Source organism: Pseudomonas sp. NPDC007930 (assembly GCF_042958985.1).
Lineage (GTDB): Bacteria > Pseudomonadota > Gammaproteobacteria > Pseudomonadales > Pseudomonadaceae > Aquipseudomonas.
The window spans coordinates 221,555-278,047 of sequence record NZ_JBIBKC010000006.1 but is presented as its reverse complement, the minus strand read 5'-3'; the positions used below and the strand labels follow the sequence as shown (position 1 = coordinate 278,047).

47 protein-coding genes and 2 pseudogenes (2 of these 49 only partly in view) are annotated in these 56,493 nt (G+C 64.6%); 26 read left to right on the top strand and 23 right to left on the bottom strand.

Annotated features, from left to right (window positions below; all coding sequences use genetic code 11):
- The 4 genes from ACFZCE_RS15575 to ACFZCE_RS15560 all read left to right on the top strand — a co-directional run.
- On the top strand, positions 1–229 hold the final stretch of the coding sequence (locus ACFZCE_RS15575; RefSeq protein ID WP_390940485.1) for an SIS domain-containing protein. Its footprint begins 668 nt before the window's first position; 229 of the gene's 897 nt are visible here — the last part of the coding sequence; its start codon lies beyond the left edge, outside the window; it ends in the stop codon at positions 227–229.
- 72 nt (positions 230–301) lie between these two features.
- The gene (locus ACFZCE_RS15570; RefSeq protein ID WP_390940483.1) at positions 302–1,210 is read left to right on the top strand and encodes a helix-turn-helix domain-containing protein; all 909 of its coding nucleotides are present in this window, start codon (positions 302–304) and stop codon (positions 1,208–1,210) included.
- A 93-nt stretch (positions 1,211–1,303) separates the two neighbouring features.
- Complete coding sequence (locus ACFZCE_RS15565; protein ID WP_390940481.1) at positions 1,304–2,107, top strand: methyltransferase domain-containing protein; 804 nt, start codon at positions 1,304–1,306, stop codon at positions 2,105–2,107.
- Positions 2,108–2,300: 193 nt separating this feature from the next.
- Positions 2,301–3,578 (top strand): protein kinase, encoded by a 1,278-nt coding sequence (locus ACFZCE_RS15560; RefSeq protein ID WP_390940479.1) that lies wholly within the window; start codon positions 2,301–2,303, stop codon positions 3,576–3,578.
- Here the strand turns inward: ACFZCE_RS15560 and ACFZCE_RS15555 are convergent.
- Together ACFZCE_RS15555 and ACFZCE_RS15550 are read right to left on the bottom strand one after the other, a co-directional pair.
- A complete protein-coding gene (locus tag ACFZCE_RS15555) occupies positions 3,564–4,583 on the bottom strand; it encodes a hypothetical protein (RefSeq protein WP_390940477.1) in 1,020 nt (339 codons plus the stop codon). The two genes, ACFZCE_RS15560 and ACFZCE_RS15555, sit on opposite strands and share 15 nt — an antisense overlap.
- Positions 4,576–5,616, bottom strand: coding sequence for a glycosyltransferase (locus tag ACFZCE_RS15550; RefSeq protein WP_390940475.1), 1,041 nt, complete (start codon positions 5,614–5,616; stop codon positions 4,576–4,578). The genes ACFZCE_RS15555 and ACFZCE_RS15550 overlap by 8 nt, the downstream gene beginning before the upstream one ends.
- A 162-nt stretch (positions 5,617–5,778) precedes the next feature.
- On the opposite strand from ACFZCE_RS15550, the gene abiEi reads away from it, so the two are divergent.
- Both abiEi and ACFZCE_RS15540 read left to right on the top strand, forming a co-directional pair.
- Entirely contained in the window at positions 5,779–6,339 is a 561-nt protein-coding gene (abiEi, locus tag ACFZCE_RS15545) for a type IV toxin-antitoxin system AbiEi family antitoxin (RefSeq protein ID WP_390940473.1), read from the top strand.
- On the top strand, positions 6,326–7,219 hold the full coding sequence (locus ACFZCE_RS15540; protein ID WP_390940471.1) for a nucleotidyl transferase AbiEii/AbiGii toxin family protein: 894 nt from the start codon (positions 6,326–6,328) through the stop codon (positions 7,217–7,219). The genes abiEi and ACFZCE_RS15540 overlap by 14 nt, the downstream gene beginning before the upstream one ends.
- A gap of 179 nt (positions 7,220–7,398) precedes the next feature.
- Here the strand turns inward: ACFZCE_RS15540 and ACFZCE_RS15535 are convergent.
- The 3 genes and pseudogenes from ACFZCE_RS15535 to ACFZCE_RS15525 form a co-directional block, all read right to left on the bottom strand.
- Positions 7,399–7,731: pseudogene (locus ACFZCE_RS15535) on the bottom strand (c-type cytochrome); the annotation flags it as partial.
- A gap of 65 nt (positions 7,732–7,796) precedes the next feature.
- Positions 7,797–10,980: pseudogene (locus ACFZCE_RS15530) on the bottom strand (molybdopterin cofactor-binding domain-containing protein); the annotation flags it as partial.
- A complete protein-coding gene (locus tag ACFZCE_RS15525; RefSeq protein ID WP_390940469.1) occupies positions 10,973–11,485 on the bottom strand; it encodes a 2Fe-2S iron-sulfur cluster-binding protein in 513 nt (170 codons plus the stop codon). The gene ACFZCE_RS15525 and the pseudogene ACFZCE_RS15530, both read right to left, overlap by 8 nt.
- A gap of 522 nt (positions 11,486–12,007) precedes the next feature.
- Between ACFZCE_RS15525 and ACFZCE_RS15520 the strand changes: the two genes are divergently transcribed.
- From ACFZCE_RS15520 to ACFZCE_RS15465, 12 genes are all read left to right on the top strand, one after another.
- Complete coding sequence (locus ACFZCE_RS15520; RefSeq protein WP_390940467.1) at positions 12,008–13,000, top strand: ABC transporter substrate-binding protein; 993 nt, start codon at positions 12,008–12,010, stop codon at positions 12,998–13,000.
- The gene (locus tag ACFZCE_RS15515; RefSeq protein WP_390940465.1) at positions 13,000–13,845 is read left to right on the top strand and encodes an ATP-binding cassette domain-containing protein; all 846 of its coding nucleotides are present in this window, start codon (positions 13,000–13,002) and stop codon (positions 13,843–13,845) included. The genes ACFZCE_RS15520 and ACFZCE_RS15515 overlap by 1 nt, the downstream gene beginning before the upstream one ends.
- A gap of 13 nt (positions 13,846–13,858) precedes the next feature.
- Positions 13,859–14,608, top strand: coding sequence for an ABC transporter permease subunit (locus ACFZCE_RS15510; protein WP_390940463.1), 750 nt, complete (start codon positions 13,859–13,861; stop codon positions 14,606–14,608).
- A 5-nt stretch (positions 14,609–14,613) separates the two neighbouring features.
- On the top strand, positions 14,614–15,345 hold the full coding sequence (locus ACFZCE_RS15505; protein ID WP_390940461.1) for an ABC transporter permease subunit: 732 nt from the start codon (positions 14,614–14,616) through the stop codon (positions 15,343–15,345).
- Positions 15,346–15,364: 19 nt separating this feature from the next.
- Entirely contained in the window at positions 15,365–16,201 is an 837-nt protein-coding gene (nadC, locus tag ACFZCE_RS15500) for a carboxylating nicotinate-nucleotide diphosphorylase (protein ID WP_390940459.1), read from the top strand.
- A 4-nt stretch (positions 16,202–16,205) separates the two neighbouring features.
- Complete coding sequence (gene phnN, locus ACFZCE_RS15495) at positions 16,206–18,242, top strand: phosphonate metabolism protein/1,5-bisphosphokinase (PRPP-forming) PhnN (protein ID WP_390940457.1); 2,037 nt, start codon at positions 16,206–16,208, stop codon at positions 18,240–18,242.
- Positions 18,243–18,291: 49 nt separating this feature from the next.
- A complete protein-coding gene (locus tag ACFZCE_RS15490) occupies positions 18,292–18,573 on the top strand; it encodes a peptidylprolyl isomerase (RefSeq protein ID WP_390940455.1) in 282 nt (93 codons plus the stop codon).
- 137 nt (positions 18,574–18,710) lie between these two features.
- A complete protein-coding gene (locus tag ACFZCE_RS15485) occupies positions 18,711–20,537 on the top strand; it encodes an ABC transporter substrate-binding protein (RefSeq protein WP_390940639.1) in 1,827 nt (608 codons plus the stop codon).
- Positions 20,537–21,601, top strand: a complete 1,065-nt coding sequence (locus tag ACFZCE_RS15480; protein ID WP_390940453.1) for a microcin C ABC transporter permease YejB — start codon at positions 20,537–20,539, stop codon at positions 21,599–21,601. Before ACFZCE_RS15485 ends, ACFZCE_RS15480 begins: the two co-directional genes overlap by 1 nt.
- Positions 21,598–22,620 carry a microcin C ABC transporter permease gene (locus ACFZCE_RS15475; protein ID WP_390940451.1) on the top strand — a complete coding sequence of 341 codons (1,023 nt, stop codon included), beginning with the start codon at positions 21,598–21,600 and terminating at the stop codon, positions 22,618–22,620. The genes ACFZCE_RS15480 and ACFZCE_RS15475 overlap by 4 nt, the downstream gene beginning before the upstream one ends.
- A gap of 10 nt (positions 22,621–22,630) precedes the next feature.
- Positions 22,631–24,205 (top strand): dipeptide ABC transporter ATP-binding protein, encoded by a 1,575-nt coding sequence (locus ACFZCE_RS15470; protein WP_390940449.1) that lies wholly within the window; start codon positions 22,631–22,633, stop codon positions 24,203–24,205.
- Positions 24,206–24,394: 189 nt separating this feature from the next.
- Complete coding sequence (locus ACFZCE_RS15465) at positions 24,395–24,901, top strand: REP-associated tyrosine transposase (RefSeq protein WP_390940447.1); 507 nt, start codon at positions 24,395–24,397, stop codon at positions 24,899–24,901.
- Between the two features lie 96 nt (positions 24,902–24,997).
- On the opposite strand, the gene ACFZCE_RS15460 is transcribed toward ACFZCE_RS15465, so the two are convergent.
- From ACFZCE_RS15460 to ACFZCE_RS15435, 6 genes are read right to left on the bottom strand one after another with little or no spacing between them, the layout of a single operon-like run.
- A complete protein-coding gene (locus ACFZCE_RS15460; protein WP_390940445.1) occupies positions 24,998–26,743 on the bottom strand; it encodes an extracellular solute-binding protein in 1,746 nt (581 codons plus the stop codon).
- A 30-nt stretch (positions 26,744–26,773) separates the two neighbouring features.
- Positions 26,774–27,046 (bottom strand): DUF2160 family membrane protein, encoded by a 273-nt coding sequence (locus tag ACFZCE_RS15455; protein WP_390940443.1) that lies wholly within the window; start codon positions 27,044–27,046, stop codon positions 26,774–26,776.
- A gap of 14 nt (positions 27,047–27,060) precedes the next feature.
- Positions 27,061–27,861: an ABC transporter permease subunit gene (locus tag ACFZCE_RS15450; RefSeq protein WP_390940441.1), complete on the bottom strand. Its 801-nt coding sequence runs from the start codon at positions 27,859–27,861 to the stop codon at positions 27,061–27,063.
- Positions 27,862–27,870: 9 nt separating this feature from the next.
- Positions 27,871–28,734, bottom strand: coding sequence for an ABC transporter permease subunit (locus ACFZCE_RS15445; protein WP_390940439.1), 864 nt, complete (start codon positions 28,732–28,734; stop codon positions 27,871–27,873).
- Positions 28,731–29,816 (bottom strand): ATP-binding cassette domain-containing protein, encoded by a 1,086-nt coding sequence (locus ACFZCE_RS15440; protein WP_390940437.1) that lies wholly within the window; start codon positions 29,814–29,816, stop codon positions 28,731–28,733. Before ACFZCE_RS15440 ends, ACFZCE_RS15445 begins: the two co-directional genes overlap by 4 nt.
- On the bottom strand, positions 29,816–30,904 hold the full coding sequence (locus ACFZCE_RS15435; protein ID WP_390940435.1) for an ATP-binding cassette domain-containing protein: 1,089 nt from the start codon (positions 30,902–30,904) through the stop codon (positions 29,816–29,818). Before ACFZCE_RS15435 ends, ACFZCE_RS15440 begins: the two co-directional genes overlap by 1 nt.
- A 217-nt stretch (positions 30,905–31,121) precedes the next feature.
- Here ACFZCE_RS15435 and ACFZCE_RS15430 point away from each other — a divergent pair, with 217 nt between their 5' ends.
- The 4 genes from ACFZCE_RS15430 to ACFZCE_RS15415 all read left to right on the top strand — a co-directional run bounded on the left by ACFZCE_RS15430 (position 31,122) and on the right by ACFZCE_RS15415 (position 36,058).
- On the top strand, positions 31,122–32,858 hold the full coding sequence (locus ACFZCE_RS15430; protein ID WP_390940433.1) for a sigma 54-interacting transcriptional regulator: 1,737 nt from the start codon (positions 31,122–31,124) through the stop codon (positions 32,856–32,858).
- 72 nt (positions 32,859–32,930) lie between these two features.
- Positions 32,931–33,650, top strand: coding sequence for a response regulator (locus tag ACFZCE_RS15425; protein WP_390940431.1), 720 nt, complete (start codon positions 32,931–32,933; stop codon positions 33,648–33,650).
- Position 33,651: 1 nt separating this feature from the next.
- Positions 33,652–34,986 (top strand): histidine kinase sensor domain-containing protein, encoded by a 1,335-nt coding sequence (locus ACFZCE_RS15420; protein WP_390940429.1) that lies wholly within the window; start codon positions 33,652–33,654, stop codon positions 34,984–34,986.
- 226 nt (positions 34,987–35,212) lie between these two features.
- Positions 35,213–36,058: a hypothetical protein gene (locus tag ACFZCE_RS15415; RefSeq protein WP_390940427.1), complete on the top strand. Its 846-nt coding sequence runs from the start codon at positions 35,213–35,215 to the stop codon at positions 36,056–36,058.
- A 162-nt stretch (positions 36,059–36,220) separates the two neighbouring features.
- Here the strand turns inward: ACFZCE_RS15415 and ACFZCE_RS15410 are convergent, their stop codons facing one another.
- The 4 genes from ACFZCE_RS15410 to ACFZCE_RS15395 form a co-directional block, all read right to left on the bottom strand.
- Positions 36,221–36,571, bottom strand: coding sequence for a hypothetical protein (locus ACFZCE_RS15410; RefSeq protein ID WP_390940425.1), 351 nt, complete (start codon positions 36,569–36,571; stop codon positions 36,221–36,223).
- A gap of 34 nt (positions 36,572–36,605) precedes the next feature.
- Positions 36,606–37,544: a diguanylate cyclase domain-containing protein gene (locus tag ACFZCE_RS15405; RefSeq protein ID WP_390940423.1), complete on the bottom strand. Its 939-nt coding sequence runs from the start codon at positions 37,542–37,544 to the stop codon at positions 36,606–36,608.
- Positions 37,541–41,947 carry a CHASE domain-containing protein gene (locus ACFZCE_RS15400; protein WP_390940422.1) on the bottom strand — a complete coding sequence of 1,469 codons (4,407 nt, stop codon included), beginning with the start codon at positions 41,945–41,947 and terminating at the stop codon, positions 37,541–37,543. The genes ACFZCE_RS15405 and ACFZCE_RS15400 overlap by 4 nt, the downstream gene beginning before the upstream one ends.
- An 87-nt stretch (positions 41,948–42,034) precedes the next feature.
- Positions 42,035–43,165: a beta-propeller fold lactonase family protein gene (locus ACFZCE_RS15395; protein ID WP_390940420.1), complete on the bottom strand. Its 1,131-nt coding sequence runs from the start codon at positions 43,163–43,165 to the stop codon at positions 42,035–42,037.
- A gap of 149 nt (positions 43,166–43,314) precedes the next feature.
- Between ACFZCE_RS15395 and ACFZCE_RS15390 the strand changes: the two genes are divergently transcribed.
- Positions 43,315–43,605, top strand: coding sequence for a nucleotidyltransferase domain-containing protein (locus ACFZCE_RS15390; protein WP_390940419.1), 291 nt, complete (start codon positions 43,315–43,317; stop codon positions 43,603–43,605).
- Positions 43,606–44,126: 521 nt separating this feature from the next.
- Here the strand turns inward: ACFZCE_RS15390 and ACFZCE_RS15385 are convergent.
- The 3 genes from ACFZCE_RS15385 to ACFZCE_RS15375 all read right to left on the bottom strand — a co-directional run bounded on the left by ACFZCE_RS15385 (position 44,127) and on the right by ACFZCE_RS15375 (position 47,840).
- Positions 44,127–44,975, bottom strand: a complete 849-nt coding sequence (locus ACFZCE_RS15385; protein ID WP_390940637.1) for a glycosyltransferase — start codon at positions 44,973–44,975, stop codon at positions 44,127–44,129.
- Between the two features lie 61 nt (positions 44,976–45,036).
- Positions 45,037–46,017: a glycosyltransferase gene (locus tag ACFZCE_RS15380; RefSeq protein WP_390940417.1), complete on the bottom strand. Its 981-nt coding sequence runs from the start codon at positions 46,015–46,017 to the stop codon at positions 45,037–45,039.
- 197 nt (positions 46,018–46,214) lie between these two features.
- The gene (locus ACFZCE_RS15375) at positions 46,215–47,840 is read right to left on the bottom strand and encodes a methyl-accepting chemotaxis protein (RefSeq protein ID WP_390940415.1); all 1,626 of its coding nucleotides are present in this window, start codon (positions 47,838–47,840) and stop codon (positions 46,215–46,217) included.
- A 231-nt stretch (positions 47,841–48,071) separates the two neighbouring features.
- Here ACFZCE_RS15375 and ACFZCE_RS15370 point away from each other — a divergent pair, with 231 nt between their 5' ends.
- A complete protein-coding gene (locus ACFZCE_RS15370; RefSeq protein ID WP_390940413.1) occupies positions 48,072–48,329 on the top strand; it encodes a hypothetical protein in 258 nt (85 codons plus the stop codon).
- A 160-nt stretch (positions 48,330–48,489) separates the two neighbouring features.
- On the opposite strand, the gene ACFZCE_RS15365 is transcribed toward ACFZCE_RS15370, so the two are convergent.
- Entirely contained in the window at positions 48,490–49,398 is a 909-nt protein-coding gene (locus tag ACFZCE_RS15365; protein ID WP_390940411.1) for a glycosyltransferase, read from the bottom strand.
- Positions 49,399–49,591: 193 nt separating this feature from the next.
- On the opposite strand from ACFZCE_RS15365, the gene ACFZCE_RS15360 reads away from it, so the two are divergent.
- Positions 49,592–50,800 carry an O-antigen ligase family protein gene (locus ACFZCE_RS15360; RefSeq protein WP_390940409.1) on the top strand — a complete coding sequence of 403 codons (1,209 nt, stop codon included), beginning with the start codon at positions 49,592–49,594 and terminating at the stop codon, positions 50,798–50,800.
- Between the two features lie 377 nt (positions 50,801–51,177).
- Complete coding sequence (locus ACFZCE_RS15355) at positions 51,178–52,170, top strand: acyltransferase family protein (RefSeq protein ID WP_390940408.1); 993 nt, start codon at positions 51,178–51,180, stop codon at positions 52,168–52,170.
- Here ACFZCE_RS15355 and ACFZCE_RS15350 read toward each other — a convergent pair whose 3' ends face one another.
- The 4 genes in view from ACFZCE_RS15350 to ACFZCE_RS15335 are tightly spaced (at most 49 nt apart) and all read right to left on the bottom strand, a layout consistent with a single transcriptional unit that may run on beyond the window.
- Positions 52,171–54,189 (bottom strand): polysaccharide biosynthesis protein, encoded by a 2,019-nt coding sequence (locus ACFZCE_RS15350; RefSeq protein WP_390940406.1) that lies wholly within the window; start codon positions 54,187–54,189, stop codon positions 52,171–52,173.
- 49 nt (positions 54,190–54,238) lie between these two features.
- Positions 54,239–55,420, bottom strand: coding sequence for a DegT/DnrJ/EryC1/StrS family aminotransferase (locus tag ACFZCE_RS15345; RefSeq protein ID WP_390940404.1), 1,182 nt, complete (start codon positions 55,418–55,420; stop codon positions 54,239–54,241).
- 10 nt (positions 55,421–55,430) lie between these two features.
- Positions 55,431–56,444 (bottom strand): beta-ketoacyl-ACP synthase 3, encoded by a 1,014-nt coding sequence (locus ACFZCE_RS15340; protein ID WP_390940402.1) that lies wholly within the window; start codon positions 56,442–56,444, stop codon positions 55,431–55,433.
- A gap of 3 nt (positions 56,445–56,447) precedes the next feature.
- Positions 56,448–56,493 carry the 3' end of a NeuD/PglB/VioB family sugar acetyltransferase gene (locus ACFZCE_RS15335; protein ID WP_390940400.1) on the bottom strand. Its footprint extends 590 nt past the window's final position, so 46 of the gene's 636 nt are visible here — the last part of the coding sequence; its start codon lies beyond the right edge, outside the window; it ends in the stop codon at positions 56,448–56,450.

Genomic DNA, 56,493 nt, shown 5'->3' with positions numbered 1-56,493 from the left:
CGACTCGCCCGCCTCGCCACTGGCGGGCACCCATGTGCTGTACGCGCCAGCCGACAAGGCCCAGAGCGGCACCGGGCTGGGGCCCGCATTTGCCATTGTCGATGCGCTGATCGCTGGAGTGCGCAAGCGCCTGAGCGTGGCCGATGACCAGGCGCTGGCGCAGGTGCAGGAGGCCTTGCACGCCGCGCAGTGGCCGGCCATTGAGGCACCGGCCAACCGCGCCGGCTGAACGGCTTGGACACCTTCACCCGGCGGCCGCTATGCTGGGCGCATTCAGGCACGAACAATAACAAGGCCGCCCATGCACCGCGCCCACCGCATTACCGACCCGTCGTACGAGTTGATGGACGACCACGAAGGGATGTCTGTCATCTATCGCCAGCATGGCTTCCCCTGCCCACTGGTGCGCTGGCACTTCCATAAGGAATACGAACTGCACCTGATCGTCGCCAGCACCGGCAAGGTGTTCATTGGCGACTATATCGGCCACTTCGGCCCGGGCAGTTTGTTCCTCACCGGCCCCAACCTGCCGCACAACTGGATCAGCCAGGTCGCCGACGGCGAAGTGGTGCCACGCCGCGACATGCTGGTGAACTTCACCGACGCCCTGATCGAAGAAGGCGGCCAGGTGTTCAGCGAGCTGAAAAGCCTGGCGCCGATGCTCGAACGCGCCCAGTACGGCATCGAGTTTCGTGACCCGCGCTTGATCGCCGAGGCCACGGTGTTGATGCAACGCATCGAAGACAGCCGCGGCGGCAGCCGGCTGGGCTGGTTCATGATCCTCATGGAGCTGCTGGCTGGCAGCGACGCCTACGGCTTGCTCTCGGCCACCAGCGCCGCGCAACTGGCCGACGACAGCAACGTCGAGCGCACCAACCGCGCGGTGGATTACATCTTCAGCCACTACGGCCGCGAACTGCCGCTCGAAGAAGTGGCCGAGCACCTGAACATGAAGCCCACGTACTTTTCGCGGGTGTTCAAGCAGGCCACCGGCCGCTGTTTTGTCGAATTCGTCAACCGCCTGCGCATCAGCAAGGCCTGCGAGCTGCTGACGGACAGCGAACGGCCGGTCACCGAGGTGTGCTTTGCCTCCGGCTTCAACAATATTTCCAACTTCAACCGGCGCTTCCAGCAGCTCAAGGGCATGACCCCGTCGGACTACCGGCGCCTGGCCGTGCAGCGCCTGACAGACCAACGCGCGCTTGCCTGAGCCCAGCTTCAGCTACGCTTGGCTGATAGCCTCTGGCGCCTCGGTTGGCTGTTCTCTCATTGCGCGCCGGATGCACGCCATGGGAGGCAACACATGAAAAGCTTGCGAGAAATACTCGGTTTTGCACCGTTGTTCGCCGGGTACGGCGCCGCCGCGCCCGCCTATGACAAAGGCCGCCCGGGCTACCCGGACGAGGTCGACGCCTGGCTGCGCAATGATTTGCAGATCAAACCGCCGCGCACGGTGGTGCTCGACCTGGGGGCCGGCACCGGCAAGTTCACCCAGCGCCTGCTGCAGGCCAAGGGCGCGGAGGTGATCGCCATCGAACCCGAACCGCACATGCGCGAGAAATTCAGCCGGCGCTGCCCCGACGTGCAAGTGCTCGACGGCCAGGCCGAGGCCATCCCGCTGCCGGCCAGCAGCCTCGACGTTGTGGTGTGCGCGCAGGCGTTTCACCTGTTTGCCAACGCCCAGGCGCTGGCGGAGATCCACCGGGTGCTCAAGCCTGGCGGGCGGTTGGGGCTGATCTGGAACCTGCGCGACGCCAAGGTGCCGTGGGTGGCGCAATTGGCAGCGATCGTGCAGCGCTATGCCGGCGATTACCCGCGCTACTTCAGCGGCCAATGGCGCACCGCGCTGGACCAGCACTACGCCGGCAAGTACGCGCCATTGGTGGAAAAACACTGGCACCACGGCCACACTGGCGCGCCGGAGGATGTGATCGTGCGGCGGATCAAATCGATCAGCTTCATCGCCAGCCTGCCCGACGCCGACCAGGCGCGGATCGTCGATGAAGTGCACTCGCTGATCGCCAGCCACCCAGACCTGGCCGGCCAGGAGCAGGTGACGGTGCCGTATGACACGGTGGCGATGCATACGGTGAAGATATTGCCGTAGGGGTTGGCGGGCCCTTCGCCCGGCACAGCCGGCCTCCCACGGGTTCTGTATTGCTGCGTAAATCAATGGCTTACATAAATCTGGTGGGAGGCCGTGGTCCGGCACTCCGGCTGTGCCGGGCGAAGGGCCCTGAAAGCGTAGCGAAAATTTAGGTATCATCCCGCCACCCCGCCGCCGCTGCCGAGCCCACCCCATGCACACCCTGCAACAACTGGAATCCGGCGCCCTGGCCGGCGCTACCCGCCTCGACCTGGCCTGCGGCCTGCGTGAATTTCCCCAGGCCATCTATGGCCTGGCCGACACCCTCGAAGTGCTCAACCTCACCGGCAACGCCCTGGCCGCCCTGCCCGATGACCTGCCGCGGCTGAAAAAGCTCAAGGTGGTGTTCTGCTCGAACAATGCCTTCCGGCACCTGCCCGAGGTGCTGGGGGCGTGCCCGCACCTGGAGATGGTCGGTTTCAAGGCCAACCGCATCGCCGAGGTGGCGGCCAGCGCGCTGCCGGCGAAACTGCGCTGGCTGATCCTCACCGACAACCAACTGGCCGCCGTGCCGGCTGCGCTGGGCGAGCGCCCGGCGCTGCAGAAGCTGATGCTCGCCGGCAACCGCCTCGAAGCGCTGCCCGAGAGCCTGGCACAGTGCGCGCGCCTCGAACTGCTGCGCATCGCCAGCAACCAGCTCAGCGCCCTGCCCGGCTGGCTCACGCAGTTGCCCGCCCTGGCCTGGCTGGCCTACGCCGGCAACCCGCTGCCGGCGGCGCTGCAACGGCCGGCGCCGGCGCAGCGGCCGGTGAGCTTCAGCCGCCTGCAACTGGGGCGGGCGTTGGGTGAAGGGGCGTCGGGGCAGATCGTGCAGGCGCGCCTCGATGGCCAGACCGAGCTGGCCTTGAAGCTGTACAAGGGCGCGTTGACCAGCGACGGCTCGCCGCTGGATGAAATGGCCGCGTGCCTGGCCGCCGGCGAGCACCCGGCGTTGATCCCGCTGCACGGGCAATTGAGCGACGACCCGCAGGGCCGTTTGGGGTTGCTGATGGCGCTGATCGACCCAGCCTTCCAGAACCTCGCCGGGCCGCCGAGCCTGGCCAGTTGCAGCCGCGATGTGTACCCCGCGGGGCTGCGGCTGGCGCCGGCCGAGGCGCTGCGCATGGCTGCCCAGGTGGCCTCGGCCTGTGCCCACCTGCACGCGCGCGGGGTGATGCACGGTGACCTCTACGCGCACAACCTGCTGTGGCGCGCCGGCGGCGATTGCCTGCTCGGGGATTTTGGCGCGGCGTCGTTCCATGCCGCCGACGGCGGCCCCCAGGCGCTGGCGCTGGAGCGCCTGGAGGTACGCGCGTTCGGCATTCTGCTGGGCGAGCTGCTGGGCCTGGCGGGCATCGACGATGAGCGCCTGGCGCAGTTGCAACAGGCCTGCCTCGGCAACCCGCCGGCGCGCCCGCGGTTTGCCGAGCTGGCGGCCTTACTGGCGGGGTAGCCAGCCCACCAGCGCGGCGGCGGCGCGGGTGGCGGCCTGGGCGTCGGCCCACTGCTGCCAATGCGGCGGCGGCAACTGCCGCGCCTGCGCCAGCAATGCCGGCCAGCGCTCGGCCGGCGGCCAGCCAGCCTCCAGCCCCAACGCCACGCCGAGGGCCTGCAACTGCCGGGCCTGCAGCCGCTGCTCGGCGAACGGCCGCTGCTCGGCCACGGCGATGTAGCGGCAGCCCAACGCCGCCGCTTCGCTCACCAGGCTGTCACTGGCGCTGCCGATCACCACCTCGGCGCGCTGCATGGCCGCCGCCGGTGCGGCCAGTTCACCCAGCCAGCGCAGGTTGCCCGCCGCGCGCCCTGGCGCCAGTGCCCCGGCCACTTCGAAGCGCCACTGCGGGCAGGCCTGGGCGGCCGCTTCCAGCAGCGCGGCGTTCAACCCGGTACCGCCGTGGCCGCAGATCACCAGCACCCGGCCTGGCTCGGCCTGGCCAACTGGCAGGCCGTTGTAGCGCGACACCCAGCCGGTGTAAGCGGTTTTGCCGCGCCAGGGGTCGCCGGCCGGGGCCATCGCCTCGGGGTACGGCGCCAGCAGGCCGCTGGCGCTGGCGTAGGCCAGGCGGTGCGCGGCGTCGTGGCGCAGGCCGTGCTGGCGCACATACACCGCCGGCACACTGCACAACCGCGCCAGCAGCGCCACTTCCACCGACACGTCAGCCACCAGCAGGCACGGCCAGTGCTGGGCAAACCACTGTGCCAGTTGCGCCATGCGCTGGCGCAAGCCAGGCACCGCCAGTGGCGCGTAGTGCAGCACGTCAAAGGCCTCGGCCTGCACACCCGGGTGATAGTCCGGCGGCAGCTGCAGGCCGTCCACGTGCGCGGGCCACGGCCCGTTGGGCAGGCGCGAGCCGAGCAGCGTGACCGGCACCGGCGCCGCCGCGGCGATCGCCAGCGCGCGCACCCCGTGGCCGGCGCCGTGGTGGTGCACGTAGTAACCGATGCGCGGCTCAGCCATGGGCCACCACCCGCAGCAATTGGGCGTAGGCATCGAGCATCCGCCCTTGGCCCCAGTGCGCTTCGGCGCGCGTCCGGCAGGCCTGCCGCGAGCAGCGCTGGGCACTGCGCAGGGCCTCGGCCAGGGCGGCGACATCGCCCGGCGCGGCCAAGGCACCGGTGTCGGCGCTGATCAAGTCGGCCATCGCCCCGCGGGCAAACGCCGCCACCGGCGTGCCACAGGCCATGGCCTCGGCCACCACCAGGCCGAAGGGCTCTTCCCAACAGGGGGTGACCAGCACCACCGAGGCCTGGCCCAACTCGGCCAGCACCTGCTCACGGCCCAGATGGCCGAGGTACTCCACGCCCGCGCCGAGCCGCGGGCTGATGTATTCGCTGAAGTAGCGCGCATCCGGCGCCTGCCCGGCCAGGCGCAGCGGCACCCCGGCGGCGCGGGCGGCATCGATGGCCAGGTGCGCGCCCTTGTCGGCCACCAGCCGGCCGAACCAGAACGCCTGTTCGCGCGGCTCGCCGGTGGGGCGCCAGGCCTCGAGGTCGATGCCGTTGGGCACCACCGCGCACTCCGGCACCAGGCCCTGCCAATTGCGCGCATTGGCCGCCGAGATGGTCGCGAAGCGGCCATGGGCGCGCGGGCCCTTCAGCGCATTGACCAACTCGAAGAACGGCGGGGTGTGCAGCACGGTGAGCATCGGCGTGCGAATCAGCGAGGCCATGGTCACCGGCACATAGTGCAGGCTGTTGTTGAAGATCACGTCGAAGCCATGGGCGTCGATGCCTTGCATCACCTCGAGGTAGGCGTGGTGCTCGGCCACGTAGGCGCTGGACAGGCTGGGGTGGCGATGGGGGTGCGGGTCGGCCATGGGCACCAGGTTCAGGCTCGGGTCGCTGCCCTCGTGGGCGAACAGCGTGACCTCATGGCCACGGGCGGCCAGGCCGGTGACCACGTCGAAGGTGAACGCCTCGAGGCCGCCGGCGAAGGGTTGGCGCACCGGGAACTTGATGTGGGTGAGTACGCCGATGCGCAGTGCGGTCATGGGGGGCTCCTTGTCCATGACTATTCGGGGCTGCGCGGGGTGATTGGTTCCATCAACACCTATTATCTCTACAGAAAGTGACGAATTTCGTCACTTTCTGTAGAGATAATTTCATAGCTGGGCTACCTTTGCCTCATTCGTTTCCCAACCTGGCACGCTCCCATGCCTCATTCAGCCCAGCCGCTGGCGCGCCTGTATCGCGCCCTGGACCAACTGGCCAGTCCCGAGCGGTATCTGTTCACCCCCGCGGACCTGCGCGCCTTGGCCCCAGAACTGTCCGACCAGGCCTACCGGGCACTGCTCACACGGGCCAACCGCGAGCAGCGCTTGCAGCAGGTATGCCGGGGCCTGTACCTCTATCACCCGGCCCGCCCGGTTCCCGGGCTGGTGTTGTTCCATGCGGCGGCGCGGCTGAGGGCGCAAGCCTTCAATTACATCAGCCTGGAAACCGCCCTGAGCGATTGCGGGGTTATCTCACAGGTGCCGATGAACTGGATCACCGTGATGTCCTCAGCGCGCAGCAACATTGTGAACTGCGGCCCATGGGGCACCATCGAGTTCATTAACACCCGCCAGCGCGCCGCCGCCCTGGCCGAGCAGTTGGCCTACGATGCGCGCTGCCACCTCTGGCGGGCGTCACCGGCCCTTGCGTTACGGGATATGCGGATGGCCAGGCGCAACCTTGAATTGATCGACTGGAGCATTGCCGATGAGCTTGTTTGACCGCCTCGTAGACCAAGCCTTGAGCCACCTGACCGAATTGGCACCGCTACGCGTCGTGGTCGAGAAAGAGCTGTTGCATCACGACATCCTACGCGTGCTGAGCGACGCCGGCCTGCTCGCACAATTGTGCTTCATCGGCGGCACCTGCCTGCGCGCCTGCTACGGTTCCAACCGCCTGAGTGAAGACCTCGACTTCACCGGTGGCGCTCATTTCCAGCGTGAAGACCTCAAGCAGCTCAAGGCGCTGCTGCAAGGTAACCTACACACCAAGTACGGCCTGGACGTCGAGGTGGCCGAGCCGGCCCGGGAAGAAGGCAACGTCGATACCTGGAAACTCAAAGTGCAAACCCGCCCAGGCGCGCGCAACCTACCGGCCCAACGCATCCATATCGATATTTGTGCAATCCCTTCATACCTGCCCAGGCCGATGGTGCTATTGAACCCCTACGGGGTCGACATGGGCACACAGGGGTTGGTCCTCAGGGCCCAGGCCCTGGAAGAAATATTCGTCGACAAGGTCCTGGCCTTCGCGCTACGCCGCGGGCGGATCAAGAACCGCGACCTGTGGGACCTGCTCTGGCTAGAGCAGCAGCGGGTCAAACCGCGGTTCGATTTGATCGGCGCCAAGCTCAACGATCACAAAACGACCATCGAAACCTTTGTGCGCAATGCCAACGAGCGAGCGCAGTTGCTGGTTGAAAACCCAGAAACCCAGCTGGATTTCCGCCATGAAATGCGCCGGTTCCTGCCCGCCAGCATTGCCCTGGAAACGGTGGAGAACGATGCGTTCTGGGAGTACTTGCAAGGGCAGGTTCCGGCGATCATCGGCCGTGCGGTTGCCAGCCTTGAACCCTCGGAGGGGCCGCGCTTCAGCATGTGATCTCTCTACAGAAAGTGATGAATTTCGTCACTTTCTGTAGAGATAATCGGCTCTCAGGGCCCATCGCCCGGCACAGCCGGCCTCCCACGGGATATGTATTGTCCCGGAAATCAAGGACAACACGGACCTTGTGGGAGGCCGGCTGTGCCGGGCGAAGGGCCGCTAAGCCTGGCCGCGCATCAATGGCTCCCCGGGTTGGCCCGCAGCCAGGCCACCTGCCGGCTCAGCTCGGGCCAGGCGGGTTTGTCGGGGGCGAAGCGGCTGCGCAGGTAGGCGGCAAGGTCTGCCACCTGGCGGTCGCTGAGGCTGTGCTTGAAGGCCGGCATGTAGCCCAAATCGGCCGTGGCCGGGTTGCCGATGCCCTGCAGGATCACCTGGATCAGGTTGTCTGGCCGCTGCGAATGCACGTTGCTGTTCAACGCCAGCGCCGGGCTGACGCCAAACAGCTGCGGGCCGCCCTCGGCGGCGCTGTGGCAGGCCTGGCAGGCGCCTTCGAAAACCCGTTGGCCGGCGGCTACAGCGGCGCTGCCGGGCACGGTCTTGGCCAGCGCCGGCGCCGCTTGCGCGGCGGTTTCAGCCTCGGGGTTGAGGCTGGCCAGGTAATGGGCGATGGCGCGCACGTCGGCCTCGGGCAGTTGCGCCAGCTCGCTGACCACCGGCCCCATCGGCCCGGTGGCCACGCCGTGGCGGTCGGCAAAACCGGTGGAGAGGTAGCTGAACAGTTGGTCTTCACTCCAGGGTTCGGGGGCCTTGGAGAGGCCGGTCAGCGCCGGCGCCTCCCAGCCATCGACCATCGCCCCGGCCAGGTAGCTGGCGCCGCCCTTTTCCGCGCCCATGGCGTTGCGTGGGGTGTGGCAGGCGCCGCAGTGGCCCAGGCCCTCGACCAGGTAGCGGCCACGGTTCCACTGCGCGCTCTGTGCCGGGGCCGGCTGGTATTCGCCCTGTTTGAGAAACAGGGTGTTCCAGCCGGCCATCAGCCCGCGCAGGTTGAACGGGAAGTTCATCGCATTGGCCGGCGCCACCTGGGCCACCGGGGTTTGCGACATCAGGTAGGCGTACAGCGCTTGCATGTCGGCCTCCTGGATGTTGCGAAACGCCGTGTAGGGGAACGCCGGGTACAGGTGGCGGCCGTCGCGGCTGATGCCCTGGCGCATGGCGCGGTCGAAGGCAGCGAACGACCAATTGCCGATGCCGGTGGTGACATCCGGGGTGATGTTGGTGCTGTAGAGGGTGCCGAACGGCGTTTGCATGGCCAGGCCGCCGGCGTTGGCGCTGCCGCCGGGGGCGGTGTGGCACACCGCGCAGTCACCGGCGGCGGCCAGTTGGCGGCCACGCTCGAGGGTGGCGGCGCTCCAGGTGCCGGGCCCGGGCGGGGCCACCGGGGCGATTTCGGCGCGCCAGGGCATGGCGGTCAGGCCCACCCCGAGCAGCGCGCCGAACACCCCGCTGAGGCCGGCCAGCCAGCCCAGCCGGCGGGCCTTTTTTACCGGTGCGGCGTAAGGCAGGCCAACCGGGTCGGCCACGCCACCCTGGCCGCTTTCGGCCAAGGCCGCGCGCACCCGCTCGGCGGTGATCGGCAGCTCGCGAAAACGAATGCCGGTGGCGTCGAACAGCGCGTTGGCGATGGCCGCCGCGCTCGGCACCGAGGCCGACTCGCCCGCCCCCAGCGGTGGCTCGCTCTGGCGCGGCATCATCATCACATCGACCTTCGGCACCTCGGGGAAGGTCAGGATCGGGTAGCCGCCCCACTCCTTGCTGGTGATGCGCGATTCTTCGAAGGTCACCTGCTCCTTGAGCACGCGGCTGGTGGACTGCATCACGTTGCCGTGAATCTGGTGCTGCACGCCGGCGGGGTTGACCATCTGCCCGGCATCGTGGCCGACCACCACGCGGGTCACGGCCACTTCGCCGGTGGTTTTGTCCACCGCCACATCGGCGACCCAGGCCGCCCAGGCGGCGCCGAAGCCGGGGAACTTACTGTGGATGTAACGCGCGTAGGCAAAGCCGCGGCCGCGCAGCACGCCGTCTTCGGCCGGGGTTTGCCCAGGCTGGGTACGCGGCGCCCACTCGGCGCGCGCGGCGGTGGCACGCACCAGCTCGGCGGCGCGCTCATCGGGCAGGTAGCGCAGGCGGTACTCCACCGGGTCGACCCCGGCGGCGAAGGCCAGCTCGTCGATGTAGCTTTCGTGGGCGAACACGTTGGGCAGCGCGCTCACCCCGCGCAGCCACGAGGCGCGCACGATCGGCGCCATGTCGTTGATGGTCACCCGCACTTCGGGGTAGCTGTAATGGGGCACCGAGGTGCGGTCGCCCATCTCAAACATCACCGGCACCGGCTCGACCTTGCCGGTGAGCACCAGCGCCAGGGTGGGCGCGCCATTGGACGGGTAGCTGGTGCGGAAGTCGTACACCGCCGGGGTGCCGTCGGCGTTCAGGCCACCGTCGACCTCCATCAGTTGCGCGGTGCCCTTCGGCTCCCAGGCGTGCTCCTGCTCGCGGGTAAGCTGCACCCGCACCGGCCGGCCCACCGCGCGGGCCAGCAGCACGGCGTCGGCGCACACGTCGTCGGCGCAGTTGCGCCCGTAACAGCCGGCGGCCTCCATGCGGATGATCTCGATGCGGCGCTCGTCGAGGTCCAGCAGCCAGGCGAGGTCTGCGCGCAGGGCGTGGGGGTTCTGGGTGCCGGACCACACCTGCACGCCCTCGGCGCGCACATCGGCGATGGCGCACGAGGGGCCGATCGAGGCATGCAGTTGGTATGGCCAGAGGTACTGGCGGGTGAAGCGTTGATCCACCTCGGCCAGGGCCTGGTCGACCCCGCCGGTGTCGTGCACCACGCGCTGGATCTGCTCATTGCCCTTGATCGCCTGGGCGATGTTCGACAGGTCGGGCAGCAGGTGCTGCCAGGGCTTCCACTGCACCTGCAGCGCACGGGCGGCGGCGATGGCCTGTTCTTCACGCTCGGCGACGATACCGATGAAGTCGCCTTCCACCACCAGCTTGACGATGCCCGGCAGGTGGGCAATGGACTGCTCGTCCACCGCCAGCAGGCTGGTGCCGACGAACGGGCCGGTGTCGTAGCCATCGTAAGGCGGGCGCACCACGCGGCCGTGGAGCATGCCGGGCACGCGCATGTCGTGGACGAAGGTCAGCTCGCCGGTGGCCTTGGCCGGAATGTCGACCCGCGCCGAGCTTCGCCCGACCAGGCGGTAATCGGCCTGGGCCTTGAGCGGCGCGCTGCCGCTGATGGCCAGGCGCGTGTGCTGGCCGCTGACCAGCTCGGCAAAGCTCAGGCGCTGCTCGCCGGCCCACACGTAACCGGCGTCCAGGCGCAGGCCGGCCTCGGCCACGCCAAGGCGCTGCGCGGCCTGCTGCAGCAACCAGCGGCGCGCTTCGGCGGCGGCGTTGCGCAGCGGGATGGCGCTGATCTGCAAGGTGGCGCTGGCGATGGTCGCGCCCTGATTCGGCGCCCGCTCCGTGTCGCCCAGCACCATGTGCAGTTGCTCCAGGCGCAGGTCGAGTTCTTCGGCGACGATCTGCGCCAACGATGTGCGAATACCCGTGCCGAGGTCGACGTGGCCGTTGAAGGCGAGCACCTGGCCGTTGTCGCAAATGGCCAGGAACAGCCCCAGTTCCTTGGGCTTGAGGGTGGGCGCCTGGCCCTTGGGCACCAACCCGGGCGGCGGCTGGATTTCATTGACCACCAGCAGCACGCCGTCGCGCGCCAGCAGCTCGGCCTGGGTGGGCAGTACATCAGCCATGGGTGCGCTCCTGGCGGCAAAGTTCGACCGCGCGGCGCGCGGCCGCGAGTATTTCCAGATGGGTGCCGCAGCGGCACAGGTTGCCGGCCAGGGCGCCACGGATCTGCGCTTCGCTGGGCTCGGGGGTGTGCGCGAGCAGGGCGGCGACGGTCATGATCATGCCGTTCAGGCAGTAGCCGCACTGCGCCGCCTGGCATTCGATAAACGCCTGCTGCACCGGATGCGGGCGCTGGCGGCTGCCGAGGCCTTCGAGGGTGGTGATGCTGCGCCCGCCCATGCCGCCCCAGGGCACCACGCAGGCGCGCGCCGGGCGGCCGTCGATCAGCACCGTGCAGGCGCCGCACTCACCCAGGCCGCAGCCGTACTTGGGGCCGTTGAGCTCGAGGTCGTTGCGCAACACCAGCAGCAGCGGGGTGGCCCCATCGGCGGGGCTGCTGGCTGGCTGGCCGTTGACCGTACACACCCGCGCCAGCGGCGTGCCCGCCGCGTGCAGAGCATCGTTCATAACTACATCCTTGGGCGCCCCCGGGTTGGGCGGTTGCTTAGCAAAAGGCAATTTCGGTGCCATGGGCCTTAGCCCCGGGTTCGAGGCCCCTGCGCACGGGCCCCAACGCCGCGGTGGGGGGCCCGCCGTGCCGGGGCGAATGCGCTGCGGCGCAGGCACAATTAAAGCGCCTACGCTATTTGTAACCTTCCGGAACACCTGGGTACCACAGCGCCCCTTCCGGGTGCAGCCGCGTGATTCATGCGTTGTTTGCGTGCGCGCCGCCCCTCGCCCAGCCCGGGCGGATTTTCACTTGGCAGCAAGGATTTGAAAAAAAATTCTGAGCAAAAAGCGCCTTCTAATTAATCAGTTAGATAATTAACCCAGCTGCCGTGGCCAGCCCATCCGGCGCCCTGGCACCGCTTTTGCTCCCACCCAGTACAAAGAGCGCACACACCCTAAAAGCGCACCGCTAGCTGAGCACCCGCCTGCCTTGTGACCGCCCCGCCCTGCCCCGCGCAGGCCCAGCCAGGAAACCGTTCAATGAAGCATCGTGCCCCGTGGTTCAACGCGCTGTTCTCCCGCACCCTCGCCAGCCTCGGCTGCCTGTTGCTGCTCACCCAGGCCGCCCGCGCCGAGGAAATCTCCGTCACCCAATGGGGCACCAGCCTGTACGGCCTGCCGTTCGCGGTGGCGATGGACCAAGGCTTTTTCAAGCAGGCCGGCATCGACATCACCGGCATCCTCGGCTCCGGTGGCGGCGGCACCACGGTGCGCAACATCCTCGCCAGCGACACGCCCTACGGCGAGGTGGCGTTGTCTGCGGCGCTGGCGGCCCAGCGCCAGGGCCTGGACCTGGTGCTGGTGAACATCGGCACCCGCTCGGTGGCCGAGGCCAGCGCGGTGGTGGCCAAGGATTCGCCGATGGCCAGCGTGAAAGACCTCGCCGGCAAAAAGATCGCCATCACCTCGCCCAAGGGCGTGAGCGAAATGCTGCTGTTGATGGTGCTGCAAAAAGAGGGGGTGAACCCCGCCAGCGTGGCGCGGGTCGCCTCGGGCGGCTACGTGAATGGCCTCACCCTGCTGGACCAGAAGGCCGTGGACGCCGCGGTGTTGATCGAGCCGCTGTCGATCACCCGCGCCGCGGACTACAAAACCCTCTACCGGGCCGGCGCGATCCTGCAGCCGATGGCCACCTCGGTGGGCATTACCACCCGCGCCTTCGCCCAGGCCCACCCAGACAAACTCAAGGCAATCATCCAGGGCCGCCGCCAGGCCGTGCAGTTCATTTACGCGCACCCCCACGAGGCGGCGGCGATCCTTGCCAAGGCCTTCAAGTTCGAGCCCGCGCTGGCCGAGCAGGCCACGGCCAATATGGTCAGCTCGCGCATGTGGAGCGAAGGCAACTTCGACACCGCCGAGCTCGAGCGCATGGCCGACGGCCTGCGCCTGGTCGGGGAGGTGAACGGCGCGGTGGATTGGCCGGCGATGATCGACACCGCCTACCTGCCGGCAGACCTACGGGAGGTGCACTGATGAGCGCCCCGGCCCTGAACCTGGCCAGCGCGCCGCCGGCGCCGCGCGCTGAAGCGGTACACGTGCAACTCACCCAGGTGACCCGCAGCTTCCCCCAGCAAGATGGCGGCGGCACCTTCCAGGCCCTGGGGCCGATCGACCTGGCCTTGGCCAAGGGTGAGTTCTTCTCGGTGGTGGGCCCTTCGGGCTGCGGCAAATCGACCCTGCTCGATGTGCTCAGCGGGCTCGGCAAGCCCACCAGCGGCGAGGTGCTGTTCGAGGGCAAGGCGGTGCGCGGGGTGCCCGACGGGGTGGGCGTGGTGTTCCAGGAAAACGCCGCGTTCCCCTGGCTGAACGTGCACGACAACATCGCCTTCGGCCTGCGCCGGGCCGGCATGGAGGGCGCCGAGGTGCAGCGGCGGGTGGCCTACGCGCTGGGCTTCATGGGCCTGAAAAACTTCGCCAAAGCCTACCCCGCGCAGTTGTCGGGCGGCATGCGCCAGCGGGTGTGCATCGCCCGCACCCTGGTGACCCAGCCGCGGTTGATTCTGCTCGACGAACCCTTTGGCGCGCTGGACCAGCAAACCCGCCTGCTGATGGGCGACGAGTTGCTGCGGCTGTGGCGCGAGACCGGCGCCACGGTGCTGTTGATCACCCACGCGCTGGATGAAGCGGCGATGCTCTCGGACCGGGTGGGGGTGATGTCGGCGCGGCCAGGCTTGTTCATTGACATGCTGCCCACCGGCTGGGGCGCCGAGCGCGACAGCCGGGTGGTGTCGGCGCCGCGCTTTGGCGAGATCACCGCGCGGCTGTGGGAAAAACTGCGCGCCGAAACCCTGAAGATCATGGGCGACGGCGCCCACTGACGAGGCAGGCCCAATGAAACATGAAAGCATGCTGCGCCTAGGCGTGGTGGCGGGGTTCATCGCGCTGATCGAAGGCCTATGCCGCGGCGGGGTGATCGCCACCACGGTGATGAGCGCGCCGTCGCAGATGGCCGCCCAACTGGCCCACCTGTTGGCCGCCGGCACCTACAACCACGACATCCTGTTCAGCTTCATCAACATTGCCAGCGCGGCGCTGCTGGCGGTGCTCGCCGGGTTCGCCCTGGGGGTGGTGATCCACGCCCTGCCGCCACTGCGGCGGGCGCTGGAGCCGCTGCTGTCGAGCTACTACGCGGTGCCGACGTTCATCTTCTACCCGGTGTTCATCGTGCTGTTCGGCGTGGGCCATGGCTCGATCATCGCCATCGCCGTGCTGCTGGCGATCGTGGCGATGATCACCGCCACCCTCACCGGCCTGGACCGCATCCCGCCGGTGCTGCGCAAAACCGCGCGGGTGATGCGCCTGTCGCGGCTGCGCTGCGCGCTGCTGATCGAACTGCCGGCGGCGCTGCCGCACCTGTTCGGCGGGGTGAAGCTGGCGGTCGCCTATGCCTTCATCGGCGTGATCGCCTCGGAGTTCATCCTCTCCGGGGCCGGCCTGGGCTATGCCATCGCCTACGCCTACAACCTGTTCGACAACGCCAACATGTACGCCCTGATGCTGCTGGTGCTGATCAGCGTGACGGCGATCAACGCCGTGCTCAACCACATCGACCGCCGCCTGCGGCGGCGCCAGCAGAGGTAAGCCCGATGCGCCTGCTCTCTCACCTGATCCTGCCGCTGGTGCTGCTGGCGGCCTGGGAAGCCCTGCACCTGGCGGTGGGCGCCACGGCGATGGCCTCGCCCTGGGCCACCGCGCTGCGCCTGGCCGGGCTGTTGCACGACGCCGACACCTGGCGGCACATCGGCGCCACCGCCAGCGCCTTTGCCTGGTCGCTGCTGCTGGCGTGCGTGGGCGGCATCGGCCTGGGCCTGCTGCTAGGTTGCAACCGCACCGCCGGCAACGTTGCCGAGCCGATCCTGATGAACCTCTACGCGATGCCGAAAGTCACCCTCTACCCCTTGGTGCTGCTGTGCTTCGGGCTGGGGGTGGCGTCGAAGGTCGCCTTTGGGGTGATGCACGGGCTGATCCCGATTCTGCTGTTCACCCTCAACGCCCTGCGCCAGTTGCCGCCGGTGTACCTGCGCAGCGCGCGCAGCCTGCGCCTGGGCTATTGGCAAACGGCCTGGCACGTGCTGCTGCCGGCCATCGCCGGCGAGGTGCTGGCCGGCATCCGCCTGGGCTTTGCCCTGACCCTGCTGGGCGTGCTGATCGGCGAGATGTTCGCCTCGCAGCGCGGCCTCGGCTACCTGGCGGTCAGCGCCATGGGCGTGGGCGACATCGCCACGATCCTGGCCCTGGCCGTGCTGCTCAGTTGTTTCGCCATCACCGGCAACGCCCTGCTGCTCCGCCTGGGCCGGCGCCTGCAACCCCACCCTTGACCGTTCCGAGGACCTTGCGATGTACGACGTATTCCAGACCGACCGTTTGATCGACCTGTGGCTGGCCGAAGACATCGGCTACTGCGACCTGACCGCCCAGGTGATGATCGAGCCTGACGAAACCGGCGCCTTCTACATGAACGCCCGCGAGCCGATGATCATCGCCGGCATCGACATCGCCGCGCGGGTGTTCAAACGCTACGACCCCACCCTCAATGTGCAGGTGCGGGTCAAGGACGGCCAGCGGGTGGAAAAAGGCGCAGTGCTGATCGATGTCAGCGGCAACGCCCGCAGTGTGCTCACCGCCGAGCGCACCGCGTTGAACATTCTCCAGCGCCTGTGCGGCATCGCCAACGAAACCGCCAAGTACGTGGCCGCGGTGGCCGGCAGCCAGGCGCGGCTGATCGACACGCGCAAAACCACCCCGGGCCTGCGCATGCTGGAAAAACACGCCGTGGCTTGCGGCGGTGGGCTGAACCACCGGCTCGGGCTGGACAACGGCGTGATGGTCAAAGACAACCACATCGCCGTGTGCGGCGGCATCAGCCAGGCGGTGGCGCGGGCCCGGCGCAGCCTGCCGGTGCTGACCAAGCTGGAAGTGGAATGCGACCGCCTTGAGCAGGTGGCCGAGGCGCTCGACGCCGGGGTGGACGTGATCATGCTCGACAACATGAGCGTGGAAGCGATGACCGAGGCCGTGCGGATGGTCGCCGGGCGCACCAAGTTGGAGGCCAGCGGCGGCATCAACCTCTCGACCATCGGCGCCATTGCTGCCACCGGCGTAGACTATATCTCCACCAGCAAGCTGAACCAGGCGGCGGTGTGTGTCGACATCGGCCTGGACGAAGCGGAGTAATGTGATGGCGCAGGGCATCTTCTTTTTCATCGTCGGCCCCAGCGGGGCCGGCAAGGACGCTTTGATAGAAGGCGCCCGCGCCCAGTTGGGCAGCTCGGGGCGCTACGTGTTCGCCCGGCGCCTGATCACCCGGCCCAGCGGCGCCCCCGGTGAAGACCACCAGGGGGTGACCGAGGCCGAGTTCGACGCCCTGCTGCAGCAGGGCCAGTTTCTCATCACCTGGCAGGCCCACGGCCTGCGCTATGGCCTGCCGGGCAGCCTGCGCCAGCAACTGGCCGATGGCCTGAACGTGATCGCCAACGGCTCGCGAACGATGATCCGCGAGCTGGCGCGCAGCGTCGGCCGGTTGGTGGTAATCGAGGTGACCGCGCCGGTGGAGGTGCTGGCGGCGCGGATTCTCGGCCGTGGCCGCGAAGACGCCGAGGCCACCCGCCTGCGCCTGCTGCGCAGCGTCGAGCCGCTGCCGGCCGACATCGAAACCCTGCAGGTGGCCAACGGCGGCAGCCTGCAGGACGGCATCGAGGGTTTTGTCGCCACCCTCGAGCGCACCGCCCAGCGCCTGAAGGCCCGGCGCTTGCCGCTGGCCACCGGGCGCGAACGCCTGGCCTGGCTGCCGGCCCACGGCCAGGTGGTGGCCGCCGACGACTACGTGGGCGAGGCCAAGGTCGACCTGCTGGCCGGCGAGGCGGCGGTCAGCGCCCAGGTGTACAAGGTGCTCGACCCCACCTGGCTGGCCGACGGCGAGATCGGCCTGTGCGAGGAAACCTTCCGCGCCCTGGGCATCGAAGAAGGCGCCAGCATCGCCCTGCGCCGCACGCCCTCCCCGGCCAGCCGCCAGGCCCTGCGCAAGAAGCTCGGCGGCGGCGAGCTGGGCCTGCACGAATACGACATGCTGATCCGCGACATCATCGACGGGCGCTACAGCGAGGGTGAGATCAGCGCCTTTCTGGTGACCGCCACCCGCCACCTGAGCGACCCTGAAGTGCTCGCCCTGGCGCGGGTGCGGGCGCGCTACGCGACCACGCTGAAGTGGCCGGCGCCGATGGTGGTCGATAAACACTCGATGGGCGGCATTCCCGGCAGCCGGATTACCTTGATCGTGGTGCCGATCATCGCCGCCCACGGCCTGGCCATGCCGAAAACCTCGTCGCGGGCGATCACCTCCGCCGCCGGCACCGCCGACGCCATGGAAACCGTGGCCCGGGTCGACCTCAGCGCCGCCGACGTGGCCCGCTGCGTGGCCGAGGCGCACGCCTGCATCGCCTGGAACGGCCGCCTCAACCATTCGCCGGTCGACGACGTGATGAACGCCATCACCCGCCCGCTGGGCATCGACTCCAACCGCTGGTCGGTGGCGTCGATCCTGTCGAAAAAACTCGCGGCGGGCTCCACCCACGTGATCGTCGACCTGCCCTATGGCCCACGCGCCAAGCTGAAAACCCAGGCCGACGCCGAGGCCCTGGGCGAGCTGTTCGAGCGCATCGGCGCCGGCCTGGGGCTGACCGTGAAGGCCTTCGCCACCGAGGGCAGCGCGCCGATCGGCCGCGGCATCGGCCCGGCGCTGGAAGTGCGCGACGTGCGCCAGGTGCTGGGCAACGCCGCCGAGGCGCCGGCGGATCTACGCGAAAAAGCGCTGTTCTTCGCCAGCCAGATCCTCGCCTGGGACCCGGCCGTGGCCAGCGTGGCCCAAGGCCGGGCGCTGGCCGAGCGGCTGCTGGCCAGCGGCCAGGCACTGGCGGCGTTCGAGCGCATCATCGACGCCCAGGGCCGCCGCGAACCCACCCTGCCCGGGCCGCTGACCCGCCAGGTGCTGGCGGCCCAGGCCGGCACCGTGCAGGCCATCGACGGCTGGACCATCGCCGGCATCGCCCGGCGCACCGGCGCGCCAGCCGACAAGGGCGCCGGGCTCGACCTGCATTGCCGCCCCGGGCAGCCCGTGCGGGCCGGCCAGGCGTTGTATACGCTGCACGCCAACCACGCGCTGGAACTGGACGCCGCCGCGCTGCTGGCGCACATGGACAGCGGCGTGGTCATCGCCTGAACGCTGCGGTACTCTGTTGGGCCTCACTACACCATAAGGACTGATTACCATGGCCAAAGCCACCGCCCGCCACATCCTGGTTTCCACCGAAGCCAAGTGCAACGAGCTCAAAGCCGAGATCGAAGGCGGCGCAGACTTCGGTGAAGTCGCCAAGAAACACTCCAGCTGCCCTTCCAGCCGCCAGGGTGGCGACCTCGGCTCGTTCGGCCCAGGGCAAATGGTCAAGGAATTCGACCAAGTGGTGTTCAGCGCCCCGGTCAACACCGTGCAAGGCCCGGTGAAAACCCAGTTCGGCTACCACCTGCTGGAAGTGACGAGCCGCCAGGATTGAGTACCCCTCCCCACCACAAATCCTTGTGGATGCTGGGGCTTGTGTGGGCGGCCGGCAGTGCCGGGCGAAGGGCCTTCAATGCCACCTTTAGCGGTGGCTTGAAACACGCCTCGCGCGGCACAGCCGCCTTCCCACCGATAACCTTTGCGCTGCTACTCGGCGTGGCGGCCCTGCCCGCCCTGGCCGCCCCCGAAGCCGCCCTTACGGTGTACGGCGAGCCGCCCAAATACCCCGCCGGCTTCAGCCACTTCGATTACGTCAACCCCGACGCCCCCAAGGGCGGCAGCCTGCGCCGTTCGGCCCTGGAAATCGGCGGTTTCGACCACCTGATGCCCTTTGTCGACAAAGGCACCGGGGTCAGCCAGATCGAAGGCCTGGTGTACTCGCCGCTGGCGCTGCGTAGCCTCGATGAGCCCTACACGGTGTATGGCCTGGTCGCCGAGCGCATGGAGCGCGCGCCCAACGGGCTGTGGCTGCGCTTCTACCTGAACCCCAAGGCCCAGTTCGCCGACGGCACGCCGATCACCGCCGAAGACGTGCGCTACACCTTCAACCTGCTGCTGAGCCAAGGCAGCCTGAGCTACCGCACCCAGTTCGCGGATGTGGCCGGGGTCACGGTGGAGGGCGAGCGCCAGGTGCGCTTCGACTTCAAGAACGCCGACAGCCGCACCTTGCCGCTGGATGTCGCCAGCCTGCCGGTGTTCCCCGAGCACTGGTGGAAGGGCCGTGACTTCAGCAACGGCGGCGGCTTCGAGGCGCCGCTGGGCAGCGGGCCGTACCGGGTGGGCAAGGTCGACAACGGCCGCAGCATCACCTTCGAGCGCAACCCCGACTGGTGGGGGCAGCAGTTGCCGGTGGCGCGTGGCATGTACAACTTCGACCGCTTCAGCGTGGAGTACTTCGGCGACACCGAAGTGGCCCGCCAGGTACTGCGCGGCGGCGGCTTCGACTACAACCGCGAGTTCTCCGCCACCGCCTACACCATCGGCTACGACGGCCCGGCCCTGGCCGACGGCCGCCTGCGCCGCGCGCAGCTGGCGCCCAAGGGCCTGCAGCCGGCCCAGGGCTACGTGTTCAACCTCGACCGCGCGGTGTTCAAAGACCGCCGCGTGCGCCAGGCGCTGGCCATGCTCTGGGACTTCGAGTGGAGCAACAAGCAGCTGATGCGCAACGTGTACATCCGCCAGAAGAGCTTTTTTTCCAACAGCGACCTGGCCGCCACCGCGGCGCCCACGGCCGACGAGTTGAAGGTGCTCGAACCGCTGCGCGGGCAAGTGCCCGATGAAGTCTTCGGGCCGGCCTTCGCGCCGCCGAAAAGCGACGGCAGCGGGATCATCCGCGATAAACAACTCGAGGCCCTGGCCCTGCTCGAGGCGGCCGGCTGGCACCCGGACGGCGACCGGCTGGTGAACGCCCAGGGCGAGCCGCTGGCGTTTACCTTCCTCACCGCGCAAAACGGCGTGGAACGCCTGCTGCTGCCATGGAAGCGCACGCTCAAGCAGATCGGCATCGACTTGCAAATCCGCCGCATCGACCCGTCGCAGTACGTCAACCGGCTGATGGCGCGGGACTACGACATGGTCACCGCCGGTTACATCGTCGCCGCCTCGCCGGGCCTTGAGCTATACAACGACTTTGGCTCGGCCACCGCCCGCGAGCCGGGCTCGAGCAACCTGATGGTGCTGCAAAACCCTGCCGTGGACCGGCTGATCGACGGCGTGGTGCACGCCAAGAGCCATGATGAGATGGTCACCTATGCCCGCGCCCTCGACCGGGTGCTGCAATGGGGTTACTACTGGGTGGGCAACTTCTACCCGCCCGGCACCGCCACGGTGTGGTGGAACCGCTTCGGCATCCCGGCGCACCCGGCACCGAACGACCCCGCGCTCGACACCTGGTGGGAAACCAGCCCCACCGCCCTGACCACCGACCAAGCGGCCGCCAAGGCCGGGCAGGTGCCCTGATGCTGCACTACATCCTGCGCCGCCTGCTGTTGATCATCCCCACCCTGCTGGTGATCCTGCTGGTGAACTTCGTGATCATCCAGGCCGCCCCCGGCGGGCCGGTGGAACAAGCCATCGCCCACCTGCAGGGGGTGGGCAGCGGCGCCGCGCCGGGGGCCGCCAGCGCCGACATGGCCAGCGGCGGCTCGCGCGCCAGCCGCGGGCTGGACCCTAAGCTGATCGACCACATCAAGCAGCAATACGGCTTCGACAAACCTGCCCCGGAGCGCTTGTGGATCATGCTCAAGCACTACGCGGTGCTGGATTTCGGCGACAGTTTTTTCCGTGGCGCGAAGGTCACGGATTTGATCCTGCAAAAACTCCCGGTCACCCTCTCGCTGGGGTTCTGGGCGACCTTGATCACCTACCTGGTGTCGATCCCGCTGGGCATCCGCAAGGCGGTGCGCCATGGCAGCGTGTTCGACGTGTGGAGCAGCAGCGTGATCGTGATCGGCTATGCGATGCCGCCGTTCTTGTTCGCGATGTTCCTGATCGTGCTGTTCTGCGGCGGCACCGAGCTCAACTGGTTCCCGGTGCGCGGGCTGGTGTCGGAGAACTTCGCCCAACTGCCCTGGTGGGGCAAGCTGGCGGACTACTTCTGGCACCTGGTGCTGCCGATCACCGCGCTGGTGATCGGCGGCTTCGCGGCGCTCACGGTGCTGGTGAAAAACGCCTTTCTCAACGAGGTCACCCGCCAGTACGTGGTCACCGCCCGGGCCAAGGGCCTGACCGAGCGGCGCGTGCTGTACGGCCATGTGTTCCGCAACGCCATGCTGCTGGTGGTGGCCGGCCTGCCGCAGGCGCTGGTGGGAGTGTTCTTCGCCGGCTCGTTGCTGATCGAGGTGATCTTCTCCCTCGATGGCCTCGGCCGGCTGAGCTACGACGCCGCGGTGGCGCGGGATTACCCGGTGGTGTTCGGCACGCTGTTCATCTTCACCCTGGCCGGGCTGTTGATCAAACTGGTGGGCGATGTGTGCTACACACTGGTTGACCCACGCATTGATTTTTCCGCGAGGCGCGCATGATGGCGTTGTCGGTCGTCGCGCGCCGGCGCCTGCAGCGCTTCCGGCAGAACCGCCGCGGCTGGTGGTCGCTGTGGTTGTTCGCGGCGCTGCTGGTCGTCACCCTCGGCGCGGAGCTGGTGGCCAACGACAAACCGCTGCTGCTCAAGGCCGACGGGCAGTATTACTTCCCGGCATTCAAGCGCTACACCGAGCAGCAACTGGGCGGCCAGTTGCCGTTCCAGCCCGACTACCGCAGCACCTACGTGCGCCAGTTGATCGCCCAGCGCGGCGGCTGGATGCTGTTCGCGCCGATCCCCTACAGCAGCGACACCATCAACTACGACCTCGGCCGCCCGGCGCCCAGCCCGCCCACCGCGGACAACTGGCTGGGCACCGACAACCAGGCCCGCGACGTGCTGGCGCGGGTGCTGTACGGGGCGCGGGTGTCGGTGCTGTTCGCCGTGGCGCTGACGCTGATCAGCTCGGTGATCGGCATCGCCGCCGGCGCCTTGCAGGGCTACTACGGCGGCTGGGTCGACCTGTTCGGCCAGCGCCTGCTGGAGGTGTGGTCGGGGCTGCCGGTGCTGTACCTGTTGATCATCCTGTCGGGGTTTGTAGAGCCGAACTTCTGGTGGCTGCTGGGGATCATGGCGCTGTTCAACTGGCTGACGCTGGTCGATGTGGTGCGCGCGGAGTTCCTCCGTGGGCGCAACCTGGAGTACGTCAAGGCCGCGCGCGCCCTCGGCCTGCCGACCCGGCGGGTGATCGTGCGGCACATTCTGCCCAACGCCATGACCGCCACCCTGAGCTACCTGCCGTTCATTCTCACCGGGGCCATCTCCACCCTCACCGCGCTGGATTTTCTCGGCTTCGGCATGCCCGCCGGCAGCGCCTCGCTGGGCGAGTTGATCGCCCAGGGCAAGGAGAACCTGCAAGCGCCGTGGCTGGGCTTGACGGCGTTCTTTACCCTGGCGCTGCTGCTGACTTTGCTGGTGTTCATCGGCGAGGGCCTGCGCGATGCCTTCGACCCCCGCCGCTGATGGAGCGCCCATGACCGAGCCGCTGATCCAGATTGCCGACCTGCACGTGGCCTTCGGCGGCCAGCCGGCGCTGGCCGGGGTGAGCCTGGACATCTTCGAGGGCGAGTGCCTGGCGTTGGTCGGGGAGTCCGGCTCGGGCAAGTCGGTGACCGCGCATTCGATTTTGCAACTGCTGCCGGGCGAGGCCAGCACCTGCAGCGGCAGCATCCGCTACCGCGGGCAAGAGATGCTCGGCGCGCCGCCGCGGATCCTGCGGCACATCCGCGGCAACCGGGTGGCGATGATCTTCCAGGAGCCGATGACCTCGCTCAACCCGCTGCACACGGTGCAGCGGCAGATTGGCGAAACCCTGCTGGTGCACAAGGGCCTGGCGGGCAAGGCGGCCACCGCGCGCACCCTCGAGCTGCTCGAGATGGTCGGCATCCAGGCGCCGCGCGAGCGCCTGAAAAGCTACCCGCACCAGCTCAGTGGTGGCCAGCGGCAACGGGTGATGATCGCCATGGCGCTGGCCTGCGAGCCCGACTTGCTGATCGCCGACGAGCCCACCACCGCGCTCGACGTGACCGTGCAGCGGAAAATCCTCTTGCTGTTGAAATCCCTGCAGGCGCGGTTGGGGATGTCGTTGTTGTTGATCAGCCATGACCTCAACCTGGTGCGGCGCATCGCCCAACGGGTGTGCGTGATGAAACAGGGCCAGGTGGTCGAGCAGGCGCCTTGCGAGCAGTTGTTCACGGCCCCACAGCATGCCTATACACGGCTGCTGCTCAACGCCGAGCCGGCCGGCACGCCGCTGCCGCGCGACGCCCGCGAGGTGGTGTTGCGGGTGGAGCAGTTGAAGGTGTGGTATGCGCTGGGCGGCGGCCTGCTGCGCAAGCCGATGCAGGTGATCAAGGCGGTCGATGGGGTAAGCCTGGAGGTGCAGCGCGGCAAAACCCTGGGCATTGTGGGGGAGTCTGGCTCGGGCAAGTCGACCCTGGGCCAGGCGATTTTGCGGCTGCTGCCGGCCGAGGGGCGGATTGCCTTCGAGGGCCAGGCCATCGAGGGCTTGAGCGAGAAGCAGCTACGGCCGTGGCGCAAGCGCATGCAGGTGGTGTTCCAAGACCCTTACGGCAGCCTCAGCCCACGGCTGAGCGTGGCGCAGATCATCAGCGAGGGGCTGGAGGTGCACTCCAGCGCCAATGCCGCCGAGCGTGAGCAACGGGTGATCCAGGCGCTGGAGGAAGTGGGCCTTGACCCCGCCAGCCGCCACCGCTACCCCCACGAATTCTCCGGCGGCCAGCGCCAGCGCATCGCCATTGCCCGCGCGCTGGTGCTCAAGCCGGCGCTGATTCTGCTCGACGAACCCACCTCGGCGCTCGACCGCACCGTGCAAAAACAAGTGGTGGCGCTGCTGCGGCAATTGCAGGAACGCCACGGGCTGACCTACCTGTTCATCAGCCACGACCTGGCGGTGGTGCGCGCCTTGGCCCACGAGGTGATCGTGATCAAGGATGGCCAGGTGGTGGAACGCGGGCCGAGCGACGAAGTGTTCGGCGCGCCGCGGCATCCGTATACGCAGGAGTTGTTGGCCGCTTCGGTGCTGTGAGGGCCCTTCGCCCGGCACAGCCGGCCTCCCACGGGATATGTATTGCTCCGTAAATCAAGTACTTACATAAATCTGGTGGGAGGCCGGCTGTGCCGGGCGAAGGGCCGGTAACCCCTGGCAAAAATGTCTCAAGGCAGCCCTGTACCGAGGCCGCTAGGGTTACGCGTTTCAACCAAACGCCCCTTCGAAATGAACCCCAAAGGCCACTCCACCCACCTGCGCCGCTTCCGAACCGCCGAAGTGGGCAGGCTGTATTGCCTGACCTTCGTCACCCACCAGCGCCGCCGTTTGTTCTCCAACTGGCCCAGCGCAAAGCCAGTGATCGATGCACTCAAACAAGCCCAGGCAGAAGGCAAAGGCCAGTCGTTGGCCTGGGTGGTGATGCCCGATCACGTGCACTGGCTGGTGCGTTTACAAGCCCGGGCGCTCAGTGAGCTGGCACGTAAACTCAAAAGCCGGGCGACGGTGGGTTTGCGCGCGCGGGGCGTTACCGGGCCAGTATGGCAAGACGGCTACTACGACCAGGCCATTCGCAATCTGGCTGATGCCGTAGACCATGCCCGCTACATCGTGCTCAACCCTGTTCGGGCCGGGTTGGTCAGCAGTGTGAGGTTTTACCCGATGTGGGACAGTATCTGGGTGGGTGACCCTGAGGGGGTGTTCGGAATGGTTGATGCTTATGTGCTTGGCCGTTAGGGCCCATCGCCCGGCACAGCCGGCCTCCCACCAGATGTGTATTGCCCCGTAAATCAAGGACAACACGGTCGATTGTGGGAGGCCAGCAGGCCCAGCCTACTTCCTGGCATCCTCCCACGACTTCAACAGCTCGTTGTAACTCACCGTCTGCCCCTGGGGTTTTTCGTTGGCCAGTTTCGGCTTTGGCGCGCCGGGTTGGTCGAACCAGTACTGGGCGGCGCGTTCTTCGTTGAGTTTCGGCCCGCACGGTGAGCTGGCCTGGGCGCGTTCCAGGCGTTTGAGCACAGCGTCCTGGTCGGCGGCCAGGCCGTCCAGGGCTTGCTGGGCGGTTTTGTCGCCGCTGACGGCGTCAGACACATGCTTCCACCACAACTGCGCCAGCTTCGGGTAGTCCGGCACGTTGGTGCCGGTGGGGGTCCACTGCACCCGCGCCGGGCTGCGGTAGAACTCCACCAGCCCGCCGAGCTTGGGCGCCAGGTCGGTCATCGCCTGGGAGTTGATGTCCGACTCGCGGATCGGCGTAAGGCCGATGATGGTTTTTTTCAGCGACACGGTTTTGCTGGTCACGAACTGCGCATACAGCCAGGCGGCCATGCGTTGTTTTTCCGGGGTGGACTTGAAGAACGTCCACGAGCCGGTGTCTTGGTAGCCGAGTTTCATCCCCTCCTCCCAATACGGCCCCTTGGGCGACGGCGCCATCCGCCACTTCGGCGTGCCGTCGCTGTTGACCACCGGCAGGCCGGGTTTGGTCATGTCGGCGGTGAAGGCGGTGTACCAGAAGATCTGCTGCGCCACCGCGCCCTGGGCCGGCACCGGGCCGGCTTCGGAGAAGGTCATGCCGGCCGCCTGGGGCGGGGCGTAGGCCTTGAGCCAGTCGATGTATTTTTGCGTGGCGAACACCGCCGCCGGGCCATTGGTGTCGCCGCCGCGGGTCACGCTGGAGCCCACCGGCCGGCAGTTTTCCACGCGGATGCCCCATTCATCCACCGGCAGCCCGTTGGGCAGGCCCTTGTCGCCGCCGCCGGCCATGGAGAACCAGGCATCGGTGAAGCGCCAGCCCAGGGACGGGTCTTTCTTGCCGTAGTCCATGTGCCCGTAGACCTTCTTGCCGTCGATCTCCTTCACGTCTTCGCTGAAGAACTTGGCGATGTCTTCATAGGCTGACCAGTTCACCGGCACGCCCAGCTCGTAGCCGTACTTTTCCTTGAACCGGGCCTTGAGGTCGGGCCGCTCGAACCAGTCGGCGCGGAACCAGTAGAGGTTGGCGAACTGCTGGTCGGGCAACTGGTAGACCTTGCCGTCGGGCGCGGTGGTGAACGACAGCCCGATGAAGTCGTTGATGTCCAGGGTTGGCGAGGTGTAGGCCTTGCCCTCGTTCGCCATCAGGTCGGTGAGCGACTCGACCTTGCCGTAGCGAAAGTGCGTGCCGATCAGGTCGGAGTCGTTGATCCAGCCGTCGTAGATGTTCTGGTCCGACTGCATCTGGGTTTGCAGTTTTTCCACCACATCGCCTTCTTGCATCAGGTCATGGGTGAGCTTGATGCCGGTGATTTCGCTGAAGGCCTTGGCCAGGGTTTTCGATTCGTACTCATGGGTGGTGAGGGTTTCCGACACCACCTTGATGCTCATGCCGCGAAACGGCTTGGCCGCCTCGATGAACCACTTGAGCTCGGCCATCTGTTGCTCGGGGGTGAGGGTCGAGGGCTTGAACTCGCTGTCGACCCACTTCTTGGCGGCGTCTTCATAGGCATCGGCCCAGGCCTGGCCACAGAGGGTGCCGAGCACCAGCACTGCCGCCAGGCTAAGGCCACGCCGCCCGTTCTTGTTGTTGTCGTTTCTCATCGGGACCTCCACTGAAGGAATGTTCGCGCCTCAACCCCAGCGCATCACCAGCAACAGCCACAGCACAGACAGCCCGGTGGCTGCCCATAGGCTCCAATCGGTCACGCCCACCACCAACAGATGCAGGTAGGCACTGCCCAGCAACGCAATGAACAGGCGGTCGCCACGGGTGGTGGCGATCGGTAAAAAGCCGCGCCGCTCGGTGCATGGCCGGCGCAGCTCGAACAGCGTCATGCCGGCCAGGAGAAGGCCGATGCCGGCGAAGAACAGCCCTGTGGGCAGGGTCCAGGCCATCCACTGCATGTGCGCGCCCTCCTCTATACCCGGCCGAGGGCAAAGCCCTTGGCCACGTGGTTGCGAACGAACCAGATCACCAGCACCCCCGGCAGGATGGTCAGCACCCCGGCGGCGGCCAGCACGCCCCAGTCGATGCCGGCGGCCGAGACGGTGCGGGTCATCACCGCGGCGATCGGCTTGGCGTTGACCGAGGTCAGGGTGCGCGCCAGCAGCAGCTCGACCCAGGAAAACATAAAGCAGAAAAACGCCGTGACGCCGATGCCCGAGCCCACCAGCGGGAGGAAGATCTTCAGGAAAAACCGGCCGAAGCTGTAGCCGTCGATGTAGGCGGTTTCGTCGATTTCCTTGGGCACGCCAGACATGAACCCTTCGAGGATCCACACCGCCAGCGGCACGTTGAACAGGCAGTGGGCCAGCGCCACGGCGATCGGCGTGTCGAACAAACCGATGGAGGAATACAACTGGAAGAACGGCAGCAGAAACACCGCCGGCGGCGCCATGCGGTTGGTCAGCAGCCAGAAGAACAGGTGTTTGTCACCCAAAAAACGGTAGCGAGAAAACGCATAGGCCGCCGGCAGCGCCACCAGCAGCGAGATCACCGTGTTCAGGCACACGTAGGTGAGCGAGTTGAGGTAGCTTTCGTACCAGCTGGGGTCGGTGAAGATCACGTTGTAGTTGTGCCAGGTGAACGCCCGCGGCCACAGCGTGAGGCCGCCGAGGATCTCTTCATTGGTTTTGAACGACATGTTCACCAGCCAGTAGATCGGCACCAGCACAAAGGCCAGGAACAACAGCAGCACCAGGGTTTTACGGGCTTGCATGGCGGCGCCTCAGGGTTGGTCGTTGTGGGTCATGGCGGTGTAGAACAGCCACGACACCAGCAGGATGATCAGGAAGTACACCAGCGAAAACGCCGCCGCCGGGCCGAGGTCGAACTGGCCCACGGCCATTTGCGTGAGCGACTGGCTGAGGAAGGTCGTCGCGTTGCCCGGGCCACCGCCGGTGAGCACGAATGGCTCGGTGTAGATCATGAAGCTGTCCATGAAGCGCAGCATCACCGCGATCAACAGCACGCCCTTGAGCTTGGGCAACTGGATGTAGCGGAACACCGCCCAGTGGCTGGCGCGGTCGATGCGCGCGGCCTGGTAGTACACGTCGGGGATGGCGCGCAGGCCGGAGTAGCACAGCAGCGCCACCAGGGAGGTCCAGTGCCACACGTCCATCACCAGCACCGTGGCCCAGGCATCGCTGGTGTTCGAGGCGTAGTTGTAGTTCAGCCCCAGGGCGTTCAGGCCCCAGCCGAGCAGGCCGATGTCGCCGCGGCCGAAGATCTGCCAGATGGTCCCGACCACGTTCCACGGGATCAACAACGGCAGCGCCAGCACGATCAGGCACACCGACGACCAGCGCCCGCGCGCCGGCATGCACAGGGCGATGGCGATGCCGAGGGGGATTTCCACCAGCAGCACGCAGCCCGAGTAGATGAACTGGCGCAGCAGCGCGGCGTGCAGGCGTTCGTCTTGCAGCACCTGGCGGTACCAGTCGGCGCCGACGAAAAACCGGCTGGAGGTGTCGAAGATGTCCTGCACCGAGTAGTTGACCACGGTCATCATCGGGATGATCGCGCTGAACGCCACCAGCACGAACACCGGCAGCACCAGCCACCAGGCGCGGTTGTTCGGGACCTTGTTCATGGCGCCGCCTCCAGCAGGTGGTCATCGCCGTAGAGCATCAGCCACGGCGCCGGGAAGCCCAGGTACACCGGGCCCGCGGGCACCTCGCGCTGCTCCGGCAGGCGCGCCTTGAGGCGCTGGCCAGCCAGCTCCAGGGTGAGGATCTTGTAGGTGCCCAGATCCTCGGTGTGCAGCAGCTGCGCGGCCAGGGCGTGCTCGCTGGGGGCCTCGTAGACCTTGACGAACTCCGGGCGGATGCCGGCCTGGAGGCGCTGCCAGCCGCCCTCGGCGACCCGCGCGCACAGCGCCGGCGGCAGCGGCAAGCGGTGCTCGCCCAGGCACACGCCACCCTCCCAGGGGGTGACATCCAGCAGGTTCATCCCCGGGCTGCCGATGAAGTAGCCCACAAAGCTGTGCGCCGGCCGCTCGAACAGCTCGCGCGGGGTGCCGAACTGGACGATCTGGCCGCCGTACATCACCGCGATCTTGTCGGCGAAGGTGGCCGCCTCGAGCTGGTCGTGGGTGACGTAAACCATGGTGATGTTGAACTGCTCGTGGATCTGCTTGAGCTTGCGCCGCAGCTTCCACTTCAGGTGCGGGTCGATCACCGTCAGCGGCTCGTCGAAGAGGATCGCCGAGACGTCGTCGCGCACCAGCCCGCGGCCCATCGAGACCTTTTGTTTTTCATCGGCGCTGAGGTTGCGCGCGCGCTTGGCCAACAGCGGGGTGAGCTCCAGCACCTCGGCGATCTCGCGCACCTTGCGCTCGATGCGCTCGGCGGCCATGCCCTGGTTGCGCAGCGGGAAGGCCAGGTTGTCGAACACCGTCATGGTGTCGTACACCACCGGGAACTGAAACACCTGGGCGATGTTGCGCTGCTCGGGGGTGAGCGCGTTGACCGCGCGGCCGTCGAACAGCACCTGGCCCTCGGAGGGGGTGAGCAGCCCGGAGATGATGTTCAGCAGGGTCGACTTGCCACAGCCAGACGGCCCCAGCAGGGCGAAGGCGCCGCCCTGGGCCCAGACGTGATCGAGCTGGCGCAGCGCGTAGTCGGCGCCGCCGCTGTAGCTGTGGGCCAGTTGTTGCAGGCGGATTTCGGCCATCAGGCAGCCCTCGCCCGGCGCGGCGCCTGCACCAGCGCGCCCCCGGGTTCGAAGACGAACAGCCGGTGGGTGGGGATGTACACCTGGATCGGCGTGTCGACGGCGAAGTCATGCACCCCGGGCAGGTGCGCCACCAGTTGCACGTGCTCGTTGCGCACGTGGAGGAAGGTTTCCGCGCCGCTGATCTCAGCCACCTCTACCGTGACCGCCAGCTCGAGGTCGTCATCGTGGGCCGGCGCCAGGCTGATGTGGCTGGGCCGCACACCAAAGCGGAACGGGCCTTCGCCGAGGGTTTGCAGGTCGGCGTTCAAGGCAAAGTGCGCGCAGCCGGCGAAGCTCACCTCGGTGCCCTGCACCTGGCCGTCGAGCAGGTTGATCGGCGGCTCGCTGAACAGCTCGGCGGCCAGCTCCCGGCACGGCTGCTGGTAGACGTGGGCGGTGGCGCCGGTCTGTACCAGGCGGCCCTCGTGCAGCAGCGTGGTGGTGCCGCCCAGGGCCAGGGCCTCGTTGGGCTCGGTGGTGGCGTACACGGCGATGGTGTCGCGGCGGGCGAACAGCTCGCGCATCTCCTGGCGCAGTTCTTCGCGCAGCTTGTAATCGAGGTTGACCAACGGCTCGTCGAACAACACCAACTCGGCATCCTTGACCAGCGCCCGGGCCATCGCCGTGCGCTGCTGCTGGCCGCCGGACAGCGCCAGCGGGTAGCGCCCCAGCAGCGGCTCGATGCGCAACAGGCGCGCGGTGGCGTGCACGCGCTGGTCGATCTCGTCACGGGCCAAGCCCGCCTGGCGCAGCGGCGAGGCGATGTTCTCGTACACGGTGAGGTTGGGGTAGTTGATGAACTGCTGGTAAACCATCGACACGTTGCGCTGGCGCACCGGCACCCCGGTGACGTCGCGGCCGTGCATGCGCACCGCGCCGCGGTCGGGCTTGTCGAGCCCAGCCATCAGCCGCATCAGGCTGGTTTTGCCGGCCAGGGTGCGGCCCAGCAGCACGTTGAACGAGCCGGCTTCCAGGCGCAGGCTGAGGTCGCCGATCCACACCTTGCCGTCGATGATGCGGCTTACGCTGTCGAGTTCCAGGGCCATGCTGCCACCTGCGGGGCTTATTGTTCTGCCACAGCACAAGGCGATAAACGTGCCAGCGCTGGTGGCGGCCCGTGGCAGGGCCTTCGCCGGCAGAGGGCAGGTTCGGAACTGAACAAAACTGAACAGCCAGCACTGAACAACTGAACAGCCGCGGGTTGACAATGAACAACCCTGAACGACACTGAAGCGACAAAAACAATACGCAGAGGCCCCGGCCATGCCCGCCAGCCGCGAACAGTTGATCCAGCAATCCTGGGCCCGTTGCCGGGCGCTGGGCCTGAGTGAACACTACCTGCCGCGCTTCAGCGCCCCGGCCGCGCCGCTCAGCGCCGCCGCTCAAGGCTTTTTGCACAGCACCGAGCAACAGGTGCTGCCCTATTACGAACACATGCTCGGCGGCACCCAATCGCTACTGATGCTGGCCGGCGCCGACGGCTGCCTGCTGCGCACCTGGGGCGGCGAGCGCATCGCCCAGGCCGGGCACCCGGGCCTGCAGGCCGGCGCCGACTGGCGCGAGGCCAATGCCGGTACCAATGCCCTGGGCACCGCACTGGCCTGCGGGCAGGCGTTGCACATCGAGGCCTGCGAGCATTTTCTCAAGGCCAACCGCTACCTCAGCGCTTCGGCGGCGCCGATCTTCGACGCCCAGCGGCGTATCGTCGGCGCCTTGCAGGTGGCCAGCGACAGCTACCTGCCGCCCTCGCACACCCTGGGCACGGTGAAGATGATGAGCCAGGCGGTGGAGAACCAGCTGATCATCGAGCACTACGGCCAAGGCCATTACCGCCTGGCCCTGCACACCACCGCCAACAACCTCGACAGCCCCTGGGCGGCGCTGTTGGTGCTCAGCGCCAGCGGCCAGGTGCTGGCGGCCAACCGCCGCGCCGATGCCTTGCTCGGCGGCGACCCAAGCGGGCGCAGCCTGGAGCAATTGTTTGGCCACAGCCTGGCGCAGTTGCGCGCCAAGGGCGCCAGCTTCGCCCTCGCCGCCACCGGCCGCAGCCGCCTGCACTGCCAACTGCACTGCCCGCCCGAGGCGTTGGCGCTGCAGCCCGGCGCGCCGAGCCAGGCACTGCTCGACGACCCGCTGCTGGCCAAGGGCCTGCGCCTGCTGGAGCGAGACATCCCGTTGTTGATCGTGGGCGAAACCGGCACCGGCAAGGAGGTGCTGGCGCGCAACCTGCACCGCCACAGCAGCCGCGCCGGGCAGCCGTTCGTGGCGGTGAACTGCGCGGCGATCCCGCTGGAGCTGGTCGAGGCAGAATTGTTCGGTTACGAAAAGGGCGCCTTCACCGGCGCCCACAGCAAGGGCAACCCGGGGCTGATCCGCAAGGCGGACCAAGGCATTTTGTTTCTCGATGAGATCGGCGACATGCCCCTGGCCACCCAGGCGCGGCTGCTGCGGGTGCTGCAAGAGCGCTGCATCCAGCCGTTGGGCGCCGGCGACCCGATCCCGGTGAACATCCGGGTGATCAGCGCCACCCACCAGCACCTGCCCAGCCGGGTGCAGCAAGGGCTGTTCCGTGAAGACCTCTACTACCGCCTGGGCGGCTTCACCCTGCGCCTGCGCCCACTGCGCGAGCGTGGCGACCTGGCGGCGCTGGTGCACACCCTGCTGCTGCAGTACCGCGCCCCGGGCCAGCGTGGCGAGATCAGCGCCGCGGCGCTGGCGCTGCTGCTGGCCCAGCCCTGGCCGGGCAACGTGCGGCAGTTGGCTTGCGCCCTGCAGGTGGCGCTGGCGCTGGCCGACGAGCAGCCGATCGGCCTTGAGCACCTGCCCGAAGACCTGCTGCCGGGCACTGCCCCGGCGTTGCCCGCCAGCGCCCCCAGCGGCGACATCAATGCCCTGCTGGCGGCCAGCGACGGCAACATCTCGCAGATGGCCCGGCGCATGGGGGTCAGCCGCAACACGGTGTACAAACGCTTGCGCGCGCTGAACCTCAACACAAATTAATACAAAATACTTGGAGCACCCCGGCTTTTGAGGCAAACTTCGGGTGCCAATGAGAATCGCTAGCAAATATCAATGCATCCCGTACCCAACCACACGCCGAGCATCCTCGCGGTCGAAGACGACCCCGTGCTCGGCGCGTTCGTGCACGAACAACTGGGCCGCTGCGGCTTCGACGTGACCTGGTGCCAGAACGGCCAGCAAGCGCTGGCGCTGGCCCTGGGCAATGCCTATGACGTGGTGCTGATGGACGTGCTGATGCCGGGGCTCGACGGGCTGCAGGTGTTGCAGCAACTGCGCCAGCGCTCGCGCACGCCGGTGATCATCATGTCGGCGCTGGGCGCCGAGCAAGACCGCATTGCGGGCTTTCGCCGCGGCGCCGACGACTACCTGCCCAAGCCATTCAGCGTGGATGAACTGCACGTGCGGGTCGAGGCGATCCTGCGCCGGGTCGCCCTGGAGCGCGGCGGCAGCCCCAGCGCGCCGGCGGCGGAAAGCGACCCGCTGCGGTTTCATGCCGGGCGCCAGGACGTGAGCTACGACGGCGCCCTGGCCGGGCTTACGCCCAGTGAGTTCCGCCTGCTCAGCACCTTGCACCAGCACCTCGAAGAGCCGCTGAGCAAGGCATTCCTGTACCAGCACGTGCTGCAGCGAGGGTACTCCCAGCACGACCGCAGCCTCGACATGCACGTGAGCCAGATCCGCCGCAAGCTCAAGGCGATTGGCTACAGCCGCCGGCTGCTGCGCACGGTGTGGGGCAAGGGCTATGTGCTGAGCGCGGAGGCCGAGGCCTAGCATGCCGGGCCGCTATTCATTGTTCTGGCGGCTGTGCGCGCTGCTGATCGGCGTTTGCCTGCTGGTGGTGTGGCTGAGCTGGAGCGCGGGCCGCTACATGGAAACCCAAAGCGGCTACCTCTCCAGCACCGCCCGCGCCACCCTCGAGGATTACGCCGCCCAGGCCGAGCAGGCCTGGCACGAGCAACGCCTGGCGCAATGGCTGGCCCAGGCCCGCGCCCGCGAAGGGGTGTTTATCGATGTGCTGGGTGAGAACTTTCAACCGCTGAGCGGCCAGCCGCTGACCGCCGCCGAGCAGGAACGCCTGACCACCCTGCGCGGCCTGGACTGGGCGGTGCACCTGCCGGTGCTGCGGTTGCCCTGGCTGAAGGTGCCGCTGCCGCATTCACCGGGGCTGGGCACGCTGGTGATCGAGCTGCCGGCGCGCTTCGTGCCGGGGCATTACCTGCTGCTGTGGCGGCTGCTCACCCATGGGCTGTTCCCGGCGTTGATCACCCTGGCGCTGTGCGTGGCGCTGTGGCGGATGCTGGTGGCGCCGATCCGGCAGATGCGCGACCAGGCCCGCGCCTGGCGCGCCGAGCAGTTGCACACGCGGCTGCCGCCAGCCTTGACGGGCCGCCAGGATGAACTCGGCGAACTGGCCCAGGCCTTCGACAGCATGGCTACCCGCCTGGAGGAAACGGTAAACGTGCAGCAGCAATTGCTGCGCGACCTCTCCCACGAGCTGCGCACGCCGCTGTCGCGCCTGCGCGTGGCCTGCGACAGCGACCTCGACCTGGCCGCCATGCGCCAACGGGTGGCGCGGGAAATCGACGGCATGCAGCAGTTGGTCGACACCACCCTGCAACTGGCCTGGCACGACAGCGACCGCGCCGCGCCGCCGGCCGAGGCGATCGACGTGCAGGCACTGTGGGACCTGCTCGCCGAGAACGCCTGCTTTGAGAGCGGCTGGCCGCCGGCGCGGCTGCAGGCGGCGATCCCGCCCGGCTGCTGCGTGCGCGGTGAGCTGAACGGCCTGGCGCAGGCGCTGGAGAACATCTTGCGCAACGCCATCCGCCACTCGCCGGCCGGCGGAGTGATCCACTTCAGCGCCACGCCACAGGGCGAGCAGTGGCAACTGAGCCTGCAAGACCAGGGCGGCGGCGTGGCCGAGCCGCACCTGGAGCGGATTTTCGCCCCGTTCATCCGCCTCGACGGCGCGCGCCCGGGGGATGGTGGCTTTGGCTTGGGCTTGTCGATCGCGCGCAACGCGGTGCAGCGCCAGGGCGGGCGGCTGTGGGCGGGGAATGTGGCGCGGGGGTTGCGGGTGACGATTGAGTTGCCGGGGTTGGGGTGAGGTTTTCTATAAGGTGCTTGGCGCTTTGGCCAAGGACGTCCATCCACGCCATGTTTTGCCCTGCGGAGCACAAACACTTGCCACCTTCGGATGCCTAGCCATTATCATCTCGGCGAAATCTGACGATGGATGCCAGCACCCTGTCCATTGGAGGTCGGCGCAGGGCCCCGGCGCGGGGCATCCCTGCGTTCACTGAGCATCTACCCGAGCTGGAAGCGTGTTGGTAATGACTGATAGCGGCAACAGTACGTTTGCGGCCCTATGGCTGCTGGAGCTGTCGAAGGAAGAAGATCTGTTCTTCAACCCTAGATCCGGCGAGGATAACCTCAAGGAGGTCATGGAACGTTTCATGCCTGGGTCAATCCTCGAAAGCATCAATGATGTGCCCGATTGGCCCGATACCCTACGTTGGGATTTCGCATACCAAACTGCTCAACGTGACATCTATTTCAACGTCTACGTCAACGCCATCGAAACCTGGCTTGATGTCTCCGAAAGCAGCCCTGGTCTCGGTGGTTCTGCCATCTACGCAGCCGTTGCCACCTTCGCCTTTAACACCCGGCGTACCTTCGTTGGGGACCCTGACGGGCTGTCCGACCTGGCGCTTCGAAGGCGCCTAGACAATATGTTATGCTCAGCCGTCAAGTACAGCAGTACAGACCACATCGCACCCCACCCAGACCAGATTATCGGCTCTAAGGCGCTAGGCGTGCCGCCTCTCACCTGGGTCAGAGGCCAGACGCTGGACAACATCCAGTGCATGATTGACACTGTCATTGCATCCCTAGAACACGTTGTGCCGGAGGTAGCTCATGCCTACTACGACTTCCAATCAAAAACCTTCCGCGACGCTGAGGGCCGACAGCTATTGGAGACAGTTTTTGGAAGCTGGAGTGATCAGCTTGCAGGAAGCAGAACGGCGAGCGCTGGGATCACTACGTTTAAAAGATGCATACTCCTCGGATCCTTGGTACGCCAAGAAAGCGGAGCGCGATCCCGCCTTCTGGAGCAAGTTTTACGCGACTCGCGTCAATTCGTAGACGAAGGTGAGTTGTTCGGTATTTTCTATTGATCCGCTTTCGTGAGCTAGGTAAAGGCCCCTTAAGGGGCCTTTTCTTTGCCCGAGGGCTGGCTCACCGGCTTGCTGCCATGCCTCGATCAGATCAATGCAAGAAAAGCCTCCTGGGCACAGCCTGCCCTAGATATTTCGGGCTTTTGATGGAACCTGAAGGGCCTACTCCCGGCAATACCCCTCGCCTTCCTGCACCACCAGGCAGTTCTGTTTATCCGCCAGCCACTTCAGGCCGGTGGCTGCGCCGTTGCCGGGCACCAGTTGGTGGGCGCCGTCGGGGCGGGTGAAGGTGATGGCGTTGCCGTCGGCCTGGCCGTCGAAGGTGCCGTGGTCGTCGAGGCTGTATTGCATCGCCAGGCGGTAGTGGCCGGGCTTGCCGTCGGCGGCGGGGTCGATCTGCAGCACCAGGCCTTCGACGCCCACCCAGCGGCCGAGCCAGGCGTCGGTGGGGGGCGGGGTGGGTGAGCAGGCGCCGAGCAACAGGGCGCTGAGCAACAGGTAACAACGGGGCATGGGGGGCTCCTGTACAGGTAAGCGAACACGCGGGCTAGGCCGCGCTGACACTATACCGCGCACGGCCGCCGGCCTTGGCCTGGTAAAGCTGCGCGTCGGCCGCCTCGATCAGCGCCAGCGGCTCGCCGCCTTCGGGCGGCACGCGCACGGCCACGCCCTGAGACACCGTCACCCGGCCATTGAGCGGCGAGGCGGCGTGCTCCAGCGCCAGCTCGCTGACCACGCTGTGCAGCAGGCCGGCCACATGGCGGGCGCCGTCGAGGCCGGTATGCGGCAGCAGGCAGGCGAACTCTTCGCCGCCGTAACGCGCGGCGAGGTCTTGCGGGCGCTGCAAGGCCCTGCCCAGGGCCTGGGCCACGGCGCGCAGGCACTCGTCGCCGGCCAGGTGGCCGTAGTGGTCGTTGTAGCGCTTGAAGTGGTCCACATCCACCAGGATCAGCGCCAACGGCGCATGGTCGCGCTGGCACTGGCGCCAGTGCACGCTGAGTTGCTCATCGAAGTGGCGGCGGTTGGCCAGGCCGGTGAGGCCGTCTTGCAGGGCCGCGCGGCGCAGCAAGTCGCCCTGCAGCTTGAGCTTGAGGTGGGTTTCGACGCGGGCGCGGACGATCACCGGGTTGGCCGGCTTGCTGATGAAGTCCACCGCGCCCAGCTCGAAGCCGCGTACTTCGTCGGCCTCGCTGCGGTGCGAGGTGAGGAAGATGATCGGGATGTCGCGGGTCAGGTTGCCGGCCTTGAGCCGGCGGCACACCTCATGGCCGTCCATGCTGTCCATCATCACGTCGAGCAGGATGAGGTCTGGCCGCTGAGTGTCGGCCTGGCGCAGGGCCTGCTCGCCGTGGGTGGCCATGAACACCTCGCATTCTTCGCGAAACAACTGGTTCAGCGCGATGATGTTAGCGGGTTGATCATCGACCAGCAGCAGCCGTGGCCGGCGCCCGGTGTGTTCGGCCCAGTAGGCCATGAACGGCGTCATTGCATCACCTCATGCAGGTTGCGCACGGTGCCCAACGCTGCGCCAAAGTCCAGGGCGTTCACCTGCCCAAGCAGGCGCGGCATCCACGCGGCGGCCGCCGGCGGGGCACCGCCGGCCAGCCGTTGCACCCACTCCAGCGCCTGCAGGTTGCCGGTTTGCAGGGCCACCTCCAGTTGCAGCAAGCCCTCGCGCCACTGCCCCGGCTCCACCGCCATGGGCCCGGCGCCCTCCTCCGGCTCGCCGAGGCGCTCACGCAGGGCCGCGGCGCTGCCCTCGAGCAGGCGCGCCAGCTCGCGCGAGCTGCTGCCGTTGAGCCAGGCAGCCATCACGTCGGGGTCTTCGCGGCCCATGCCCAGCTCCAGCGCGCCGGCGCGCTCGCTCAGGGCCTGGGCGCCCATGGTCGCGGCGCTGCCCTTGATGGCATGGAACAACGCCCGCGCGGCCTGGCTGTCGGGCTCGCCGGCCATGGCGCGCAGGCGCGCGATCAGCTCGCCGCAGTCTTTTTCGAACACTTCGAGGACTTCGCGCAGCAGGCGCTGGTCGCCGTCGAAACGGGCCAGCACCGCACCCCAGTTTTCCAACAGCGCGGGGCCGCTCATCGGCACCGGCGCCGGGCCTACCGCGGGCGGCTGGTCGCGGCCGGTCCACTGGCACACCACCTGCACCAGGCGGTTGAGGTCGATCGGTTTGCCGAGGTGGTCGTTCATGCCCGCGCCCAGGCAAGCGGCGCGGTCTTCGGCGCCGGCGTTGGCGGTCATGGCGATGATCGGCAAGCGCGTGAAGCGGCCGTCGGCGCGGATCCGCCGGGTGGCTTCGAGGCCGTCGAGCTCAGGCATTTGCACGTCCATCAGCACCACGTCGTAAGGCTCGGGGCCGTCGCACACCGCGGCAATGCCTTCATGGCCGTTCTCGGCCAGGCGCACCCGCGCGCCCTCGGCATGCAGCAGGCCGCTGGCGACCTGGCGGTTGAGGGCGTTGTCTTCGACCACCAGCACGTACAGCCCGGCCAGCCGCCGCAAGCGCTCGGCAGCCACCGGGATGAGCGTGACCGGGGCGCCGCCGATGGCATCGTACACGGCGTTGCGCAGCTGCAACGGGGTGACCGGTTTGGTCATCATCGCGACGAAATCCTCACGCAGGGCGCCGGTGGCGTTGGCGTGCATTTCATCGGAATAGGCGGTGACCATGATCATCCGCGGCGCGGCATCGCCCAGGCGCTGGCGAATCTGCCGGGCGGCGGCGAGGCCGTCGAGCTCGGGCATGCGCCAGTCCATCAGCAGCAGGTCATAGGGGTTGGCCTGGGCCACTGCGTCACAGGTGCGCGCCACCGCCAGCTGGCCGCCACTCACGCTGTCGGCGTGCCAGCCCTGGGCGCGGACCATTCGCGCCAGCACGTCAGCGCTGGTAGCGTTGTCGTCTGCCACCAGCAAGCGTAGGCCAGGCCGGGCCAGCTCTGGTGGCTGCGGCAGCACGCTGGTGCGGTCAGCCTCGAGCACGATGTCGAACCAGAACCGGCTGCCCACCCCCGGCTCGCTCTCCAACTGCAAGGTGCCGCCCATCAGCTCGACCAGCCGGTTGCTGATCACCAGGCCCAAGCCGGTGCCGCCAAAGCGCCGGGTGGTGGAGGCCTCGGCCTGGCTGAAGCCTTCGAAAATACGCTCGCGCTGCTCCGGGCTGATGCCGATGCCGCTGTCTTGCACGGCCACGCGAATGCCCACGCCACGGCCGAGGCGGTGCAGCAGCACCAGGCGCACCACCACCTCGCCTTCGAGGGTGAACTTCAGCGCGTTGCCCGACAGGTTGACGAGGATCTGCTTCAGCCGCAGCGCATCGCCCACCAGCCAGGGCGGGATGCGCGGGTCTACGTCGAACACCGCTTCGACATCCTTGTTGCCCTGGTTGCCGGCGATGATCACCGCCAGCTCTTGCATCAGCACGTCGAGCTCGAACGGGTGAGGGTCCAACACCAGCTTGCCGGCCTCGATCTTGGAGTAGTCGAGCACGTCGTTGAGCAGGTCGAGCAACGAGGTGGCGGCCTGGCGCGCCTTGGACAAGTAATCGAGCTGCTGGGCGTCAAGCCGGGTGCGCTGCACCAGTTGCAGCATGCCGAGCACGGCGTTCATCGGTGTGCGGATTTCATGGCTCATGTTGGCCAGGAACGCCGACTTGGCGGCGCTGGCGTCGTCGGCGCGGGCCTTGGCTTGGCGCAGGCTGGCTTCCATCTCGCGCTGGGGGGTGACGTCGCGGTTGATCCCGGTCACACGCACGGCGCGGCCTTGCATGTCGCGCTCAACCTTGCCACCGGCCTGCACGTAACGCACCTGGCCGTCCTGGAGCATCACCCTGAATACTGGGTCGTAGGGGGTGTCGTGGTCGATCAGCGCCTGCAGGGCGGTTTCGGTGCCGGGGCGGTCGGCCGGGTGCAGCCGCCACAGCCAGTTCTGGAACAGCGCGGCGCCGTTGCTGAGGTGTTCCGGGATGTCGTAAATCTGGTACATGCGCGGGTTCCAGACGATGTCTCCGCTGCTTACGTCCCAGGTCCAGATGCCCAGTTCGGCGGCCTCGGCGGCCAGCAACAGGTGGTCGCGGGCGGCCATCAGTTCGCTGCGCTGGCGGCGCTGCTGGGTGATGTCGCTGACCACGCAAACGAACAGGCGCTGGCCGATCCCGGCCTTGACCCCGATCGACACCCGCGCCGGGAAAATCCCGCCATCGTGGCGCTGGCCGCTGATCTCCAGGCGCCGCTGGTGGGTGAGGTGGCGCTCGCGGGCGCCGCGGGCGATCAGCCGGTCGATCATCCGCCAGTAGGCGCGCGGCATGAGTTTTTTCACGTTCTGGCCAACGATCGCCTGGGGCTCGTAGCCGAACACCCGGGTGCCGGCGGTGTTGAACGACTGCACGGTGCCGTGGGCATCTACCGTGAGCACCGGGTCGATCATCGCCTCGAGGATGGCGCGGTTGGTCGCCATGCTGTCGTTGACCTGCGCCCGCAACTGGGCATTCAGCTCAAGGATGCGCGCGGCCTGGGCCTTTTGCAGGGAAATATCCCGCACCGTGACCGAAGCGGCGGCCACCCGGCCATTGGCGGCGTACATCGGCGAGGGGCTGATCGAAACGTCGAGCGGGGCGCCGTGGTCATTGTGGCGCACGGTGTCGTAATGCCCCACCAGCTCGCCGGCGGCGATGCGCGCGAGCATGTGTTGTTCTTCCTCGATGCGATCGGCCGGCACCACCAGCTCGAAGATGGAGCGGCCGATGGCCTGTTCGGCGGTGTAGCCGAACAGCATCTCGGCGCCGTGGTTCCAGCTGGTTACCTGGCCTTGCAGGGTTTTGCCGATGATCGCGTCGGCGGCGCTCTCAACGATGGCGCCCAGCTCCATGCGCGCGTCCATGATCTGCCGGCGCTGGCGCAGGCCCACCGCCACGGTACCGGCCAGGCCAGCGGCAAGCAGGCTGGCGAGCAGGCCGCCGAACAGCATCAGGTTGGGCGAGAGCAACCCGAGTTCAGCCACAAAGGCCTGGTTAACGCTGACGTCCACCTGCCACTGGCGGCCGAACACCTCGATGCGCTGCTGCTGCGGGTAAAGTTGCTCGCCGTCGAGCACGGGGCTGGTGAAAAACACCTTGGCCTGGCCGGGGTTGGTCACGTCGCTCAGGGCCACGTGCTGGGTGCGGGTGTCGACCCCCAGCCCGCCGAGCACATCGCTCATCAGCAGCGGCGCGAAGGTCAGGCCCACGGCTTGTTCTTCCCGCGCGGCCATCGTCGCCGGGGTGGTCACGCTGGCGTACACCGGCATCAGGATCAGGAACGACTGCTCGGCCTGGGCGGCGGCCTGCACCAGGGTGATCGGCGCGGTGAGGCGCACCTCGCCGCTGCGGATGGCGTCCATCGCCGCGGTGCGGCGTACGGTTTCAGAGGCGATGTCCAGGCCAATGGCGGCCTCGTTGCCCTGGAACGGCTCAAGGTACTGGATCACCAAGCGGTCGCCGGGTTGCGGCACCAGTTGGCGCAGGGTAAAGGCTGGCGAGCCGTCGGCGCGGGCTTGTTCAAGAAACGTGGCTTGGTCTTCGGGGCGCACCCGGCGGATAAAGCCAAAGCCGCGGGCGCCGGGGAATTCAGCGTGGACGTCGCGGGTCAGCGCGTAACGGTGGAACAGCTCGCGGCTAAGCTGGCGCTCGCCGACCACGGTGACCGCGCCGCGGGCGCCGCGCAGGCCGTACTGGTAGAGGTGGATGCGGTTGTACACCGCCTCCACCGTGCGCTGCGCCGCCTCGGTGACGGCGCCCTGGATGCGCTGGTCATTGGTGCGCAACAGCCAGCCACTGCCCAATACCACCACCAACAGGCCTACGGCCAACGTCAGGGCAGCGGTGGGGAAGAATGCCGAGGCTGTCTTGCTCATCAAGTTCCTTCATCACCCAGGGCCGGCAGGTACAGGTATGACACTGGAACACCGGCAGCATTCCGCGCGTGCGCCCTGCCCCGCACCTCATGGCCGGGTGTGCCATACCTCAATCCATAACGCCCCCTTACCCGAGGGCGCTTCGCTCACTCGCTGCAGCGCGCCCTTTTCACCGATGGCGTAACTGCCCACGGTGGCGCTTTTTTCGCCGGTCACCAGCAGCCAGCGGCCGTTGGGAGAGAAGGCGATATTACGCGGCTGTTGCTCTTGTACCGGATAGTTGCCCACAAACGCAGGCTTGCCCTGGCCATCGATGCTGAACGCCGACACGCTACTGCTGGTGCGCTCAGTCATGTATAGCAGCTTTGCATCCGGAGACAGGCGCAAATCCGCTGCCCAAATGCGCCGGGTGGGGTCGCCTTCGAGGTTATTGTTGCGCGCGTCGCGCACTTCGCCATGGGCCAGGCCCAGGCTGGCCGGGATCCCCGCGGCGCTGCCCAACTCGCTGAGGGCGCCGCTGTGGGGGTCGATGCGGTAGGCGGTCACGGTGCCGCTCATTTCGCCGAGCACGTACAGGTACTGGCCATCCGGCGAAAACGCGATGTGCCGCGGCCCGGTGTTGGCCGGCATGCTGGCATAGCCGCTGCCGATGGGTGCCAGTTGCCCGCTCTGGGCGTTGAAGGTGTATTGCAGCACGTGGTCGGCACCGAGGTTGCCGGCGTAGGCAAAGCGGTTCGACGGGTCGGTGCGCACCGAATGGGCGTGGGGGCCGGTTTTCACCGTTTGGATGGCCGCGCCGGGCACGTGGTCGGCGCCGATCGGCTGGCTGCTGATGAGGTCTGCCCCATAGCTGGCGCCCAGCAGCCACTGGCCGCTGCGGTCGGTGGCGAGGTACGCGAGGCTGTCGGCCAGTGGCGCCTGGCCGGTCTCGCTCAGGTGGCCGCTGGCCGGGTCTACCCGGTAGCTTTTGACGGTGTACGGCTTGGCCCGCAACGCCGCGTACAGCGCCTGGCCATCGGGGCTCAGGGCCAGGGGGTTGACCTGGCTACCGGCGTGGGTCTGCTCCACCAGCGCCAGGGCACCGGTGGCATCGTCGAGGCGATACTGGCTGATCAACCCGTCTTCGGGGCTGGAGATATAGGCGTAGGTCATGGCGTGGGCCTGGAGGCTGAGGGAGGCGGCGAGCAAGGCGGTGGCGAGGCGCAGCGGTGTGGGCATGGGGCGTCCTGCAGGTTTTTGTTGTAGTCAGTCATCCTATGACTATTGGGGTTGGGGGTGCAACTGGGAGGCAACTGCCATGGGCCCTGCCTTGTACCTGATCCTTAGCACCACTACCATGGCGGGGTTCCCCTTCAGGTAGCACATGCATGCGCCCCTCCGAAGCTTTGAACCTTCAGCGCGACGCCATTCGCGAAGCCAGCCGGCATTTTCGGGTTACCAACCTGAGGGTGTTTGGTTCAGTGCTGCATGGCACCGATGAGGAAGGCAGCGACCTAGACTTACTGGTCGACCCATTACCGGGCGCCACCCTTTTCGACCTGGGTGGGCTGCAGGATGAACTGCAAGGGCTGCTCGGTGTGCCGGTGGAGCTGCTGACTCCCAAAGACCTGCCTGCCACGTTCAGGGCCCAGGTGCTGGCAGAGGCTAGGCTGGTATGAAGCCGGTGGAGGTCGCCAACTACCTAGCGCATATGGAAGAAGCCGCCGCAGATGCTTGCTACGGGGCTTACACAAATCTGGTGGAAGGCCGGCTGTGCCGTAATACTGTTCACTTAAGCCATTTCAGGGCTTCATGGAAGGGATCGATCTCTGAACTCTGCTGATTTTGTGCATGAGCTCCAGGGCCTATCGCCCGGCACAGCCGGCCTCCCACGGGTCCTGTGTTGCCCAGTAAATCAATTACTTACACAAATCTGGTGGGAGGCCGTGGTCCGGCACTCCGGCTGTGCCGGGCGAAGGGCCAGCCAGGCCATGCGCTCGGTAAAACCATCGAGAGAAGTCGGGGCTTTTCATCCTCAATTCAGCGCTCTGATTGCTTAAGTGAGCAGCATTACGGCTGTGCCGGGCGATAGGCCCTGAAGCTCATGCCCAAAATCAGCAGAACTCACCGATTGATCCTTTCCATGAAGCGCCCGGTTCCAGCAGTGAACAGCCCCAGGCAAAAGCCCAATACCCCCTGCTCAACCCGCCTTGCCCACCCGTGGCGCACGAAAAACCCAGCGTTTGAAACGCCGCCAGGTCATGCGGTTCCACTGCCACAGCGGCACCTCGCGAAACAACCCCCAACTCTCGCGGCGGTCAAGCTGTACGGCGTGTTTGAGCGCCTTGTTGTACACAACGGTACGCGCCGCCGTGTAGCGAGGGTGTGCCTGGTAAGGCGCAATCGCCGCGAGGTCGTGTTTAAGCTGCTCACGGTAGCGGCGAGACAAACTGCCAGGGTGGCGGCGGTAGGTGCTCACCAATACGGGCAGGCACACCACGCCGTACCCGGCATGGGCCAGGCGCAGGGTGATCTGGAAATCCTGGATGCGAATCGCCGGGTCGTAGAAGCCCACGGCCTTGAGGGCGCTCATGCGGTACATGGCCACCGGCGTGCCCACGGCCAGGGCACGCCCCAGCAGCGTTTCAAAGCTGAAGTGGCGCACCGCGGTATGCCGCTCCTGCTTGTAGGGCTGGCCTTCAGCGTTGGTGAACACCGCCAACCCGCCCACGATGCCTACGTCTGGATGCGCATCCATATACGCGGCCCGCGCCGTGAGGGCGCCCGGCAGCATCTCGTCGTCAGAGTCGGGGGTTACCACGTATTCACCGCTGGCGTGAGCCAAACCCAGGTTCAGCGCAGCACTCACGCCCGCGTTGGGCTGGCTGAGCAGTTTGAACGGGAGCCGTGCTTGCAGCGCCTGTAGCGTGGCCAGGCTGTCATCGGTGGAGCCGTCATTGACCACGATTACTTCAATGGGCTGGTAATCCTGGGCAAACACGGCGTCCAGGGCGGCTTCGATGAAACGGCCGTTGTTGTAACACGGCATGACTACGGAAATGAGCGCTTTCACGGGCAGAGCATCCAACGCGGGATCAAAAAATGAGTGTTCAGGGCCAAACTTTTTGCGGGTTCATCCATAAGCTCAGTAACCAGGTCAACGCCCGCGGCCAGCCTTGCCGGCGTAGATGCTGGCGGTAAACACGCCGGGCCATCTCATGAGTCGCTGGCATGTCTAGCGGCTGCTTACGCCAAGGCGAGCGGGCACGCACAGCGTGGTAGGGCGCCACACCGGCTTGGCGGTTCCACACTTGCCAGGGCTTGTTCGCCCCCGCGTAATGCAACAACACCGTGCCGGCGGGGATCGCACGGGCATAGTCGCTACGTTTATGGCCCAACATGAACTGGCAGTTGTAGCGGCCCTCTACGAACTCAACCTGCCCTTCAAGGACAATATTGAGTGCGTCCTGGTCCGGGAAGCACAGCTCCGTGGCACGCGCTTCGAGCACCTCGAATGCTCGCTGTGTCACCTTGGCCTGGTGCCAACGCGGCACATCCACCAGCAACACGCCGGAATTGAAATACTGCCCGGCCGCCAGCCCCAGGCTCGCGCAACGTGCCGTGACCGCCTTGGGTGCGTCACTGACCGCCGCCACCACCTGCCCCTCAGCCAAGGCCCGCCACAGCGGCGCCAGTGGCTGAAGGCAGACGATATCGGCATCCAGGTACAGCAGCCGGGCGCTGCCACGCAGGATGAACGGGGCCAGCAAGCGGTAATAGGCCGCTTGCGGAAAAAGCGCGGTTTGCGGGAATTGGGTAAACAACCCGGCATCTACCTGGTGAAACGTGGCTAGGCAGCCCGTGCCTTCGAGCATTTGCACCATTTGGGCCTGCGCCGCGGTGAGGCAGGCACAACTGATGAAGTGAAAATGGTACGCAACGCCGGGGTTGCACTCGATCACCGATTGCAAGGTAATCGCCGCGTGGGGCAAAAATTTGGCATCAACGCCAAAAACCACTGGCAGCGCGCCTGGGGCATCACCCGCGATGACCGGCGTACTGCGCCAGGGAGACTGGCCCAAACGGGCCATAAGAGTAGAACTGACCATAATTACGCTACCGAATCGCAGAACGCGATACCGCCCGGCTTATTGTGAACTTCGCCCAAAAAACGGCGAATACGAAGCGCGGCAGCATACCAAATGCGCGGCCGTTGTAAGCAGCCTGTTGCAAAGCTTTATAAATTAACCACTTGCGAGCCGCTGGGTAGCGGCTCGCCATCGCAGCCTCACACCCTAAACCGCGCCACCCCTTCATTCAGCTCCGCCGCCAAGCGCGCCAGCTCCCCGCTGGACACACTGATCTGGCTCACGCCACTGGCCGACTGGATCGACAAATCACGAATATTGACGATATTGCGGTCTACCTCGCGGGCCACCTGGGCCTGCTCTTCGGCCGCGCTGGCGATCACCAGGTTGCGCTCGGAAATCTGCCCGATCGACGCGGTGATCTCATTCAACGCCTGCCCGGCAGACAACGCCTTCTCCAGGGTTTGCGCCGCCAGGCGGTTACTGCTGTTCATCGACTCCAGCGCCTGCGCCGAGCCACCGCGCATGGCGGTGATCATCTGGTCGATCTCCAGGGTGGACTGTTGGGTACGGTGGGCCAGCGCACGCACCTCATCGGCCACCACCGCAAAGCCCCGGCCGGACTCGCCGGCGCGTGCCGCTTCAATCGCCGCGTTCAGCGCCAGCAAGTTGGTTTGCTCGGCGATGGCGCGGATCACGTCCAGCACCTTGCCGATGCTTTGCGACTGCGCGGCCAGGCTTTGCACCAGCGACGAGGTGTTCTGCACATCCCCCGACAACGCCTGGATCGCGCTCACGGTTTCTTCCACCCGCACCCGCCCTTGCTGGGCCGAGGTATTCGACTGGCTCGACGCCTCGGAGGTCGACACCGCGTTGCGCGCCACCTCCTCCACCGCCGAGGTCATCTCGTTGATGGCCGTGGCGGCCTGTTCGATCTCATCGTTCTGGCGGTTCACACCGCGGCTGCTGTCTTGGGTCACCGCATCCAACTGGCTGGCGGCGCTGCCCAGTTGCCCGGCAGACTGGCGAATCAACTGCAAAGTGCCGCGCAGGCTTTGCTGCATGGCCTGCAGCGCGCGGAACAGGCGGGTCACTTCATCGTTGCCTTCGACCGGCAGCGGCTGGGTCAAATCCCCGGCGGCAACGGTTTCCGCCGCCTGCACCGCCTGGCCCAGCGGGCGCACGATGCTGCGGGTCAGCCACAGCGCCAGGGCCACGGTGGCCAGCGCGGCCAGCAGCACAAAGGCCAGCACCACGGTGAACGAGCGGTTGTACTGCGCCTCAGCGGCTTTGCCTTCCTGCTCTACCTGCTGGTTGTAGAAGTCCGTGAGCGCCTGCAACTGCGCGCCACTGCCATCGACCACGCGTTTCATGTCTACCAGCAGCAAGGTGTTGAGCGCTTCGCGCTGGCCTTGGTCGGCCAGTGTGAAGGACTTCGCCAACGCGCTCTGGTATTCGCCCAGGCTGGCCTTGAACGGCTCGTACAGCGCGCGCTCCTGGGGGGTGTCTACATAGCCCTCGAGGGTTTGCAGTTTTTTCGCCAGGTCCTGGGTGCGGGTGTCCATCTGCGAGCGGTAGGTGCTGGCGTTTTTCGGATCAGGGTCCAACGCCAGGCGCAGGGAAATAGTGCGGATGCGCAGCATGATCTCACGCACGTCACCTACCAGGCGCATGCTCGGCACCCAGTTGGTTTCTACCGTGACTTCGCTCTGGCGAATGGCCGACATCTGGACCAACGCAAAGGCCCCGAGCACGGCGACCAATACCGCGATCAACGTGAAACCCAGCCCCGCGCGGCGGGCGATGGAGAGGTGGCGAAGGTGCATGGCAGGCTCTCTTGGTTGTGGGTGTTATCGGTAGAGGTGAGTTGACGTACAACCCTTAGGGCGGTATCGGCCAAGCCAAGCGGTACTTGAGGGGGGTGTGGCGTGCTAAAACGATTATTGTGAGCAAGGCAGAGGGGTTGCACTGACGAATGGCGGTTAGACATTTACCCCACCTGCCGATAGCCTGAGAGATAGAGGCCTGTAACACGCTTGCAACCCGCTGGAGGTTCCATGGACAACATTTACCTACTCATCGAGCACGGCCGTGAACAAGGCGAAGCCTATGTGCTGGGCTGGTTCGACAGTGAGGCAATCGCCAAAGAAGCCGCCATCAAGCTGGAATGGGATGCCTATCGCGAAGCGTTGAAGCACGACGGCTGGGGCGGCGAAGCCGTGCTGCCGCCGGACCAGGCGGAGAGTAAGCGGTTCTGGGTCAAGCCACTGTCGAAGTTCCCGTATGCGGGGGTGAGGCCGGCGGGGTTGCACTGAGGTGGCATTCGCACGGTAGGAGCAGCGCCTGCGCGCGCGGGCGTGCGTGATCGCACCCTCACAAGGCCGTTGAGCTGCAATGCCTTTTGCTTAAGTGGATAGCATTACGGCGGCCTGGCGAAAGGCCCTACCCCACTCGCCAACCAAACGCCCACGAATCCTAAGCCTTCCTCCCACCCGCCAAACGCTTGAACATCGCCTTCGGCCAAAGGCTCACCAACCGCTTGAACCGCTGAAAAGTCACCCGGTTCCACTGCCGGCGCGGCACCTGGCGTAACAAACGCCAGGCATCGGCCCGGTCCTCGCGTACGGCGTACTTGAGTGCCTTATGCAGCACCACCGCATAGCCTGCCTCGTACTCCGGGTGTGCGCGGTACGGCGCGATGGCGGCCAGGTCCGCTATCAACACCTTCTTGTAACGCCGCGACAGGTTGTTCGGGTGGCGCCGGTACAGGGTGATCAACACCGGCAGCGCATCGACGAAGTAGCCGGCCTGGGTCACCCTCAGAGTGATCTGAAAATCCTGCACCTGCAGCGCCGGGTCGTAGAAATTTGCTGCCTCGAGGGCCGCCATCCGGTACAAAGCCGCGGGCGCGCCGCACACCCGGGCGTTGCGCAGGATGTCGGCGAAATCGTAGCGGCTGGGGTGGCTGCGCTTTTCGGTTTTGAGCACATTGCCCTGGGCGTCGATGTACCGGCTGTTGCCGGAGCAGATCCCGGTCTCCGGGTGCTCCTCCATGAACGCCACACGTACCGCGACCGACTCGGGCAGCATGATGTCATCGAGGTCTGGGGTGGCGACGTACTTGCCCTTGGCGTACTTCAGGCCATGGTTCAGCGCCGCGCTCACCCCCTGGTTTTGCTGGTGATGGAGATGAAATCCATAGGTAGGTTGGAGCTTTTCCAGCAGCGCTAGGCTACCGTCTGTGGAGCCGTCGTCGACGATGATGACTTCGATGTTGGCGTAGGTTTGGGCGTAGATGCCCTCCAGGGCCAACGCCAGGTATTTTTCGCCGTTGTAGCAGGGGGCGACGATGGAGACCAAGGGCAAAACGGAGGTGCTGGTCATGGGGCAGGCACCGATGGTTAGGGGGGCAGTTTTATTATTGGGCAATCCTAGAATACATCCACTGATTCAAAATAAACGATTACCGATCGCGATTGCCGAATACGCTATGAGACGAAAGGGAACTTGCATGGATTCCCTAGTGCGAAAATGCCATCATGCGCGCCGCCGACACACCAAGGATTGAGAACGAGCAATGTTTTCTGGAGTTTCCACCGCTTCACTGCGTGACCGCAGCGCCGATTTCTTCGAGCGATACCTGATCCCCCTGGGCTGGCTGATCATCCTTGTCAGCATGTTCATCGCCGGGGACCGCAATCGGGTTCATCAACTTTTCTACGTGTTTCTTGCCCTGCCGACAGCAGTGTTGCTGGTGTTACGGCCCGCGTTGCTAAGGCCGTTGGTGATGAACCCGCTGTTCGCAGCATTTGCGGCGTTCAGCGTGTACACGATTATTACAGTGGCATGGGCGGAAACGGATGAGAGCTGGCTCTCGCTGGCCAAACGGCCACTGTTCATTGCCCTGTTGCTGTTCAACAGCGCCATCATTGCCCTGCGTTCGCAACGGCAACTGATGCAACTCACCCGCTGGGCCGCGATGGTAGCCGCTTTGGCAGCCGGCGTTTCGTTGGTGTACTACCTAGCGGTCTTGGTCCCTTCCGGCGCCGAGCGCCTTAACGGGTACGGCGCGTTGTACAACCCGCTGCTCAGTGCGCACGTATTCGGCGCCTTCACCGCAATCTGGCTAGCCACCTGGCTGCAGGGGCGCCGCCTGATCGATCCAGTGGCACTGGTATGCCTTGCTGTACTGGGCCTGACGGTGCTGGCCACGGGTTCACGCACCCCGCTGGTGGGCTTGGCGTTTGCGCTATGCTGGCTGATGCTCGCCGGGGAGCGCAAACGTGGTTTGCTGGTAGTCGCGGCGGCGGTGTTTGGATTCGCTGTATTGGTCGCTATTCACCCGGAAAGCGTTACCCAGCGCGGCGTTTCCTATCGCCCGCAAATCTGGATGGAAGCCCTCCGACAGATCAGTGAGCGGCCGTGGTTAGGATATGGGTATGACACCACCATGGCGGTATATTTGCCGGACCTGGATGGGCACTTGGCTGACCCGCATAACATGGAGTTGGGAGTGCTCTGGAGCGGTGGGATTGTTGGCTTGGTGCTTTGGATTGTGTTGTACGCGGCAGCCCTTAAGTTCTGTTGGCAGAACCGCAAGAATCCGGCAGTTAGTCTTGCTGCCGCCTGGTTGATCTTCGGTTTTGGCTCAGGTTTAACGGAAGGGATGGCGTTTTTATCGCGGCCTAAGGAGCATTGGTTTTTAATTTGGTTACCGATGGCATTGATTTTTGGCTTGTTAGTAGAAGGCGATCAAGTGACACCCCGCCCCCCCAAAAACCAATGATGAGCTGGCACATACTTTACGTAAGCTCACCTAGAGCATATTAATTCTACGAAAGACCACCATCCAGAGACTGGAAATTTCGTCTAGGCTCCCACCTCAGCTAGGGAATAAGTGGCGAAGGAAACGCCCTTGGTAAAGGCTATGTCGTTTTTCTCGCGTCGGAGGGAGACGGAGGGTTTAGCTGTATGAGCCGTAACAGCCCGCTAAAAATCTCTGGCCCTAGCTGCTAAAAGAATTTCCATGCGAGGATCGATACATGCTGTATCCAACGGAGGTACAAAGTGTATGATCTCTGCAAAATATCTCCGCTCCTCCCCGACTGTAGCCTTTACCAAACCAGCGGACTAATACTCAAAACACACATACTTGGAAGTCCAATGCCAGAACCCAACACCCCCCCTCAGCCAAATAACCACTATCCAAATTTTGACGTCATTCGAATATTACTGGCTATTGAGGTAGTCTGGGCACACATATGGGAGCAGCTTGATCCCAGCAACGGATGGAACGGCTTTATCAGGGCCGTACCCGCGTTTCTGGCAGTTAGTGGATTTCTGGTATTAAAGAGCTACTCTGAAACCCCACTCTGGCGTGTTTTTGCAATCAAGCGTGCACTACGAATATTTCCAGCATTACTAACAGCCTTAGCAGTAGGCTATGCCTTCTTTGGTTACCGTTTTTTTGTAGGTTCCGTGTATCAATGGGCGACAGGCGGACTTATTTCAGTCTCGCCAAATAATGGCTCACTATGGTCACTAGCTTGGGAAGAATTAGCATATATTTCTTTAGCAGTCTTATGGAGCCTGGGAGCTTATAAAAAACCTGCCTACCTATGGATACTACTTACAACTAGCTACGCTCTCTCTTTACTTGTACTCTCTTGGCACATTGCGCCTAGGTATTATGTAATATCGTTGTTACCCTTATCGTTTATAATTGGCAACTTGATGTTTATTTACAGACATCATCTAGATCGACTTGGAAGTTCTGCACCCTGGCTTTGTTTAGTGATAACTTGCGCTTGGGCGTACATTCCTTTCCCAGGCACTGAGCCCGACATGGCGCCAGCCATATTACAGGCCTTCTCCGTAGTTTGGGTCGGAGTTTCGGGGCGACGACTCGTTAAAATTAAATTCCCGGATATTAGCTATGGTCTCTACGTTTATAATATACCGGTGATATGGTTCGCAGTTCAATTCTATGATAGCAATACACCTTCGACATGGATTTTTCTCCTTTTCGGGGTTTTTTCCATTTCGGTCGCGAGCTGGTATCTTATAGAAAAACCCAGCTTGAAGTTAAAAAATAGGTTTGACTATAGAAACAAGCTCGCGAACAAGAGGGATAAGGCACGCAATTATTCTAGCTGACTAATTGGCCTTCCTCTCAGCGATTGCACATTGTCGCCGGAAGGCCAAATCGACAATATCGCTCTCTGGCTCGTATCCTGCTACAACGTCTTTTAGAAGCTTTCTTACCGCGACCTGGTCTCCTCCTTGTAAGCATTCCAAAAGAGCAGAAACTTTATCTTTTAGCAGGTCCCAACTCAAAAACTCCTCATCAGCCGCCATTATCATGGGATGAGAAGTCTCCTTGACATCACCTCCGATCAAAAGCTCCTCATAGAGTTTTTCACCAGGCCTCAACCCAGTGAACTGAATTTCAATATCTCCACCCAAATTATCCGGCGTTCGAACGGTAAAACCAGATAGGTGAACCATCTTTTCTGCCAAATCTACGATCTTAACTGGCTGCCCCATATCCAAGACGTATACATCACCACCTTGGCCCATTGAGCCAGCTTGAATCACTAACTGCGCAGCCTCCGGAATTGTCATGAAATAACGTGTAATGTTCGGATGCGTAACTGTTACTGGCCCTCCAGCTTTTATTTGCTGATGAAAAAGCGGGATTACCGATCCAGAAGAGCCCAAGACATTACCAAACCTAACCATAGTGAATCGGGTATTATTTAGATATTGCGGGCTTTCTATCTTTTCTTCGCAAAAAGGGTAAATGGATCGCTCTTTGCTGAGCGATTGCAAGACCATCTCCGCCAACCGCTTGGTACTGCCCATAACATTGGTGGGTCGAACCGCTTTATCCGTCGAGATCAAAACAAAATTCGAAACGCCGGCCTGTATTGCGGCTTGCGCCAAATACAAAGTCCCCAAAACATTATTAACGATCCCTTCAGCAACATTCTGTTCAACGATCGGAACATGCTTATAAGCGGCAGCGTGGTAAACAGTGTTCACGGACCATCTAGCCATCACTTCATTTAATTTATTAAAGTTGGTTACAGAGCCTAGAATAGATACAACTTGTACCGATTCCGATTCAGGAGACGGTATAGATTTCAGCTCTTGCGAAATGGTATAGAGATTAAACTCTGAATGATCAAAAAGCACTAACAACGCAGGCTTGAGGTCGAATATTTGTCTACAAAGTTCAGAACCTATTGAACCTCCGGCACCAGTGACCATTACGCACTGACCCTGTATACAACGGGAAAGAAGATCAGGGTTTGCTGGAACTGCGTCTCGGCCCAGTAGATCTGCAATTTCTACTTCTCGAATCTCATCAACGCTCACCCGTCCGCTTACTAAGTCAGCTATTCCAGGTACGCTTCGAACATGAAGGGGGAACGCCTCAAGAAGAGCTAAAATCTCTTTCCTCCTTGCACGTGTGGCCGAGGGGATTGCGAGCAAAATTTCACTGACGTCTAAGGACAAGATCATCTCACCAATATTTTCTCGAGAAAATACTGGAATGCCGGCGATGACTCGGCTTGCTAAAGTTGGGTCATCATCAATAAATGCTACCGGGCGCAAAACCCGGCCATGACGAAGCGAGGAGACTAATTGATTACCAGCGGACCCCGCTCCGTAGATAGCGACGCGCGCCAGCCCTTCAGTTGAGCTTTTTTCAATAACGTTTAAAAACTGAGCACCCAGACTCCCTCCGAAGAAAAAACGTTTCACCAGCAAACGGCTGCCTGAAATTAGAACAAGGCTTATCCACCAGTAATTAAAAATTATTGATCTCGGAAATATCCCCTTATGATTCCCAACCCAATAGATCAACAACCCTAAAAAAAGTGCGGACAAAGAAACAGCCTTGAGCAATCTGACAAGTTCGTCGTAGGCGAAATACCGCGCGACAATTTTGTAGATCCCTAAAGCTTGAAAAACCCCAACCATGATCAACGGTGCGCTAAGGAAAATCACAGAATGATCAGAGACAGGAGTCCCCATATCATCGAAGCCCAGCCGTACAACGAATGCGAACCATAGGGCCAGCCCTGTAAGTCCAGCATCGAGAGCAACGGCGACCACTCTCTTGGCTAAACGAGGAAGCCTCAGTAATGAAGCCTGTAGCTGGTTCATGCAGTAGCCCCGCTCCGGGTTTCCGATCTCACGCTCATTTGACTATAGCTCAATGTGCACATGTTGCTGCCTCAAGCACCTCTTGCAACACTCGGCAGGTTTTTTCTATTTCGGCGGAAGTAAGGGTCGGATGCACAAGAAACATGAGACTCGTATCACCCAGTTCCTTAGCATTTGCTAACCGATTAGCCGGTCGATAGCCCGTCCCATCAAATGCCTTTTCCAGGTATACCTCAGAACACGAGCCGGAAAAACAAGGTACACCTGCACTGGTTATCTCTGCGATTATGCGGTCCCTTGACCATCCTTCAGCTAATTTTTCAGGCTCGACAAAAACGTAGCATTTATAAGCTCCATGCTTAACATGCTCCGGTATTACCGGCACTCTTAATCCTTTACAGAGTCGAGCAGTCGCCCATATTTTGTTCGCATTAGCGATACGTAATGCTGTCCACTGTGGCATCTTTTTTAACTGAATGCGGCCTACCGCCGCCTGGATTTCGGTGATGCGCCAATTGGTACCAAAACTTTCGTGAAGCCATCTAAAACCTGGCGGATGCTGTTTTAGATAAATCGAATCCCAACTTTTACCATGATCCTTGTAGCTCCACATTTTCCTCCATAGTTCTTCATCGTTGGTAGTAACCATCCCCCCCTCACCTAGAGTGGTCATAATTTTATCCTGACAGAACGACCAAGCTCCCACATGCCCGATCGATCCAACAGACCGAGCTCTGTAAACTGCCCCATGAGCTTGAGCACAATCTTCAATTATTTTTAAGGACCACCGATCTGCTAGGGCTAGAATCTCATCCATCTCACAGGGCCAACCAGCCAAATGCACACATACAATAGCTTTAGTTTTAGTACTTATTAATTCAGCAATACTTGAACTGCTAAAATTCTGACTATTTAGATCAACATCTGCGAATACTGGAACAGCCCCCACATTCACAATACTGGATACCGAAGCAAGAAAAGTTCTAGAGGTAACGATAACCTCATCACCAGGGCCGATACCGAGGCCGATCAATGCCAGATCAAGTGCGACTGTACCATTCGCCACCGCAACGGCATACTTGGAACCCACCCAGTGCGCGAACTCAGTCTCGAACTTCCTCGCATGCTCGCCGGTCCAGTAATTCACTTTATTGCTTAGGGTCACTTCTTTTACAGCATCTGCCTCTTCCATCGAATAGCTAGGCCAAGGCGAAAATGGTCCATTGAGCATGTTGCACCCCTTAAATGTGTGCGACACACGCCGCCCAAGAATAACCCACACCAAAGCCCACCAGAGCTAGCGCTGTCCCTTCGCGGACACTTCCGTCCTCTAAGCTTTCCTTAAGAGCAATAGGAATAGAGGAGGATACGGTATTGCCACAATGAGAAAATTTCGAGACGAATTTTTCCTTAGGGATTCTCAACCTGCGCCTCAAAGCATCCAACATAAAGCTATTCGCTTGATGAAACACCACCCTATCAAGGTGCTCTTCAGTAAATTCTTCATCAAACAATGACTTATATATCTGAGGCACGCGCGTCATAGAAAATTCAAATATTGCAGGGCCATTCATATACAAATGAGCAGCGCTGCGCATATTTCCTTTATCATCAGATATTTCAGGGATCTTAGAGATGTCAGAAATCGGAGACCTAGCCCGCCCCATCGGAACGATAAGGTTATGCGCACCACTGCCATCAGTACCATAGCGAAACCGTTCGAGCCCTCGCCCCTCTGTTTCACCAGCGACCCAGGTTACCGCCGCGGCGTCCCCAAACAAAGTTCGGACACTACGATCGCCCGGATGTATGTAGTGGCTATACGTTTCGGCAGTAACAACTAGAGCATTCGTCGCTTGACCCGTCTCGATAAGGCCCTTGGCTATCCCCAAGCCATAAATATAACCAGAGCACCCCTGATTGATATCGAAGGCCATACAATTCGTGGAAATACCTACACGGTTTTGCAAGATACAGGCGGTGGCAGGAAGCGAGTAATCCGGGCTTTGCGTGCAGAAAATAATCGCGTCAATACTTTCTTTAGAGACAGAAGAACTGAATATCTTCTCGCATGCGAGTACTGCCAAGTCACATGCGGTTTGTCCTGGGTCTACCACGTAGCGCTCATTAATACCCGTCTTATTGAGAATCTTATCGACATCCCAATCTGGATATTCCATTGCTAGCCTTGCATTATCTAGCAGATTTTTTGGAAGCACGTATTCAATAGCTTTAATTCTGGCATATAGTGTCATGACTTAACCCAAAATCTTTTTTGCAGGAACACCGAAAACAGTAGTTCCT

Excerpts from the sequence above, each read along its gene's own strand:
- ACFZCE_RS15570 (WP_390940483.1), top strand. The coding sequence starts at position 302 with ATGCACCGCGCCCACCGCATTACCGACCCGTCGTACGAGTTGATGGAC.
- ACFZCE_RS15565 (WP_390940481.1), top strand. The coding sequence starts at position 1,304 with ATGAAAAGCTTGCGAGAAATACTCGGTTTTGCACCGTTGTTCGCCGGG.
- ACFZCE_RS15560 (WP_390940479.1), top strand. The coding sequence starts at position 2,301 with ATGCACACCCTGCAACAACTGGAATCCGGCGCCCTGGCCGGCGCTACC.
- ACFZCE_RS15555 (WP_390940477.1), bottom strand. The coding sequence starts at position 4,583 with ATGGCTGAGCCGCGCATCGGTTACTACGTGCACCACCACGGCGCCGGC.
- ACFZCE_RS15550 (WP_390940475.1), bottom strand. The coding sequence starts at position 5,616 with ATGACCGCACTGCGCATCGGCGTACTCACCCACATCAAGTTCCCGGTG.
- abiEi (WP_390940473.1), top strand. The coding sequence starts at position 5,779 with ATGCCTCATTCAGCCCAGCCGCTGGCGCGCCTGTATCGCGCCCTGGAC.
- ACFZCE_RS15540 (WP_390940471.1), top strand. The coding sequence starts at position 6,326 with ATGAGCTTGTTTGACCGCCTCGTAGACCAAGCCTTGAGCCACCTGACC.
- ACFZCE_RS15525 (WP_390940469.1), bottom strand. The coding sequence starts at position 11,485 with ATGAACGATGCTCTGCACGCGGCGGGCACGCCGCTGGCGCGGGTGTGT.
- ACFZCE_RS15520 (WP_390940467.1), top strand. The coding sequence starts at position 12,008 with ATGAAGCATCGTGCCCCGTGGTTCAACGCGCTGTTCTCCCGCACCCTC.
- ACFZCE_RS15515 (WP_390940465.1), top strand. The coding sequence starts at position 13,000 with ATGAGCGCCCCGGCCCTGAACCTGGCCAGCGCGCCGCCGGCGCCGCGC.
- ACFZCE_RS15510 (WP_390940463.1), top strand. The coding sequence starts at position 13,859 with ATGAAACATGAAAGCATGCTGCGCCTAGGCGTGGTGGCGGGGTTCATC.
- ACFZCE_RS15505 (WP_390940461.1), top strand. The coding sequence starts at position 14,614 with ATGCGCCTGCTCTCTCACCTGATCCTGCCGCTGGTGCTGCTGGCGGCC.
- nadC (WP_390940459.1), top strand. The coding sequence starts at position 15,365 with ATGTACGACGTATTCCAGACCGACCGTTTGATCGACCTGTGGCTGGCC.
- phnN (WP_390940457.1), top strand. The coding sequence starts at position 16,206 with ATGGCGCAGGGCATCTTCTTTTTCATCGTCGGCCCCAGCGGGGCCGGC.
- ACFZCE_RS15490 (WP_390940455.1), top strand. The coding sequence starts at position 18,292 with ATGGCCAAAGCCACCGCCCGCCACATCCTGGTTTCCACCGAAGCCAAG.
- ACFZCE_RS15480 (WP_390940453.1), top strand. The coding sequence starts at position 20,537 with ATGCTGCACTACATCCTGCGCCGCCTGCTGTTGATCATCCCCACCCTG.
- ACFZCE_RS15475 (WP_390940451.1), top strand. The coding sequence starts at position 21,598 with ATGATGGCGTTGTCGGTCGTCGCGCGCCGGCGCCTGCAGCGCTTCCGG.
- ACFZCE_RS15470 (WP_390940449.1), top strand. The coding sequence starts at position 22,631 with ATGACCGAGCCGCTGATCCAGATTGCCGACCTGCACGTGGCCTTCGGC.
- ACFZCE_RS15465 (WP_390940447.1), top strand. The coding sequence starts at position 24,395 with ATGAACCCCAAAGGCCACTCCACCCACCTGCGCCGCTTCCGAACCGCC.
- ACFZCE_RS15460 (WP_390940445.1), bottom strand. The coding sequence starts at position 26,743 with ATGAGAAACGACAACAACAAGAACGGGCGGCGTGGCCTTAGCCTGGCG.
- ACFZCE_RS15455 (WP_390940443.1), bottom strand. The coding sequence starts at position 27,046 with ATGCAGTGGATGGCCTGGACCCTGCCCACAGGGCTGTTCTTCGCCGGC.
- ACFZCE_RS15450 (WP_390940441.1), bottom strand. The coding sequence starts at position 27,861 with ATGCAAGCCCGTAAAACCCTGGTGCTGCTGTTGTTCCTGGCCTTTGTG.
- ACFZCE_RS15445 (WP_390940439.1), bottom strand. The coding sequence starts at position 28,734 with ATGAACAAGGTCCCGAACAACCGCGCCTGGTGGCTGGTGCTGCCGGTG.
- ACFZCE_RS15440 (WP_390940437.1), bottom strand. The coding sequence starts at position 29,816 with ATGGCCGAAATCCGCCTGCAACAACTGGCCCACAGCTACAGCGGCGGC.
- ACFZCE_RS15435 (WP_390940435.1), bottom strand. The coding sequence starts at position 30,904 with ATGGCCCTGGAACTCGACAGCGTAAGCCGCATCATCGACGGCAAGGTG.
- ACFZCE_RS15430 (WP_390940433.1), top strand. The coding sequence starts at position 31,122 with ATGCCCGCCAGCCGCGAACAGTTGATCCAGCAATCCTGGGCCCGTTGC.
- ACFZCE_RS15425 (WP_390940431.1), top strand. The coding sequence starts at position 32,931 with ATGCATCCCGTACCCAACCACACGCCGAGCATCCTCGCGGTCGAAGAC.
- ACFZCE_RS15420 (WP_390940429.1), top strand. The coding sequence starts at position 33,652 with ATGCCGGGCCGCTATTCATTGTTCTGGCGGCTGTGCGCGCTGCTGATC.
- ACFZCE_RS15415 (WP_390940427.1), top strand. The coding sequence starts at position 35,213 with ATGACTGATAGCGGCAACAGTACGTTTGCGGCCCTATGGCTGCTGGAG.
- ACFZCE_RS15410 (WP_390940425.1), bottom strand. The coding sequence starts at position 36,571 with ATGCCCCGTTGTTACCTGTTGCTCAGCGCCCTGTTGCTCGGCGCCTGC.
- ACFZCE_RS15405 (WP_390940423.1), bottom strand. The coding sequence starts at position 37,544 with ATGACGCCGTTCATGGCCTACTGGGCCGAACACACCGGGCGCCGGCCA.
- ACFZCE_RS15400 (WP_390940422.1), bottom strand. The coding sequence starts at position 41,947 with ATGAGCAAGACAGCCTCGGCATTCTTCCCCACCGCTGCCCTGACGTTG.
- ACFZCE_RS15395 (WP_390940420.1), bottom strand. The coding sequence starts at position 43,165 with ATGCCCACACCGCTGCGCCTCGCCACCGCCTTGCTCGCCGCCTCCCTC.
- ACFZCE_RS15390 (WP_390940419.1), top strand. The coding sequence starts at position 43,315 with ATGCGCCCCTCCGAAGCTTTGAACCTTCAGCGCGACGCCATTCGCGAA.
- ACFZCE_RS15385 (WP_390940637.1), bottom strand. The coding sequence starts at position 44,975 with ATGCCGTGTTACAACAACGGCCGTTTCATCGAAGCCGCCCTGGACGCC.
- ACFZCE_RS15380 (WP_390940417.1), bottom strand. The coding sequence starts at position 46,017 with ATGGCCCGTTTGGGCCAGTCTCCCTGGCGCAGTACGCCGGTCATCGCG.
- ACFZCE_RS15375 (WP_390940415.1), bottom strand. The coding sequence starts at position 47,840 with ATGCACCTTCGCCACCTCTCCATCGCCCGCCGCGCGGGGCTGGGTTTC.
- ACFZCE_RS15370 (WP_390940413.1), top strand. The coding sequence starts at position 48,072 with ATGGACAACATTTACCTACTCATCGAGCACGGCCGTGAACAAGGCGAA.
- ACFZCE_RS15365 (WP_390940411.1), bottom strand. The coding sequence starts at position 49,398 with ATGACCAGCACCTCCGTTTTGCCCTTGGTCTCCATCGTCGCCCCCTGC.
- ACFZCE_RS15360 (WP_390940409.1), top strand. The coding sequence starts at position 49,592 with ATGTTTTCTGGAGTTTCCACCGCTTCACTGCGTGACCGCAGCGCCGAT.
- ACFZCE_RS15355 (WP_390940408.1), top strand. The coding sequence starts at position 51,178 with ATGCCAGAACCCAACACCCCCCCTCAGCCAAATAACCACTATCCAAAT.
- ACFZCE_RS15350 (WP_390940406.1), bottom strand. The coding sequence starts at position 54,189 with ATGAACCAGCTACAGGCTTCATTACTGAGGCTTCCTCGTTTAGCCAAG.
- ACFZCE_RS15345 (WP_390940404.1), bottom strand. The coding sequence starts at position 55,420 with ATGCTCAATGGACCATTTTCGCCTTGGCCTAGCTATTCGATGGAAGAG.
- ACFZCE_RS15340 (WP_390940402.1), bottom strand. The coding sequence starts at position 56,444 with ATGACACTATATGCCAGAATTAAAGCTATTGAATACGTGCTTCCAAAA.